59 protein-coding genes and 4 pseudogenes (1 of these 63 cut by a window edge) are annotated in these 56446 nt (G+C 43.2%); 11 read left to right on the top strand and 52 right to left on the bottom strand.

The genetic code is table 11. From position 1 onward, the window contains the following. From AC04Q6_RS13980 to AC04Q6_RS13930, 11 genes and pseudogenes are all read right to left on the bottom strand, one after another. Positions 1–1526 (bottom strand): annotated as a pseudogene (locus AC04Q6_RS13980) (ABC transporter ATP-binding protein) (it extends 20 nt beyond the left edge of the window). A 34-nt stretch (positions 1527–1560) separates the two neighbouring features. Continuing rightward, on the bottom strand, positions 1561–2742 hold the full coding sequence (locus AC04Q6_RS13975) for a BMP family lipoprotein (protein WP_118071672.1): 1182 nt from the start codon (positions 2740–2742) through the stop codon (positions 1561–1563). Between the two features lie 247 nt (positions 2743–2989). After that, entirely contained in the window at positions 2990–3454 is a 465-nt protein-coding gene (locus tag AC04Q6_RS13970; protein WP_021976110.1) for a YbaK/EbsC family protein, read from the bottom strand. Positions 3455–3632: 178 nt separating this feature from the next. Then, positions 3633–4016: a GNAT family N-acetyltransferase gene (locus AC04Q6_RS13965; protein WP_021976111.1), complete on the bottom strand. Its 384-nt coding sequence runs from the start codon at positions 4014–4016 to the stop codon at positions 3633–3635. A gap of 30 nt (positions 4017–4046) precedes the next feature. Further along, on the bottom strand, positions 4047–4178 hold the full coding sequence (locus AC04Q6_RS13960; protein ID WP_442863160.1) for a PF20097 family protein: 132 nt from the start codon (positions 4176–4178) through the stop codon (positions 4047–4049). A 153-nt stretch (positions 4179–4331) separates the two neighbouring features. After that, positions 4332–4937, bottom strand: a complete 606-nt coding sequence (locus AC04Q6_RS13955; protein ID WP_118071671.1) for a GNAT family N-acetyltransferase — start codon at positions 4935–4937, stop codon at positions 4332–4334. 10 nt (positions 4938–4947) lie between these two features. Further along, on the bottom strand, positions 4948–6459 hold the full coding sequence (locus AC04Q6_RS13950; RefSeq protein WP_476389743.1) for an ATP-binding protein: 1512 nt from the start codon (positions 6457–6459) through the stop codon (positions 4948–4950). A gap of 66 nt (positions 6460–6525) precedes the next feature. Next, complete coding sequence (locus AC04Q6_RS13945; protein ID WP_476389742.1) at positions 6526–7413, bottom strand: PAS domain-containing protein; 888 nt, start codon at positions 7411–7413, stop codon at positions 6526–6528. 25 nt (positions 7414–7438) lie between these two features. Then, positions 7439–7894 carry a hypothetical protein gene (locus AC04Q6_RS13940; RefSeq protein WP_207743763.1) on the bottom strand — a complete coding sequence of 152 codons (456 nt, stop codon included), beginning with the start codon at positions 7892–7894 and terminating at the stop codon, positions 7439–7441. Positions 7895–7929: 35 nt separating this feature from the next. Further along, on the bottom strand, positions 7930–8091 hold the full coding sequence (locus tag AC04Q6_RS13935) for a hypothetical protein (RefSeq protein ID WP_242997005.1): 162 nt from the start codon (positions 8089–8091) through the stop codon (positions 7930–7932). A 5-nt stretch (positions 8092–8096) separates the two neighbouring features. After that, entirely contained in the window at positions 8097–8714 is a 618-nt protein-coding gene (locus AC04Q6_RS13930; RefSeq protein WP_021976115.1) for a helix-turn-helix domain-containing protein, read from the bottom strand. Between the two features lie 192 nt (positions 8715–8906). Here AC04Q6_RS13930 and AC04Q6_RS13925 point away from each other — a divergent pair, with 192 nt between their 5' ends. Continuing rightward, entirely contained in the window at positions 8907–9542 is a 636-nt protein-coding gene (locus tag AC04Q6_RS13925) for a class I SAM-dependent methyltransferase (protein ID WP_021976116.1), read from the top strand. A gap of 1 nt (position 9543) precedes the next feature. Here the strand turns inward: AC04Q6_RS13925 and AC04Q6_RS13920 are convergent, their stop codons facing one another. The 5 genes and pseudogenes from AC04Q6_RS13920 to AC04Q6_RS13900 all read right to left on the bottom strand — a co-directional run bounded on the left by AC04Q6_RS13920 (position 9544) and on the right by AC04Q6_RS13900 (position 12057). Further along, positions 9544–10143 (bottom strand): alpha/beta hydrolase, encoded by a 600-nt coding sequence (locus AC04Q6_RS13920; protein WP_021976117.1) that lies wholly within the window; start codon positions 10141–10143, stop codon positions 9544–9546. Between the two features lie 39 nt (positions 10144–10182). After that, entirely contained in the window at positions 10183–10971 is a 789-nt protein-coding gene (locus AC04Q6_RS13915; RefSeq protein WP_021976118.1) for a class I SAM-dependent methyltransferase, read from the bottom strand. Positions 10972–11009: 38 nt separating this feature from the next. Next, positions 11010–11369: a DUF2500 domain-containing protein gene (locus AC04Q6_RS13910; protein ID WP_021976119.1), complete on the bottom strand. Its 360-nt coding sequence runs from the start codon at positions 11367–11369 to the stop codon at positions 11010–11012. A 58-nt stretch (positions 11370–11427) separates the two neighbouring features. Beyond that, a pseudogene (locus tag AC04Q6_RS13905) lies at positions 11428–11538 on the bottom strand (VOC family protein); the annotation flags it as partial. A 249-nt stretch (positions 11539–11787) separates the two neighbouring features. Further along, positions 11788–12057: a LysR family transcriptional regulator substrate-binding protein gene (locus AC04Q6_RS13900; RefSeq protein WP_180214449.1), complete on the bottom strand. Its 270-nt coding sequence runs from the start codon at positions 12055–12057 to the stop codon at positions 11788–11790. On the opposite strand from AC04Q6_RS13900, the gene AC04Q6_RS13895 reads away from it, so the two are divergent. Next, entirely contained in the window at positions 12034–13017 is a 984-nt protein-coding gene (locus tag AC04Q6_RS13895) for an MATE family efflux transporter (RefSeq protein ID WP_147343510.1), read from the top strand. The two genes, AC04Q6_RS13900 and AC04Q6_RS13895, sit on opposite strands and share 24 nt — an antisense overlap. A gap of 86 nt (positions 13018–13103) precedes the next feature. Here the strand turns inward: AC04Q6_RS13895 and AC04Q6_RS13890 are convergent, their stop codons facing one another. The 8 genes from AC04Q6_RS13890 to AC04Q6_RS13855 form a co-directional block, all read right to left on the bottom strand. Beyond that, positions 13104–13700 carry a thymidine kinase gene (locus tag AC04Q6_RS13890; protein WP_021976122.1) on the bottom strand — a complete coding sequence of 199 codons (597 nt, stop codon included), beginning with the start codon at positions 13698–13700 and terminating at the stop codon, positions 13104–13106. 17 nt (positions 13701–13717) lie between these two features. Beyond that, entirely contained in the window at positions 13718–14509 is a 792-nt protein-coding gene (locus AC04Q6_RS13885; RefSeq protein WP_118071669.1) for a carbon-nitrogen hydrolase family protein, read from the bottom strand. Beyond that, positions 14506–15090, bottom strand: a complete 585-nt coding sequence (locus AC04Q6_RS13880; RefSeq protein WP_118071668.1) for an NUDIX hydrolase — start codon at positions 15088–15090, stop codon at positions 14506–14508. Before AC04Q6_RS13880 ends, AC04Q6_RS13885 begins: the two co-directional genes overlap by 4 nt. 96 nt (positions 15091–15186) lie before the next feature. Then, the gene (locus AC04Q6_RS13875) at positions 15187–15639 is read right to left on the bottom strand and encodes a GNAT family N-acetyltransferase (RefSeq protein ID WP_118071667.1); all 453 of its coding nucleotides are present in this window, start codon (positions 15637–15639) and stop codon (positions 15187–15189) included. Between the two features lie 98 nt (positions 15640–15737). After that, complete coding sequence (locus AC04Q6_RS13870) at positions 15738–16241, bottom strand: MATE family efflux transporter (RefSeq protein ID WP_021976127.1); 504 nt, start codon at positions 16239–16241, stop codon at positions 15738–15740. After that, on the bottom strand, positions 16183–16536 hold the full coding sequence (locus AC04Q6_RS13865) for an mATE efflux family protein (RefSeq protein WP_021976128.1): 354 nt from the start codon (positions 16534–16536) through the stop codon (positions 16183–16185). The genes AC04Q6_RS13870 and AC04Q6_RS13865 overlap by 59 nt, the downstream gene beginning before the upstream one ends. A gap of 15 nt (positions 16537–16551) precedes the next feature. After that, complete coding sequence (locus AC04Q6_RS13860) at positions 16552–16992, bottom strand: MarR family winged helix-turn-helix transcriptional regulator (protein WP_021976129.1); 441 nt, start codon at positions 16990–16992, stop codon at positions 16552–16554. Between the two features lie 101 nt (positions 16993–17093). Then, positions 17094–18278 (bottom strand): MFS transporter, encoded by a 1185-nt coding sequence (locus AC04Q6_RS13855; RefSeq protein WP_118071665.1) that lies wholly within the window; start codon positions 18276–18278, stop codon positions 17094–17096. A 140-nt stretch (positions 18279–18418) separates the two neighbouring features. Here AC04Q6_RS13855 and AC04Q6_RS13850 point away from each other — a divergent pair. After that, positions 18419–18667: pseudogene (locus AC04Q6_RS13850) on the top strand (cupin domain-containing protein); the annotation flags it as partial. 21 nt (positions 18668–18688) lie between these two features. Further along, positions 18689–19327 (top strand): AraC family transcriptional regulator, encoded by a 639-nt coding sequence (locus AC04Q6_RS13845; RefSeq protein WP_330636884.1) that lies wholly within the window; start codon positions 18689–18691, stop codon positions 19325–19327. Positions 19328–19371: 44 nt separating this feature from the next. Here the strand turns inward: AC04Q6_RS13845 and AC04Q6_RS13840 are convergent, their stop codons facing one another. From AC04Q6_RS13840 to AC04Q6_RS13805, 8 genes are all read right to left on the bottom strand, one after another. Next, positions 19372–20355, bottom strand: coding sequence for a D-2-hydroxyacid dehydrogenase (locus AC04Q6_RS13840; protein WP_118071663.1), 984 nt, complete (start codon positions 20353–20355; stop codon positions 19372–19374). Positions 20356–20379: 24 nt separating this feature from the next. Then, positions 20380–20856, bottom strand: a complete 477-nt coding sequence (locus AC04Q6_RS13835) for a pyridoxamine 5'-phosphate oxidase family protein (RefSeq protein WP_118063134.1) — start codon at positions 20854–20856, stop codon at positions 20380–20382. A 75-nt stretch (positions 20857–20931) separates the two neighbouring features. Continuing rightward, positions 20932–21360, bottom strand: coding sequence for a hypothetical protein (locus tag AC04Q6_RS13830; RefSeq protein ID WP_118071662.1), 429 nt, complete (start codon positions 21358–21360; stop codon positions 20932–20934). A gap of 19 nt (positions 21361–21379) precedes the next feature. Next, positions 21380–21607, bottom strand: coding sequence for a DUF3791 domain-containing protein (locus AC04Q6_RS13825; RefSeq protein WP_118071661.1), 228 nt, complete (start codon positions 21605–21607; stop codon positions 21380–21382). Further along, on the bottom strand, positions 21604–22074 hold the full coding sequence (locus tag AC04Q6_RS13820) for a DUF3990 domain-containing protein (protein WP_118071660.1): 471 nt from the start codon (positions 22072–22074) through the stop codon (positions 21604–21606). The genes AC04Q6_RS13825 and AC04Q6_RS13820 overlap by 4 nt, the downstream gene beginning before the upstream one ends. Next, positions 22074–22307, bottom strand: a complete 234-nt coding sequence (locus AC04Q6_RS13815) for a DUF3791 domain-containing protein (RefSeq protein ID WP_021976137.1) — start codon at positions 22305–22307, stop codon at positions 22074–22076. Before AC04Q6_RS13815 ends, AC04Q6_RS13820 begins: the two co-directional genes overlap by 1 nt. Before the next feature lie 24 nt (positions 22308–22331). Then, on the bottom strand, positions 22332–23477 hold the full coding sequence (locus tag AC04Q6_RS13810; protein ID WP_118071659.1) for an aldo/keto reductase: 1146 nt from the start codon (positions 23475–23477) through the stop codon (positions 22332–22334). Between the two features lie 17 nt (positions 23478–23494). Beyond that, positions 23495–24358: a LysR family transcriptional regulator gene (locus tag AC04Q6_RS13805; protein WP_118071658.1), complete on the bottom strand. Its 864-nt coding sequence runs from the start codon at positions 24356–24358 to the stop codon at positions 23495–23497. 151 nt (positions 24359–24509) lie between these two features. On the opposite strand from AC04Q6_RS13805, the gene AC04Q6_RS13800 reads away from it, so the two are divergent. Beyond that, positions 24510–25889, top strand: a complete 1380-nt coding sequence (locus AC04Q6_RS13800) for an MATE family efflux transporter (protein ID WP_118071657.1) — start codon at positions 24510–24512, stop codon at positions 25887–25889. Between the two features lie 29 nt (positions 25890–25918). Here AC04Q6_RS13800 and AC04Q6_RS13795 read toward each other — a convergent pair whose 3' ends face one another. From AC04Q6_RS13795 to citD, 4 genes and pseudogenes are all read right to left on the bottom strand, one after another. Beyond that, positions 25919–26824: a DegV family protein gene (locus AC04Q6_RS13795; RefSeq protein ID WP_021976141.1), complete on the bottom strand. Its 906-nt coding sequence runs from the start codon at positions 26822–26824 to the stop codon at positions 25919–25921. A gap of 137 nt (positions 26825–26961) precedes the next feature. Continuing rightward, positions 26962–28083, bottom strand: a complete 1122-nt coding sequence (locus AC04Q6_RS13790; protein WP_476389741.1) for an ISAs1 family transposase — start codon at positions 28081–28083, stop codon at positions 26962–26964. A gap of 135 nt (positions 28084–28218) precedes the next feature. Further along, positions 28219–29118: pseudogene (locus tag AC04Q6_RS13785) on the bottom strand (aldolase/citrate lyase family protein); the annotation flags it as partial. After that, a complete protein-coding gene (gene citD, locus AC04Q6_RS13780) occupies positions 29115–29414 on the bottom strand; it encodes a citrate lyase acyl carrier protein (RefSeq protein ID WP_021976191.1) in 300 nt (99 codons plus the stop codon). The gene citD and the pseudogene AC04Q6_RS13785, both read right to left, overlap by 4 nt. A 293-nt stretch (positions 29415–29707) precedes the next feature. On the opposite strand from citD, the gene AC04Q6_RS13775 reads away from it, so the two are divergent. Beyond that, positions 29708–30694 carry a Gfo/Idh/MocA family oxidoreductase gene (locus AC04Q6_RS13775; RefSeq protein WP_177290504.1) on the top strand — a complete coding sequence of 329 codons (987 nt, stop codon included), beginning with the start codon at positions 29708–29710 and terminating at the stop codon, positions 30692–30694. Between the two features lie 20 nt (positions 30695–30714). On the opposite strand, the gene AC04Q6_RS13770 is transcribed toward AC04Q6_RS13775, so the two are convergent. The 3 genes from AC04Q6_RS13770 to AC04Q6_RS13760 are packed head-to-tail and all read right to left on the bottom strand — an operon-like array spanning position 30715 to position 33905. After that, on the bottom strand, positions 30715–31860 hold the full coding sequence (locus AC04Q6_RS13770) for an ABC transporter permease (RefSeq protein WP_476389740.1): 1146 nt from the start codon (positions 31858–31860) through the stop codon (positions 30715–30717). Next, positions 31847–32962 carry an ABC transporter permease gene (locus AC04Q6_RS13765; RefSeq protein WP_476389739.1) on the bottom strand — a complete coding sequence of 372 codons (1116 nt, stop codon included), beginning with the start codon at positions 32960–32962 and terminating at the stop codon, positions 31847–31849. Before AC04Q6_RS13765 ends, AC04Q6_RS13770 begins: the two co-directional genes overlap by 14 nt. Before the next feature lie 13 nt (positions 32963–32975). Continuing rightward, positions 32976–33905 carry an ABC transporter ATP-binding protein gene (locus AC04Q6_RS13760; protein WP_118064678.1) on the bottom strand — a complete coding sequence of 310 codons (930 nt, stop codon included), beginning with the start codon at positions 33903–33905 and terminating at the stop codon, positions 32976–32978. A gap of 353 nt (positions 33906–34258) precedes the next feature. Here AC04Q6_RS13760 and AC04Q6_RS13755 point away from each other — a divergent pair, with 353 nt between their 5' ends. The 3 genes from AC04Q6_RS13755 to AC04Q6_RS13745 all read left to right on the top strand — a co-directional run bounded on the left by AC04Q6_RS13755 (position 34259) and on the right by AC04Q6_RS13745 (position 37347). Then, positions 34259–35440 (top strand): histidine kinase, encoded by a 1182-nt coding sequence (locus tag AC04Q6_RS13755; protein ID WP_476389738.1) that lies wholly within the window; start codon positions 34259–34261, stop codon positions 35438–35440. 132 nt (positions 35441–35572) lie between these two features. Beyond that, positions 35573–36193, top strand: a complete 621-nt coding sequence (locus AC04Q6_RS13750; protein WP_476389737.1) for a response regulator — start codon at positions 35573–35575, stop codon at positions 36191–36193. A gap of 11 nt (positions 36194–36204) precedes the next feature. Then, positions 36205–37347: an RluA family pseudouridine synthase gene (locus tag AC04Q6_RS13745; RefSeq protein WP_118071940.1), complete on the top strand. Its 1143-nt coding sequence runs from the start codon at positions 36205–36207 to the stop codon at positions 37345–37347. Here AC04Q6_RS13745 and AC04Q6_RS13740 read toward each other — a convergent pair. The 3 genes from AC04Q6_RS13740 to AC04Q6_RS13730 form a co-directional block, all read right to left on the bottom strand. Further along, positions 37329–38735 (bottom strand): MATE family efflux transporter, encoded by a 1407-nt coding sequence (locus AC04Q6_RS13740; protein WP_476389736.1) that lies wholly within the window; start codon positions 38733–38735, stop codon positions 37329–37331. The genes AC04Q6_RS13745 and AC04Q6_RS13740 overlap by 19 nt on opposite strands. Positions 38736–38887: 152 nt before the next feature. Next, complete coding sequence (locus AC04Q6_RS13735) at positions 38888–40534, bottom strand: family 43 glycosylhydrolase (protein WP_476389735.1); 1647 nt, start codon at positions 40532–40534, stop codon at positions 38888–38890. 38 nt (positions 40535–40572) lie between these two features. After that, positions 40573–41331, bottom strand: a complete 759-nt coding sequence (locus tag AC04Q6_RS13730; RefSeq protein WP_476389734.1) for a glycoside hydrolase family 5 protein — start codon at positions 41329–41331, stop codon at positions 40573–40575. Positions 41332–41420: 89 nt separating this feature from the next. Between AC04Q6_RS13730 and AC04Q6_RS13725 the strand changes: the two genes are divergently transcribed. Continuing rightward, positions 41421–41741 carry a helix-turn-helix transcriptional regulator gene (locus AC04Q6_RS13725; protein WP_417029329.1) on the top strand — a complete coding sequence of 107 codons (321 nt, stop codon included), beginning with the start codon at positions 41421–41423 and terminating at the stop codon, positions 41739–41741. A gap of 60 nt (positions 41742–41801) precedes the next feature. Here AC04Q6_RS13725 and AC04Q6_RS13720 read toward each other — a convergent pair whose 3' ends face one another. From AC04Q6_RS13720 to AC04Q6_RS13695, 6 genes are all read right to left on the bottom strand, one after another. Beyond that, a complete protein-coding gene (locus AC04Q6_RS13720; protein WP_476389732.1) occupies positions 41802–43202 on the bottom strand; it encodes a 6-phospho-beta-glucosidase in 1401 nt (466 codons plus the stop codon). Positions 43203–43248: 46 nt separating this feature from the next. After that, positions 43249–45195 (bottom strand): oxidoreductase, encoded by a 1947-nt coding sequence (locus AC04Q6_RS13715; protein WP_476389731.1) that lies wholly within the window; start codon positions 45193–45195, stop codon positions 43249–43251. A gap of 12 nt (positions 45196–45207) precedes the next feature. Then, complete coding sequence (locus AC04Q6_RS13710) at positions 45208–46197, bottom strand: ROK family protein (protein WP_021976204.1); 990 nt, start codon at positions 46195–46197, stop codon at positions 45208–45210. Then, positions 46194–47063 carry an MBL fold metallo-hydrolase gene (locus tag AC04Q6_RS13705; RefSeq protein WP_476389730.1) on the bottom strand — a complete coding sequence of 290 codons (870 nt, stop codon included), beginning with the start codon at positions 47061–47063 and terminating at the stop codon, positions 46194–46196. Before AC04Q6_RS13705 ends, AC04Q6_RS13710 begins: the two co-directional genes overlap by 4 nt. A 1-nt stretch (position 47064) precedes the next feature. Then, positions 47065–49863 carry an alpha-L-rhamnosidase gene (locus AC04Q6_RS13700; protein ID WP_021976206.1) on the bottom strand — a complete coding sequence of 933 codons (2799 nt, stop codon included), beginning with the start codon at positions 49861–49863 and terminating at the stop codon, positions 47065–47067. Positions 49864–49994: 131 nt separating this feature from the next. Then, positions 49995–51335, bottom strand: a complete 1341-nt coding sequence (locus AC04Q6_RS13695) for an MFS transporter (RefSeq protein ID WP_021976207.1) — start codon at positions 51333–51335, stop codon at positions 49995–49997. Positions 51336–51616: 281 nt separating this feature from the next. Here AC04Q6_RS13695 and AC04Q6_RS13690 point away from each other — a divergent pair, with 281 nt between their 5' ends. Continuing rightward, a complete protein-coding gene (locus tag AC04Q6_RS13690; RefSeq protein ID WP_476389729.1) occupies positions 51617–52678 on the top strand; it encodes a helix-turn-helix domain-containing protein in 1062 nt (353 codons plus the stop codon). On the opposite strand, the gene AC04Q6_RS13685 is transcribed toward AC04Q6_RS13690, so the two are convergent. The 4 genes from AC04Q6_RS13685 to AC04Q6_RS13670 form a co-directional block, all read right to left on the bottom strand. Further along, on the bottom strand, positions 52653–53549 hold the full coding sequence (locus AC04Q6_RS13685) for a DMT family transporter (protein WP_021976209.1): 897 nt from the start codon (positions 53547–53549) through the stop codon (positions 52653–52655). The genes AC04Q6_RS13690 and AC04Q6_RS13685 overlap by 26 nt on opposite strands. Before the next feature lie 19 nt (positions 53550–53568). After that, positions 53569–54852: a cytidylate kinase family protein gene (locus tag AC04Q6_RS13680; protein WP_174088682.1), complete on the bottom strand. Its 1284-nt coding sequence runs from the start codon at positions 54850–54852 to the stop codon at positions 53569–53571. Positions 54853–54945: 93 nt separating this feature from the next. Continuing rightward, entirely contained in the window at positions 54946–55368 is a 423-nt protein-coding gene (locus tag AC04Q6_RS13675; RefSeq protein WP_021976211.1) for a MarR family winged helix-turn-helix transcriptional regulator, read from the bottom strand. Between the two features lie 269 nt (positions 55369–55637). Next, positions 55638–56249, bottom strand: a complete 612-nt coding sequence (locus AC04Q6_RS13670) for an ECF transporter S component (protein ID WP_021976212.1) — start codon at positions 56247–56249, stop codon at positions 55638–55640. Between the last annotated feature and the right edge of the window lie 197 nt (positions 56250–56446).

The raw sequence follows: 56446 nt of genomic DNA, 5'->3' as shown, positions 1-56446 counted from the left end.
CCTTTCTCTTTGAGCCTGCCATATATAACCCCAGCTCTTCTACAGATACTTTTTTTGGGTCAAATTCTCCTACGATCTCACCCTCATACATGACCAGAATACGGTCTGAAACATTCATAACTTCATCCAGTTCAAGGCTTACCAGCAATACACCCTTTCCCGCATCTCTCTCAGCAACGATCTGCTTATGGATATACTCGATGGCTCCCACATCCAGGCCTCTGGTGGGCTGTACGGCGATGAGGAATTTCGGATCGTTATCAATTTCCCTTGCAATGATCGCTTTCTGCTGGTTACCTCCGGACATGGAGCGCACCTTTGTGACCGTTCCCTGGCCGGAGCGGATATCATACTGTTTGATCAGACGGTTTGCATATTTTCTGATCTCTTTTCTCTTTAAGAAACCAAAACGGTTTGTAAACTGTGGTTCAAAATAACGTTCCAGAACAATGTTATCTTCCAGAGAATAATCCAGGACCAGGCCATGCTTATGTCTGTCTTCCGGGATATGGCTCATGCCGGAAGTGATTCTTCTTCGGATGGGCAATGTTTGTAATATCCTGTCCATTCATTGTGATCGTTCCTTCCTTTACCGGTTCCAGCCCGGAAAGGCCATATACCAGCTCCGACTGGCCATTTCCGTCAATTCCCGCGATACAGACGATCTCACCTCTTCTGACATCAAAGGATACATGATTCACCGCATTGTTCTTGTGTTGTTTTGATGCAACGGTCATATTCCTTACACTTAATACAACATCTCCTGTTTTCGCCGGTTTTTTATCTACAACAAAATTTACATCTCTTCCAACCATCATTGCAGAAAGCTTTTCCGGTGTTGTATCTTTGATATCTACAGTTCCGATATATTTTCCTTTTCGAAGCACGCTGCAGCGGTCTGCCACTGCCATGATCTCCGCAAGTTTATGGGTAATAAACAAAATACTTTTACCTTCTGCTGCAAGGTTCTTCATGATCACCATAAGCTCATTGATCTCCTGGGGAGTAAGTACCGCTGTAGGCTCATCAAAGATCAGGACCTCATTATCACGATACAGCATTTTCAGGATTTCCGTTCTCTGCTGCATACCAACTGTGATATTTTCGATCTTCGCATCCGGGTCAACAGAAAGACCATATTTTTCAGACAGCTCCACAACCTTTTTTCTTACTTCATCCTTTTTCAGAAAGCCGCCTTTTGTTGTGGTTTCCACACCCAGCATGATATTATCCAGAACAGAAAAACATTCTACCAGCTTAAAATGCTGGTGAACCATACCAATTCCAAGTTCATTGGCATCATTGGGGTCCTGGATATCTACTTTCTTACCATCTTTTCTGATCTCGCCTTCCTCTGGCTGATATAATCCAAACAGAACACTCATCAGCGTGGATTTTCCGGCACCGTTTTCTCCAAGCAGTGCATGGATCTCACCTTTTTTCAACTGAAGTGTGATATTGTCATTGGCTACAATCCCCGGAAAACGTTTTGTTATATTTAACATTTCAATCACATACTCGCTCATTATTTTCCTCCTTTATTTCATCATTCATGTTTTATTATTTAATGCTGCCGTAATCGGTTGCTGTGATCTCTGTTTCCGGAAATGTTGTACTGTCGCTGGACACTTCATATTCTCCGTTATACATTCGCTGTACCAGCTTCTGATAATCTTCTTTCGTAAAAGTACCATCCCACTGCGTGGTCTCTTCCGGAAGCTGTACATAATTTTCAGCCGGATCCGGAGATTCCATTCCAAGGTTTTCAATCTTTCCTACATATTTATCCCATTCATTATCCAAGATCGCATCCAGTACATTATCAATGGTAACCTGCAAACCTTTCATTGCAGAAGTCACAGTCAGGTCTTCTTTGTAATCGTCAATGGTTGCAGACTGGTCGGAGTCAACACCGATAACTTTTCCGCCGGTTTTAACTGCCGCCTCTGCCGCAGAAGTATAAATTCCTCCACCACAGGCAAATACAACCTCCACGCCTTTTGATCCATACCAAGTATCCATGTAAGCCGTGATATCTGCATCTCCATAGAACTGTCCGCCACATACATACTCAACCTGTACTTCATCTGTGATCCCAAGCTCTTTTGCAGCTGCATCTGCTCCCTGAACATATCCGTAGCCATAGCGGTTAACTGCCGGAACAGACATTCCGCCCAGAAATCCCAGATGGCGGTATCCAAGCATGACTGCCGCATAACCGGCCATGAATCCGGAAAGCTCTTCCTGATAGGTACAGCAGTATACGTTATCCTCATTGTAATAATCCGTCACATTATAGTGATCCGGATTGTAGTCATATCCTTCTCCGATACCCTTTTCGCAGATATCACCGGCACTTACATCCAGTGCCAGGAATTTCACCTCCGGGTACAGATCCGATTCATCGATCACAGTCGGTGCAAACACATAGCCGGAAAGCACAATTACATTCGCGCCATCTGCCACTGCCTGATCCACACTTGCTGTTCTGGCTTCATCCGAATCGCTCTGGGGTTTGTAATAGTTGAACTCAATGTCATTTTCCTTTCCCCATGCCTTACATGCTTCGTAAGTCATCTGATTGAAGCTCTGGTCTGTGATATCACCGGAGTCTGTTACCATTGCTACTTTCATTTTCTCTTCTGAAGCATCCGCCGCATTTTTGTTCTGTGTGCTTCCACATCCTACAAGCGATCCAGTCATCGCCGCCGCTAATAATACTGCCATTATTTTCCGTTTCATTATGGCATCTCCTTTCATGATTTTTGTTCTGTCTTCCGCATTTGTTAGGCCAAAGTATAAGTGACATTGGTCCTTTTTCATAGGACACATGTCTTTTTTTAATGGTCCTTTCTATATTTCGTTGGTTATTTATAATTTGTTATCTTTCTTTTTGGTTATTTTATACAATTTCTCTGCATCTATTTTCCTGCTGCATTATGTTTTCGGGCACAAAAAAAGGACTGCACCTCAATACAGTCCATTCCTTTCATTCTTTACATACATCCACCCAGCCCTCAGCTCCGGAAATCTGTTCCAGCTCTTCGATGGAAAGCTTCACGGCACTGTGATCATCTCCTGCTGCCGGATAAACAATGTCAAACTGCCGCAGGCTCTCATCCAGATATACATTCACGCCTTCGTTGATCCCGAACGGGCAAACGCCTCCAGGTGCATGTCCAATCTGGCTTTCTACCTCATCAAATGGTATCATTTTCGCTTTTACATGAAAGGTATCCTTATATTTCCGGTTATCGATCCTGGCAGTTCCTTCCGTCAGGATCAGCACCGGCTGGTCATCCTGAAGAAACGACATGGTCTTTGCGATCATCCCCGGTTCCACGCCCAGAGCCTGGGCCGCCTCCACAACGGTCGCCGTAGAATCTTCCAGTCGGATCACATGATCCAGCATTCCTTTGTTTTTCAGATATTCTTCTGCTTTTTCCAGTGACATTTCCTGTACCTCCAAAATATCTATTTTATGTCAAAAATCCCTTACAAGACCCGTTCATACATCTTGTATTCCGTCCAGCCGGTATCCTCATAAAACATATCTTTTGCCTGGACAAAACGAAATCCACATCCTGTATAGAGTCTCTCCGCAGCTGTATTGGTACCCAGGATATCCAGCCTTACCTTTTTTTCTTTTCCGTTTTTGCCAGTTTCAGGATTTCCTCCATGAAATACCTGCCGATGCCTTTACCCTGCCTGGAAGGAGAAACAGCCAGTGCATGGGGCACAAGAATTTCATTTTCTCCACATTCAATGCTCCAGGTCACGCCTGCATATCCTTCATTACAGGCACTGTTCAGGATCACGCTTGCACAAAGCCCACCCCCTTCTTCCAGTACAAAAAGTTCTCCTCTGTCAAGGCTTTCCTGTAAAAAAGAATCTGTGGGATAAATTCCTTTCTTCCATCCGATCTTATCATTCTGGTCACTCATCTCATCGATAAGATCCCAGTAAAACTGTTTTATCCTGTGAAAATCTTCCAGGTTTGCCTTCTTAAATAACATCGTTCATTCTTCCTTACATTATAGTCCAGTTTATTCATAAGATATAATGATCTTCTTACAATGCTCACAGCGATAAGCATCGATCCGGTCACCATAGATCATTTTCGACAGACCTTTTTCTGTGTTTAACCGTATGGACTCTCCTCTGCTTCTCCATTCCATTCCGGAAGTCAAGCGGATATTCGCAATCCGCTTCGCTACGTAGCTCTACACCAAATAACTGCTCCGCAGTTTATCAGGAGGAGCTTGCACTCCTCCTGATACAAGCAAGTCCCCACCTACTGCTTATTGCTTTTCGCAATTGAAGCAGGGGACTTACTTGATTTGGTTAAAAGAATGAATCTGGCCTTCACTCATCTCTTTTCCGCAATAAGGACATTTCATCTTAACTTCCTCTGCATCCAGATCTTTTTCAAGGCACACAAGCTGGATATCCGGAATCCCGTTAAACGTACATTTTACAATCCCTGTTTCCTCATATCCAAGCTTCTGGTACAGCTTTCTTGCCCGGGTATTCCGTGCATTGGTATCCATTCGCAGTGAACTGCATCCGCAACGTCTGGCATAATCTTCATAGAATGCCACAAATTTTTTTCCATAGCCTTTATTCTTCTTTGAAGGTTCTACAGCCAGACAATGCAGCACCATAACTTCACTGTCCTCTGCTTCTACTCTCCACCGGGCATATTTATATTCCTCAACCTGGATCTGATTGATGATTGCTGCTGCCACAACTTCATTTTTCTCTTTCATAACGAACAGATCATTCCGGCTCAAAGCATCTTCTGCTGTCCTTCTCACCGGATATACATTCCGGATCCATCCGATCACAGCTCTTCCATTTTCTTCCTCATCATGAATATGTTCATAAATTCTCTCGATATCGTCAATATCTGTTTCTTTTGCTTTTAATATTTCCATTATCCTGTCTTTATCCTTTCTTCTGATCTGATCCAGAAGAGCCAGGGCCGCTTTCCTGCCTGCTCAGACACTCTTTAAGCTCAGCCAAAATTTTTGCCTCCTCAAGAGGTTTGGTAAGATGCTGGTTCATCCCGGAAATACGGCTGTTAATGATATCCTCAGAAAATGCATTGGCGCTCATGGCAATGATCGGTATTGTTCCGGCATCTGTTCTCTTCATGGAACGGATCTTGCGTGCCGCATCCCAGCCATTCATATTTGGCATCATAATATCCATGAAAATCACATCATAATACCCCGGCTGCGCTTTTTCAAATTTTTTCACTGCTTCTTCCCCATCAGCCGCACACTCTACGCGGATTCCGTTATTTTCCAGCATAAATTTTGCAATTTCCATGTTCAGTTCATTATCTTCCGCTATCAGGGCGCGCATTCCCTCAAAAGACATTTCCTGCCTGGTTCCGTTATCTGTTTTTGAAATTTCGTTTTTTTCCGGCTGTCCGATCTTAAACGGAAGTGTCATTGTTACAGTTGTCCCACTGCCCTTTTTACTTTTTATCTCAATGGTACCTTCCATTCTTTCTACAATCTTCTTAGCAATCGCAAGGCCAAGCCCCGCACCTTCGTATTTGGTTCTGCTGGTTTCATTTTCCTGAGAAAACATCTCAAATGCATGGCTTATAAACTCTTCACTCATGCCGATTCCGTTATCCTCGCATACAAATTCATACATCACATGACTGTCATCCACAGATTTTTCCCAACACCATACATGTATCGTGCCTCCTGGTTCTGTAAATTTCACCGCATTATCCGCAACTATCGTCAGAAGTCGCTCCAAATAAGCCGGGTTTCCTACCAGATATACATGCTTTAAATTTCCTTTTTTCCAGTCCACCACATAATCAATATTTTTTTCTTCCGCCAGAATCTGCTTATCGGTATTTGCTCTGCTTAACACCTCTGTGAGATCAAAATCCAGTTCCTGTTCAATAATATCTCCGGATTCCAGTTTACTCATATCCAGTATATTGCTTACAAGAGAAACCAGATGTTTGGAGGATTCCAGAACCTGATCTCTGCATTTTTGCTGCATTTCAAGATCATTTGGATAATGGTTTGCAAGATCGATCATACCGATGATCCCGTTCATTGGTGTACGGATATCATGACTCATGTTTGACAAAAACCTGGATTTAAGAGCTGCATCTTTTTTCGCTTCCGCCACCTGATACAGAAGCGATGCTTCCCGTTTCTTTGCCGCACTGATACTTCGGATCGCACAGAGCACATGTGTCAGATTTCCATCTGTGTCCCTCTTTTTTTCAATAAAACGAAGTTTATGCCAGTTTCCATCCTTCATCCGGTATTCCATGGCAATGGTTTCTTCATTCTTCATTCGTTCCGGCAGCGTAGAAATATCTGTAAATTTAAAAAATGCCTCCTGATATTCCTCCGCAATATATTGTCTGTATACTTTTTTATTATTGACTGACAGAACACCGGAGTTTATAAAATTCAACTGTTCTTTATCTTTGTTTGAAATTTCTTCAAACCAGTCCGCCTGGATATCAATTCTTGATATATACTAATATGTTTTTGCAATGGAAGATATGATCTCGTTTCTCAGTTCCGCTTCCTCCAGTGCTTTCTCCAGTCGTTTCTGCGTCGCTTTTTCCTTATAAAGAATACTGTCTATACTGCGATATCCTAAAAATATGGTAAATGTTTTCTCATCGCTTTTTCCCTGTACCGCATAGGCTTCATAATATTTATTTTTTTCTGTTTCTGAAACGCTCTGGTAATGATAGGTAATCTTTTCCGTATTACAAAGCCTTCTCTTCATATTTCTGCAGGTATGCCAGTTCAGGAATTCTTCTCTGTCCTGTTCTAAAATAAAGGAATCCGCATATTCTTTCGCATAATCATCAAAATTGGCAAATGTTTTGTCTTTCCTGTCCGCCAGTTTTCTGGCATTTGTATTTTCAGCAAGACGGAGAATCTCAAATTTTCCGGAATTAAGTTCTATCCGATACAGGGAAACGTACTCCGGAAATAGTTTTTTTATGATAAATTCTTCATCGCTTAGCGGGTCCTGTATCTCGTCATCTGGATTTCTGTCCTTATCCCATGCCTGGATCAGTCCGGAACAGAATCCGCTCTTCCCGATAGGTGTGATTGTCACATGATATTTTTTTCCTTTTCGAATCACCATTTCACTGGACCTGTTCTCATATGCCGCCCCATAACAGGCGTATAACCACTTCTCATCAATTTTCGGGAACAGATCCAGAAAGGACCGATCGATCATCGCTTCCAGCCTGTAGTCTTTTATATCTGCAAAGGCTTGATTACAGTAACGGTAGATCCAGTCCACCGGCTGTCCTTTATCGTCCAGCACAAGTTCCAGCACGCAATATCCTACAGAACTATGGTCAAAAATATTCAGGTTAAATTGTTCTTTATATGACGGCATGGCATCACCTCCCTGATGATGTTGATTATTTTTTTATCAGATAAGAATATTTTCGAATCTGATAACGCAACAATTCCCTAATTCGATTACAGATTTCTTCAGAATATATCCCCGCAACGGAATCCAGAATGGCATTTACATCCTCAATGTTGAAATTAAAATCTATCTGGGTTCCATATAATTCTTCTGCTGCCTCAAGCTGAATGTCAAAATCCATGCTAAAAGGTTTTGATTCTATTTTTTCCAGGCAAGCCTCGTAGGATAATTCTAGTGGATAGTCCACACTGGTATCTGCAAATATGCAAAGTCCCTGGTCAAATAAAGGGCTGAGCGAATATCGCTGTGTTTTTTCATTATAGATCACAGCAATATTATTGGTATGTCTGTCCTCATTTACAAAAAAAGCATCAATCTCCAACATTGCCGTAATATACTTGCCAAAACCTTCAATCTCAGTTATACGTTCAACCTGTTCTACCATATACTGAATTCTTTCCGTAACTTCTTCAAAATCAGTCAGCCCAGAAGCTTCGAAACAAGTACCTCTGCCAGGCTCTCATATCCCATATAATCCGCCTTATACCACAGATTATCAATCTTCCATTTACGTTGATCACCTTTTGATATATGCCCTGTCTTATGCAAAGGAGAATATTTATCAATTTCAACTTTATCCATAAAAATCATCTCTCCTTTTTTACCATCATGATCCATTGGTGATCCCCTTCCATATATCCATCTGTTTTTTCAATAATCAGAAGTGGATCGTAAAAAGGAATTCTCATATCTCTCAGGATTTCTTTTGCATGATCGCGTGTCCTGGGAAAACATCTGTCCTCCAGAAAATACTCAAAATCATTCCAGCTTGGATTATCCACAACTCCAAATGCCCTTAATGGTATCTGATCCGTATAATTTTTAATATAAATTTTTTCGTGTAAAAAATCTATATCTATCATCGTGCACAGATAATCCCTGTTCATAAAATACATCCTCATTTTTACATCTGGATCTTCACTGAAATTATGCACACGTTTTATCTGACTGTAGATCGTCTGTCTGGATACATGGTATTTTTTTGCAATTTCTGTAATCTTCACACCCTGCTTCTGCAACGCAAGGATATTTGCAAGCTGTGGATCTGTAAAAGAATTCTTTCTGCCGACAGGACTCCTGTTTGCAGAATTTCCTTTTTTTCTGTAGCATGCTGCATCTTCTGCGATTTGCCTTAATTCTTTAGCATCTGTTGTACCAAAAATCTCTCTGATCTGTTCCGTTAAGTCTGGTTCTTTTACTTTCATATAACCACCTCAGTTTGACTATAACATGCAAAAGAAAAAAGTGTCAAGTTTTTATTTCTTGACACTTCTTTCTTACGCAAATATTAGCTCTGTCATGTTTTATCAACCATATTCCTTTTGACTTTTCCTGAAATTTATGATACCGTTAGTTAGTAGAATCTAACAGCAAATCAATATCAAGGAGACGTTGCTATGACCCCTGAAGAATATAAAAAACTTTCTGTCAAAGAATTTACGCAGGCAGCCAAAATCTATGACAGCGGCCATGCCGGTATTTACGAAATGTGCAAGGACGATTATCCTCCGATCCTGGCCGAACTGGAAAAAGAGCCTTTCTGCGATGTCCTGGATTGTGGCTGTGGAACCGGCCCGATGATCGAACTTCTTCATGAGAAATATCCGGACAAACACTACACCGGCCTGGATCTTACTCCTGAAATGATCCATGTGGCTCAGGCCAAGAATCTCTCCAACACGGAATTTCTTGTAGGTGACAGTGAAAATCTGCCCTTTGAGGATGATTCTTTTGATGCCGTTATCTGTGCAAACAGCTTTCATCATTATCCAAATCCCCAGGACTTTTTTAACAGTACCTACCGTGTCCTGCGTAAAGGCGGCCGCCTGATCCTGCGCGACTATACTTCCTCCAGCTTTGTTGTCTGGCTTATGAATCATCTGGAAATGCCCCTGGCAAATCTGTTCGGACACGGCGATGTAAAGATACACAAACCTGCAGAATTCATCGCCATGGCAGAAAAAGCCGGCTTCACCGTACTGACTATGGAAAAGCAGAAAGGCTTCCGCGCGCATCTTGTTGCGAGGAAATGATCTATATATTTCCCAGAAAATCCCGGATCACTTTTACATAATCATCCGCTTTCAAAATCGTAGAGAGATGTCCGCCTGAAACATACTGGATGACAGGATCATGCATCAGCTGTATAAGGTCTTTCTGCATCTTTCCGGAAAAGAAATCCTGGTCTGGAAGTATCAGAAGTATTTTTCCCTTAAGCATCCTAAAATCCGTTTCCGTAACCGGCGTCTGCTTCATCAGATCAGCCAGCAGACCAGAAATATGCACATCTTTTTCTTTGGTATAATCTTTGAAAATGGTTTCAAACATATCTTTGGCATATGCAAGTTCTTCCTTGCTCTCGTTCCGGCTATGTCCCATTCCGACTTTGATCAGTTTCGGTTTCAGTTTCTCATAATTACAATGCTTCATATAAAACAGCATCAGCGGTGCCAAAAAATACTTTTTCCTGAGACTTTTTATCGTCTCTGCATCCATACCGCCTGTTGAGATCAGAATAAACCCTCCAACTTCCTTTGGATACGCCTGCGTGTAGATCTGGGCAACCATACCGCCATCACTTGCACCTATAAAAACCGGCTCTTTGATCCCAAGCTTTTCAAAAAAACCGTGCAAACTCTATTTTTTACAGCTCTTATCTATTCTGTCTCTGACTTATTTTTTTCCATACAGAATGCCCATTCCACTTATCATCCACGGTGTTGTCACAAAACCTGGAATGAACCCCAGCTTCTTCTCCAGGTTTCCTATGTAATGTACTTCTGAGATTCCTTCTGCTTTTAATATGCGGACAAATTCATCCATATCTCCGTACAATGCTTTCTGAGAAAACATATCCTGGAAGGAAAAAACTCCACCTTTTTTTACTACTCTGAGCGCTTCTTTTACCACATCTCTCTTGTCTTTTGCAGAGCGCACTTCATGAAATACAAAGTTCCTCACTGCAGCATCAAACGTTCCGTCCGGAAAATCCAGTTTTGCAGCATCACCTTTCCAGAAAGTGATCTGATCTGCAACTCCCTCGATCCGCGCATTTCTCTCACACTGCTCTTTTGCATAACTCCATTCTACTCCCCAGTAATCCACTGCGGTGATCCTGGCCTCAGGAAACGCTTTTGCACAGCGAACTGTAAGTGCAGCAGCTCCGCATCCGATATCCAGAAGCTTCCCTTCTCCGTTCCATTTAAGATGATCCACAAGATGCTCATGGACTCCTGCCATCATATTGCCTTTTCCAAATGCGAAAATTTCATGGCAGATCAGCATGTAGACTGCATAGAGCAGTGACAGTATGCAGAGCGCCCCCAGCACTATAGCAATCACCGGCTTATGCAACACAGCCTTCGCTGCTACAGTAATTACAAGAAAGACTGCTGCCAGCCCAAACATCAGATACAGCATTTTCTCTGGTACCCAGTTTCCATAATTTGTTTTTTCTTTCATATTTTTAATCTCCAGTTCCCACATGTTCCATCATTTTTTCAGCTCCTGTCAAATCCAAGAAATCTTGTTCCCTGAAAGCTTAATTCACCAACATCTCCCTCTACCATCTGACCATATTCCTTTCCTGTGACAGCAAGTTCCATCCGGTCGCCGCTCTTCACTTCAAAAGTCACATAGTAACTGGTAGATGTAGTGGTGCTAAAACCGTCAGACTGCTGATTATGGAAAACCTTCGTTCGCTTTGCAACAATCTTCGCAGCAACCGTTAACCTGGGAGAATTGTTATTTTTATTCCATGTGCTGATATTTTTCACAAAAATATAAACCATCGTTCCCAAAACGCAGAAAAATATAATTGCAAATAAAATATTAAATACCTGGTCAAATCCATAAAACATAATTTCTTCCCTCTTTATCTGCCCAGAGATTCTTTTATTATATCGGCGTTCCTACCTCGATCATATTTCCGTCATTATCCAATATCATATCCAAGCCAAACAGATCATGATAAAACTGTTTCGATTTTTCGATATCTTTTACTACTATCAAAACGTTTTTTAATTTCATAGACACTCCTCCAACTCTTATTGATTGAAGTTTACCACACTATAATGTTCTATACAACTAACATATTTACTGTCAGTCACTTCATCTTCTGAATTCTTTCGGAGTACTCGGATGTCTGAGAAAATTTCAAAAACATGACACTGATGAATAACACCACAATTTCCACCACCGTAATTTGTTGCAATAATCGGCTGAATATATTGACCAACTCCTGTAAAAATGAATTGAACCAAATAACACAGTTGAAGATCACAGCCGTTCCAACCGTTCATTGATCGTAAGATATTCTATAAACTTCCTGGTTGCCGGAGTCAGCTTTGTTCTGTCTTTCATTACCAGTCCAATTTCTCTGAAATATGGATTCCTGAATGATCGGATCGCGATCTGGTATGGAATCCGTTTCAGGATCATATCTGGAAGCACTCCGATCCCCAGTCCCCGCTCCACCATTGACATGATGGCATAATCTTCCCATGTGGTAAAACGGATATTGGGATGTGCATGGTTCTTCTCCAGCAATTCGGATACCTCCGTTTTTCCTCCGTGCTTTATCTTCGGATCTATTTTGTCAGTTATCCCTTTCTGCTGCTTTATGATTTTGGTTCTGCGATCCTCAGAGCCTGCGGCAACAGCCGTTATCCCTTTCTTGCTCTCACTCTGTCGGGAATTGTAAATGTGTTTCTAAATATTATATTTGTGGTATTCTTTAAGCTTGGCGTTTCCGGAGTTGCCGCTGCTACAGTTCTGTCCACCATGCTTTCTGCGCTCCTTCTGATCTGCCGCCTGAAAAAGGATACTTCTTCTTTTCCATTTGCACTTCATAAATGTGATCTTTATTCCGGATCTGTAAGTGCAATTCTTAAAGTGGGAATCCCTTCGGCCATCCAGGGTGCTGTATTCTGCTTTGCCAATATCTTTGTACAGGCCTCTGTGAACAGCTTTGGCTCTTCTGCAATTGCAGGCAGTACCATTGCCATGAACTTTGAATATTTTACCTATTACGTGATTACTGCTTTCGGTCAGACAGCTACCACCTTTACCAGCCAGAATTACTCTGCCGGGCAGCTTTACCGATGCAGAAAAATCCTGCGGATATGTCTGGTCTTCTCTATTGTGAGCAGTCTGATCCTTATTGAACCACTTGTCATATTCCGGAATTTTTTTGCAGGATTTTTTTCTGCAGATCAAACAGTGATACAAAATGCCTGCCTTCGTATCCTGTGCATTCTTTTTTTCGAACCGCTGTGCAACCTGTACGAGATCCCGGCAGGCGTATTAAGAGGTACCGGACATTCCCTGTACCCGGCTGTTGCTACTATTATTGGAAACTGCTGTTTTCGCATTGTATGGATCTGTACGGTTTTCAGACATTATCATCAGTTAAATATTCTGTATTATGCGTTCCCGATTTCATGGGTGTTAACGATAATCCTTATTACAATCGGATTCATTGCAAAAAAGCCAGGTAAGACGTTTTGACTTATCTGGCTTTGAAGTATCATATTCTTCCGTGCGTAAAGAGGACATTCGCAATCCGCTTCGCGACCTGTGTTCAGGATGTTATCTCATTTCCACAATTTCCCTTCTTTATAATGTTTTCTGCAAAGCGCCACATAGCTCTCATTTGATCCCAACATGATCTGGGCACCTTCCCGCACAATCTTTCCGTTGGAATATCGGGTATTGCACTGTGCACGCTTCCCGCACCAGCAGACAGTGGGAACTTCTTCGATAACATCTGCTATTTCCATCAGTCGCCTGGAACCGGGAAACAGGTGGTTCAAAAAGTCTGTACGAAGGCCATAGCAGAGAACCGGAATCTCATAAAAATCCACAATATCTGATAATGTATCGACTTCTTCCGGGGAAAGAAACTGTGCTTCATCCACCAGAATGGCATTTACTTTTTTGCCATGATACAGATATTCTGTTTCCTTTCCATTCCATAATTTTGAAATTTCTTTCAGAAAATCATCCACATATTCAGCCGGAGCCGACAAGCCTATCCGGGACTGGATCTTATGCTCTCCATCCCGGTCGTCTGTTCTTGGTTTTAACAGTATCGCATACTGACCACGTTCTTCATAATTATAACGAACCATCAGAATATTGGCAGATTTCGAGCTTCCCATCGCCCCGTATCGGAAATATAGTTTTGCCATTTTTTGTTTCTCCTTTATTACTCATACTGCTCAGGTCTTCGAAGGGATAAATAATCCAGACTGCTTCTGACTTTTTTTACCTCCTGCAGATCAATATCACACACCAGTAACTGCTCCCTGTCATCTGCTTTTGCAAGGACTTTCCCTCTTGGATCGATCACGATGGATTCCCCGGCAAACTGCATTTTATCTTCTGTTCCGACACGATTGCACATGGCAATGAAAACCTGGTTCTGCATGGCCTGAACCCGCATTTCCCATTCAAACATTTCCATTGGCTCTGCTTTTGTATTTGCAGTCGGGACTATGATCAGGTCTGCACCTTTTTTTGCACAGGTACGGATGCTTTCCGGCATATGTCTGTCAAAACAGATTACAATGCCGATCTTTCCAAATGGTGTGGCAAAAACTTTAAAGCCGTCCTCCGCCGGTGTATAATAATCCTGCTCATAAAAATTTTCATTCTGTGCGATGTGGACCATTTTTGCAGTATCTCGGATTTTTCCTTCCGGGGAGATCCAAAGAGAAGTATCGTATCTGGCTCCTTCTGATTCCAGATAGACATTTGGTGATAAATAATATCGATGCTCCCTGGCTTTCTGGCACAATCTTACCAGTGCATCATTATCCATATCTATACAGTAATGATCCACACATATATTGTGATACTGCGGAAAAAACGGTGTCAGCTGTATTTCCGGAAAAAAGACCAGATCACAGTTTTCTGCCATATCACAGTATTTCAGGCTTTTATCAAGATTCTCGGATATTTCCTTTCCCATACTCATCTGTACAAGTGCAATTTTCATTTACCGTTCCCCTTCACATCCTTCATTTTTTCCAAAAGTTTGCTATAAACATGCTCCACAAACCACGGTTCTGTAGATCTCTCCAATGCTTCTTCCGGTGAAAACCAGGCTACACCGCTGTTTTCGTCTGCTTTTATGGAAACCGCTTCTTCCGGATCTGCCTCAAGGAGATATGTGATATTAAAGTGCAGATGGCTGGATACATATTTTCCTTTTTTCACATGGCCGTCTACAGTCAGGGATTCCATGGAAAAAATCTCCTCAGACACCGGATGAACGTTGGAAATCCCCGCTTCTTCCTTTACCTCCCGGATTGCAACAGACAGAAGATCCGTCTCCCCATCCGCATGTCCTCCAAGCCAGGACCAGGAGTTGTAAATATTGTGATATACCATAAGAACTCTGGTTCGCTCCCTGTTCACAACCCAGGCGGAAGCCGTCATATGGGCTACTGTATTTTCTCTGGAAAAAGCATTCTCATTATTTCTGATCCAGTCCAGGATCAGGATTTTATCGTTCTCCTCCTGCTCGTTATAAGGCTTATATTCTTTTATCTGATTGATCAGTTTCTGGCAGTTCATTGTTATCCTTTCCTTTCGACTTTATCAACACAATATCAATACACCACTGGTAAATCCCGCATCCTGTACCTGTTAACAGACAAATAAACCTTTTGCTTATCTGGATAGCCTCATATACAAAAGCGGATACGGATTCCCTTCCTCATCATACTCCGTTCTTTTATATGTCTGAAATCCCATATGCTCATAAAAGCCGACTGCCTGGGGATTCTGTTCGTTTACGGTGAGTTCCTGAATGTTATAAGTTTCAATACCGTACTGAAGCTGCTGCTTTCCAAGCCCTTTTCCTCTGACCTCCGGAGAAAGGAAGAGCATTTCCAGCCGATTACTGTCAATTCCCATAAATGCAACAGGCTCTCCAAATTCTTTTTCCGCAATGATCAGATATTCTACATTTTCTATTGCCATGGGAACGTATTCCCTGATCTTGATGATCTCTTCTTCCGAAAGAAAATCATGGGTTGCCCGTACAGAACTTTCCCAGACATTTAATAACTGCCGGATCAGTTGCTGAGTTCTCTCCTGAACCTGAACGATCTTTTTTTCCATCTATTTATCCTCTCGTTTATCTTATATCAAACTGATATCAGTATACCATAAAAAAGCCAGAGCAGCCTCCTCAATTTCGGAAGCTGCCCTGTCCCATTTTATACTTTTACGCTCCACATATTTCTGTATTTTCTGAAATAAAAAATACTCATAAGAATACTCAAAACCTCACCAGCTGTAATGGACATCCATACTCCATCCATGCCAAAGATCCCTGGCAGTATCAGTACCGGCGCGATCATGAAAATGACAGTTCGGCAGAAAGATAAGATCGCAGATGTTTTTCCATCGTTTAATGCAGTGAACCAGCCGGATGCAAATACGTTGTAGGCCATCATCAGGAAGCTGGTTGCCACGATCCGGAATCCATACAGTGCGATCGTCTCCACCTGGGCGTTGTTTTTTGCAAAAAAATCTACTACAGCACCGCCTGCCAGTCCCCAGTGAAAAATCGCGATAAACAGCCAGTCCAGTACAATATTCAGGACTCCACCCATAACCGAAAGTGCAGCACCGAAACCTGCTTTTCCTACTGTAATGAAACTAAGCTGAAATACCATTCCAAACACTGCGAAAGGCAGTGTGATCAAAACCGGAATCATATATTCCCTGCAATAATGCAGAAGTGCCTGATCCGATCCGAGAAAATATCACAGCGGGTTCAAAAAAGCAAAACATAAAGCTGCCAAACATCATTCCGATTGCCGACGCAAGAAAGATCATTGGCATTGTGATATTGATCGCAGATAACGCATCTGTATCCACCAGTCTTGCAATAAAAATCCCATCCAACGTAGAATACAGGCTGGAAAAAATACTGGATAAAATCGTTGGCAATGCAAATACGATCAGCCAGCGGAAACTGACTTCATGTTCTAATTTAACTTGTGTATCCAAAAAATATCTCCTCTCTTATATATCTTCCATCTTACTCAGTAAGATATCCGCAAATTTATTCTGTACTGTAATAACAGTTTCCACATCTCTGTCATCCAGCATTCCTATGACTTCTTCCTCATACTGAAACAGCGGCTGAACCAGATTTCTGGCAAAACGTTCTCCACTTTCTGTCAGTGATATGATCTTTTCTCTTTTGTTCTGTGGATTAACCTGCATCCAGATATATCCTGCATTTAACTGTTTCTTAATAAGGCTGTTAACAGAAGTCTTAGGTGCTCCCAGTTTCATACTTAACTCTTTCTGTGTGATCTCCCTGTTTTCCTTCTGAAAAATTTCATAAAACATCATCATTTCATATAAAGTTAATTTATGTTTCGTAGCCCATACATCATATACCTGATCTATTTTCTGTGCTGATTCATAGATCCGGTCAATTTTTTCCCGGTTCGTCAATGATATTTACCTCCATAAAAAATAGTACGATTTCGTACCGTTAGATATTAGTTCGAAATCGTACTATTGTCAATAGCAATTTATAAAATTTAAGAATTATTTCACTCTGCACTCCGGCTCTTTCCCAAAATCAGAATTCCCACCAGCAAAAATACAGGGAAAATAACCCCTGCCAGGATTCCTTTTTTCAGGTTGTCTGATAATATCCCGGACACAAATCCAACTAAAGTCGGACCTCCGGAGCATCCTACATCTCCGGCCAGTGCAAGAAGCGCAAACAGGGATGTACCTCCTCTTCGCAGTGCCATGGATGCCTTGCTGAAGCTTCCCGGCCACATGATTCCCACGGAAAATCCGCAGATGGAACAGCCGATCAGTGACACAAATGCAGATGGTGCAAGGGAAATGCAGAGATAGGAAATAATGCAGAGAATGCTGCTGCCGATCATAAATTTGTCCAGATCCATCCTGTCTCCGAATTTTCCATAAAAGGCTCTGGAACTTCCCATCAGGATCGCAAATGCCATAGGACCTGCAAGGTCTCCGATGGTCTTGGTTACTCCCAGTCCCTGCTCCGCAAATGTTGAAGCCCACTGGCTGACACCCTGTTCACTTGCACCGGCACACAGCATCATTAACATCAGGATCCAGAATGTCTTATTCCTGCATAATTCTCTTATTGTCATTCCTGTCTCGCCCTCTTCGATCAGAGTTGCGATAGGAACTTTTGTAAATGTAATACCATTTACAATAGGAACAATCGCCCAGATCAGTGCCATGATCTTCCAGTTTTCAATTCCAAATATACGGAAAAAGATCGTGGAAAGCAGGACCACTGCCACATGACCCCAGCAGTAAAAGGAATGCAGAAGGCTCATTGCCTTTTCTTTATTATCACTTGGGCAGCTCTCCACAATAGGGCTGATCAGCACTTCGATCAATCCGCCGCCTACTGCATAGATCACTACGGAAATAAATAATCCCGCAAATGCATTAGGCAAAAGATCCGGCAGGATCACCAGGCAGATCAGTCCTGCCGCTGAAAATACATGAGCCAGAACAATGGAAATCCGGTAGCCGATCCGGTCTACAAATTTTGCAGACAGAAGATCAATGAGCAGCTGGATCCCGAAATTGAATGTGATCAGCATTGTGATCTGGCTCAGTGGAATATGGTAGCTTTTTTCAAATGTCAGAAAAAGCAGCGGCACAAAGTTATTTACGATTGCCTGCACGATGTAACCCACAAAACAGGCATATACCGTTTTCTGATATTTGTCTTTCATCAGAAATCCTCCTCCATATTATTGTAATTCCTTTTCAATCTTTTGTATTATATCACCACATTTTAAAATTGTAATTGCACTTTTCTTTCATTTTATAGTACAATATCACTATATATAACAGAAAGGAATTTTGTAATCTCATGCAGAACATTCATACAAACAGCAATCTGCAGGAAACCACAAAACACGGCGGACCTGATTTTCCTTTGGAATTTTATATAGATGATACCCGGAAATTTTATAATAACGATATCAACTGGCACTGGCATAAGGAATTTGAGATCATCTGCGTTTCAGAGGGTACTGTTACCTGCCAGGTTGAGCAGAAAACCTATACTTTACATTCCGGAGAAGGAATTTTTATCAACAGCGGTATGCTGCATCATTTCACAGCTGAAAACTATGGCATCATGCCTAATATTGTATTTTCCCCCACTTTTCTTGCTCCAGGTGAAAGTCTTATTTACAAAAAATATATTCTGCCATTAGAAAATGCCATGCTTCCCTGCGTTATTTTCAAGCAGCAAACATGGCAAAAACATATTCTGAATCTCTGCGGTCAATTGTTTCTTAATCTGGCCTCACCGGAAAGACAGGAGCTTCTCATTCATAACCTTTTAAGTGAAATCTGGCTTATTATGACAGAGCATCTTTCCCCGGAACAGCTTACTCCCAGATCAAGTGTTCTGCCTTCACACTCTGAACGCATGATTCCAATAATGCTCGAGTATATCCAGACACACTACGCCGCCCCAATATCACTGACAGATATTGCAGCTGCCGCGAATATCAGTCCCAACACCGCTTTGCGCTATTTCCGGGAAAATATCGGAATATCCCCGGTCGAGTATCTTATTCAATATCGTATCAGCATCGCCTGCAAAATATTAAGGGAAAGCTCTGACAAAATAGCCAGCGTTTCTGTCAGAGTCGGATATGACAATGTCAGTTATTTTTGCAGGATCTTTAAAAAACTTGTAGGAAAATCTCCCTCTCAATATCGAACTGAAGCGAAATCATCCGTTAATTTTCCCGGCAAATTTTCCTGAGATACTTCCGGGTACGAGCCTTGCACCGATATTCATCGCCTTTGTTAATATCCCTCATTTAACCGGACAATATTCTTTAATTCTTTTCCGTTCAGATATCGTTCCAGATTTTCCATGCAAATGTTCCAGATCATGTCCTGAACTTCTGCGTTTCCTCCGAAACTTGGGCCTGCGATGTGTGGGGTGAGAATAACCTGGTCCATTTCCCACAGCGGAGAATCGAACGGAAGTGGTTCTGTCTCAAATACATCCAGGACTGCGCCTTTTAAGTGGCCCTCCTGTAATGCCCGGATCAGGTCTTCTGTTGGAATAAGGCTTCCTCTTCCTACATTGATTAGAACTGCATCTTTTTTCATGGAATGCAGACGGTCGTAATTCAGAAGTCCTTTTGTTTCCAAAGTTCCCGGAAGGCAGCCGATCACAATGTCCGCCTGTGGCAGTTTATCATCCAGTGCTGTCAGATCGTATACCTCATCAAAGTCTTTCAGCTGCTGCGAATGTTCTGAGACTGCTGTTCTTTTTATTCCAGTCACATGGGTTTCAAATGCTTGCATTCTGTGAGCGATGTTTTTTCCGATGTCACCGGTTCCCAGGATAAGAACATTTTTTCCATATATGGTGTCTGATGATCTATTCTGTACCCAGAGACGTTCCTGCTTGTTTTTCCAGTAAACAGGAAGTCCTCGATACAGGGCAATGATGTTCCCGATCACATATTCCGATATAATTTTTCCGAAAGCTCCGGAAGCATTGGTCAATGTAATAGTTTCCGGGAATATTTTCATTTTTGTATATTTGTCTGCGCCAGCCCAGGTCAGCTGGATCCAATGGAGATTTTCGGCTTTCCGAAGTTCCGATTCTTCCGGTTCTCCGATCACAACCTCTGCTGTTGTAATGGAGTCCCTGGTTTCATTTTCTTCAAAAACAAACTCACATTTCTTTCCGAATTTTGTTATAAACCTGTTTCGGATTTCCGGTTCACACTGTGGCTTTATCAGAATTTTTATTTTCTTCTCTGTATTTTCCATGATGTTCTTCTCCGCAGGCGATTTTCAGGATTCGTTTACCAGTTTTCCGGTCATATGCTCCGGTTCCAGCTCCAGGCAGAGAACTGCAGGACCGGAATGTTTCAGTTCATGTTCCACGTATGCTTTATCATCCGTGAATTTTTTGCATAAATTTGTGCAGATTTCCACGACCTTTTCCGGTTCTTCCACTATACGGAGGCGTCCAAACACAATCACACTTCGAATGTTTAGTGCCCATTCTCCTTCCTTTCGATATCCCTCGTCCATAACACAGAATGAAACTTTGTCACAATTTTTGATGGCATCAATCTTATGACCAGATTTTGCTCCGTGGAAATAGATTTTTCCATCTTTCTCGTTATACCAGTGGGTCATAGGCATTCCATAGGGATATCCATCCTCTCCCTGCACGGAAAGCACGCCTCTTGGTTCTTTTTTCAGGATTTCGATACATTCTTCTTTGGTTAATTCCTGTTTGGATCTTCTCATTTTTCGAAACATAAGCTAGTCCTCCTCTTGCCCTGTATTAGTCTATTTTCTGTCTGCTATGACTGTTTTTTCGTTATCTTTACTTTACTATCTTTCAAAAATAACTTTATATGTTCCCAGCACCTGTCTGCATGGAATTTTTGCTGCATTTTCTGCTGTAAATGTATCTCTGGGATAGGTCGTTTCCGGCTCTTGTGGATAGGCTGGAAGGGTTTTTCCGATGCTGACACCATGGGCATCCTTTTCAGTAAACTTCCACTGAAATGTGCAGTCACAGAATTCTTTATTCTCGGCGATCGTCTCCGGCTTTTTTAATTCCGGTGTTTCTTTCAGGAAATAACATCCCGCATTGTCTTTTTCTACCGGTGTGTTAAATTCCAGATAACCATTACTGTCGTCCTGGATCTCTGCATTGATTCTGAGAACCGGACGCAGAGAAACAAATCCCTCCGGAATGATTGCCCTGATCCTGTCCTGCTCAATGCCATAGGCCATTACGTATTGTTCTACCTGCATGAATTTTTCCCCTTGTTACTTATTCCATGTTCCATGGCTGTTTTTTGTTATATTCTATTTCCAGCTCTTCCACCAGATATCCATCACTCATACAATGCATATCTGAAATTCCCTCACTTATCAACTGATACAGCTGTGAATGATAAAAAATACCCAATGCTGTTTCAACAGAAATCCCCATTTTTTCTGCAAATAATTCTACTATCCGTACATATTTCTTTTGTAACAAAATCGGATTAGCATTCATACTTCAAAACTCCTCTCATAATGAAGATGCTCCAAAGACTCCTCTGTGCGAAAACAGATTTGCATATTCGGCTTTTCATACTTCAGTCTGCTAATTGCCTCATTTTTGTCAATCAACTGATCAAAATACAGTTCAACCGTATTGAACACTTTATCATTGGCCACTCCGCCCATAACAATATCATAATCTGAATCATTCTTTTCTCTTCTGCAATTCATAATAAAATCCAGCCATTCTTCAGAATAAGAATCAAATTTCAAAATTTTCAGATTTTCCTGTGCGTTTTCTTCAAACTCAAAGGTTGTAACAATCCCTTGTTTACCGCGCCGTTTGAATTTTCCACACCATTTCACAGCCTGGTCTCTGAGAGGTGTCACATAAAATCCTTTACCAAAATCAACATCTGACCGGGAATGTTTTAAATCTGGATTTTTCACTTCAAGCCATGAGCCATGATATACTATCATTACAAAACACCTCTCTCTTTCATAACCTCAATAATATCATCCACAATATATTCTTTCCCCTGGGTATGAAGTATCTCATATTCCGGAATGATGTAATCATTCAAAATATCACTTTTTTCTGTCAGCGCATCATATACCTTTTCTGCACTTACACCCAGTTTTGCTGCTATATTTTCAATACAAAATATCGCAAACTCCAGTTCTCTTGACTTTTCTATGTTTTGTTTCATCATTCCCAAGGCCTCCTGTATCAGATATCAACACCCAAACAACTTCGCAGTTTTCTCCATCCTCTCTGCGATCGGCACTCCAAACGGGCAGCGGGTTTCGCATTCCTGGCAGCCGATGCATTCGGAGGCTTTGTGCTCCAGAAGTTCATAGTGGGATCTTATGGTTGCGGGGACTTCCGGCTGCATCGTTGCAAGATCGTAGAATTTATTGATCATGGCAATGTCCAGATCTGCCGCGCATGGCTTGCAGTGTCCGCAGTAGGTGCACTCACCTTTGTAAGAATGGAATGGTGCATTAGCGATCACAGACGCGTAATCTTTTTCTTCCTCCGTTGCTGTTTCATATGCTACGGCATCATTGACCTGCTCTTTTGTATCGTAGCCGCACATGATGGAACAGACTGCCGGCCTTGTAAGTGCGTAATGGATGCACTGTACCGGTGTCAGGCTTACACCGAAAGGAGAACGTTTTTCATCAAAAAGTCTTCCACCTGCAAATCCCTTCATAACTGTGATTCCCACATCATTTTCCTCGCATGCTTTGTACAGGCGGGCACGGTCTGCATCGATTCCCTTCAGACTGCTGTCAAACTCTTCTGCAAACATGGTATCAATGTTCTCACTTGCAGGAAGCATGTCAAACGCAGGATTGATGCTGAAAAGGATCATCTCCACATAGCCGGATTCTGCCGCTTTCTTCGCCACTTTCGGATTATGGGAGCTCATACCGATATGACGGATCACACCTGTTCTCTTCAGTTCCATTACGTAATCCATATATTCAGACTGCTGAAGATCATCCCATTCTTCCTCAGAATCTACGTAATGGATCATTCCAAGATCAATATAATCCGTCTGGAGTCTTTTTAAAAGATCTTCGAATGCAGGACGCACATACTCCATCTCTCTGGTACGGTAATATTGCTCATCCTTCCAGGTTGATCCGATATGTCCCTGGATAAACCATTTGTCACGGTTCTCCTTAATTCCCTCCCCAATGATATTTCTGGATTTCGGGTCCGGCATCCAGCAGTCCAGGATATTGATTCCTTTTGAAGATGCATAATGGATCAGCTCAATACTTTCCTCCTCCGGATGGCGCTCCAGCCATTCTCCTCCAAAACCGATCTCACTGACCTGAAGCTCTGTTTTTCCTAATCTTCTTGTTTTCATTACTTTTTCCTCCTGATCTATTCTATAATTATACTCTTAAATATCTCTGCTGCCTTACTGAATACCGCATGCTTTTTCCATACCAGAGCCTGTCTGGTAGGAAGCTGGGGTTCCAGCGGAAGAAAACATACTTCCGGATCCAGTTCCGGTGCCAGCATCTCTCTGGTTGTCAGAAAATACCCTAACCCCTGCTGTACAAAAGAAATGGGGCTTCCATGAACCACATTATAGGTTGCCGCAATATTTAAGTCCTCCACATCCATTTCTGCCCAGTGCGCAATCTCATTCTGAAGACCAATTCTCTGATGCATGATGAGAGGCATTGTCCTGATATCTTCTTTTGTTATCACTTTTCCGCTGGAAAATGGATCGTCTTTCTTTGCAAGGATTCCCCATTGTGAAATCTCTTTCAGGGAAAAAAAATCGTATTTCATATTGTCAATGGGCTGCAGCATAACTGCAAAATCCAGTGTTCCATGGTTCAATCGCTCCGACACGTCTGTGGCATCTCCACTGTAAAAATGAAACTTCACATCCGGATATCGTTCCCGAAGCTTCGCAGCTGCCCCAAGAACCGATGGCGGCGTACCTCCACCCATATAAATATCTCCGATGACATCTTCCGTATCTGAGCTGATTTCCTGCTGGGTCTTCTCCACCAGTTCCAGGATTTCTTCTGCCCGCTTGCGCAAAAGAACCCCCTCCTCTGTCAGAGTGATCTTCCGTTTTCCACGGATCAGAAGTTTTTTCCCAAGTTTCTTCTCCAGTTCCATCAGTTGCTTTGACAGAGAAGGCTGTGCAATATGCAGGCTCTCTGCTGCCCTTGTGATATTCTCTTCCCTTGCCACTGCCAGAAAATAACGTAATTCACGAACTTCCATAAGCATCTTCCTATCATTCTTATTAGCTATATAATATCATAGTTAATAGGTATTTGCTATTATTTTTCCAAGGATATATACTGTATATGGTATGAGGCAAAAAAGCTTCTGTTTGCATTATCATTTTACTAAAATCAATGAGGTGTTCTTTATGAAATCAAAAAAACAGACCGCAAAGCTGGATATCCTGAACGGTTCTATCTGGAATAAGATTCCTCTGTACGCTCTCCCTGTAGCAGCAACCGGAATTCTGGAACAGCTGTTTAACGCATCGGATATTGCGATCGTAGGAAATTTTGCCAGCACAGACCGTACTGTTGCCATTGCTGCGGTAGGTGCCAACAGCCCTGTGATCGGCGTGATCCTGAATCTTTTCATCGGTCTCTCCCTGGGAACCAATGTTGTCATTGCCAATGCTATCGGGAGAAAAGATGAGCATGAAGTCCAGAAAGCTGTGCACACTTCCGTTCTGGCCGCTTTTCTGGCAGGTATCCTGACTACTTTGCTTGGAGAATGGCTGATCGGAAATTTCTTAAATCTGCTTAATGTTCCGGCAGATGTTTTTCCATATGCACTTTTGTATATCCGTATTTATCTTCTGGGATTGCCTGTGATCTTTCTCTTTAATTTTGAGGCTGCTATTTTCCGCAGTACCGGCGATACCAGGACACCTCTTCTGGCCCTGTTCTGCGGCGGTGTATTGAATGTGCTTTTGAATCTCTTTTTTGTAATCGTCCTTGGAATGAATGTGAACGGAGTTGCCACAGCCACAGTGATCGCCAATATTGTCAGCTCCTCCATTCTTTTTATCAAACTGACAAAAACAGAGAAATGGGTACATCTTGACTTACATAAACTATCCATTGACAGAGCCTGTCTCCTGAAGATCCTGCGGATCGGACTTCCTGCCGGAATCCAGAGTGCCGTATTTAATATCGCCAATCTGGTGATCCAGTCTGCTATCAACAGTCTTGGAACTCTTGTGATCGCAGCATCCAGTGCAGCCTTCAATATTGAGATCCTGGTATATTATGTATTTAATTCATTCAGCCAGGCCTGCACAACATTCGTGGGACAGAATTATGGCGCAAAGCAGATCCGGCGATGCAAAAAAGTTCTGCTGTTATGTGTAGCCGAAGGTCTGGTAACAACTGCCGCAGCTGCCATCCTGATCCTCTCCAGCGGAAAATTCCTGCTCTCCCTGTTTAACAGTGATCCCCAGGTTATTGACATCGGTTATACCCGTCTGGTCATTATCTTTTCCGCATACATTTTCAGTCTGCTCTATGAGATCATGTCCGGCTATCTCCGGGGTTTCGGGATTTCTTTTGTCCCGGCACTGCTTACAACCATCGGTGTCTGCGGAACCAGGATTGCATGGGTATATGCCGTATTCCCGAACCACCGCAGTTTTTCCAGCCTGATGATGGTTTATCCTGTCAGCCTGTCCACAACAGCGTTGCTTATTCTCATCGCAGTGCTTGTTTATCATCCGGCCCGCAGATACCAAAACAGGACCGACAGACATTAATCGTCTGCCGGCCCTGTTCTTTCTTAAACTTATACCATATCACTCCGCCGGATGATTCCAATCCCAATGGCATACGGGCCTGTATGCACACCGATGGTAGCTCCGATCCGGTGAATGGGAACTGTCTCTGTTGTTCCGAATTTTTCTTCCAGGCTCTGCATCAGCATTTTCTGGAAGCTCTCCGCTTCTTCATATCCATAGCAGTAACCAATGACCAGGGAACAGTTCTCTGGAGTATACCCGTTCTCTTCCATGTAATCAAGAAGCAGGTCAATGGTTCCTGCCATAGATTTTTTTCTGCCCCTTTTCAGCCCCGGTGAATAAATCTCACCGTCCTTTAAGGTAATCAGCGGTTTCACATTGAGAAGCTTACCTGCAATGCTGGCAACCTTTCCAATGCGTCCGCCGTGCTCCAGATATTCCAGATTTCCTACCGTAAAAAAGATCCTCTGGGTATCTGTCAGCTGGTTCATTCTTTCAATGCTGTCTTTCAGAGTATAACCCAGGTCACGAAGTCTGCAGGCTTCCAGCACATAAAGCCCCTGCATCAACGTACAGGCCAGAGAGTCAATGATCTTCACCTGAATGTCCGGATACTTCTCTGCAAGCATCTTTGCTGCGATCTCTGCGGACTGCATGGAGGAACTAAGCTTGGTGGAAATACAGATACAAAGGATATCTTTTCCCTCTTTTGCCTTTTCTTTAAAAACTTCATAATAATCATTTGGAGACGGTGCCGCTGTCAGCGGAAAAACATTGGACTCCGCCACCATTTTCCCGTAAAAATCCTCCAGACGGATTTCTACACCTTCTTTTTTATATTCTTTTCCGTCAAAAGAAACCAGGAAATGCACCTCGCCGATTTCTTTTTCTTTCACGATTTCTTCCGGCAGATCGCAGGAACCGTCACTTACAATAGTAAAATATTTTTCCATAAAAACCCTCTTCACACGATAATAATGTTAATTCTTTTATTATAATCATTTTGACAATTTCTGTCCATGTAAAACTATAACACTTCACGACAAACGCATGAATGGTTAGCAACTGCAAATTCTATTTTTTCTACTTTTTAAGCTTCTAAAAGCTCTTCTAAATACTTAATTGGACGCAAACTTACTACGAACCTTTTCTTTCTCATTGACAACTTATGTCTTGATAGTTCTGCTGGTTTCAAAATACTCAGGCTCCATTTTCTTATAATGTTCAAATTTTGTGCCGCCATTTTATCGATTGTCGTATTTGCATCCTCCCGAAATGTTACATCCAAATGCCAATGCATACTTTCTATACTCCAATGACCTCGCACCGCTCGGCTGACTTCGTTGATATCCGTTTTTAAACTGCTTATAAAATATCGATATTCATACGTTATCTTTCCTGCTTTTTCTATTCGTTTCTTCTCCATTACAATGCTTCTCAGGCCTTTCCAATTCTTCTTTTGGCTCAGCCACCGGATATCTTCCGTCTGATAATACTCTCGGATCTCAATTTGCCCATGGGCTTTCTCACAGGTCTTCTTATATGCCCCCTTTTCGCGCATTTCTTTTTGAAACTCCTCGTTCGAAAAGTATTCTTTTACATCTTCGTACATTGTGTATTGATTTTTCTTCAATGCCAGAACATAATCCGCTCGTTTCTGCCTGATTTTTCCTGCGATCGCTGTCTGCGTTCCCATTGCATCAATCGTAATGATCTGACCCTTTATCTGGATTTTTTCCAACAGCTCTGGAATCGCTGTTATTTCATTGCTTTTTTCTTTGACTGCTTTCTGTCCCAGACAAAATCCATCTTCCTTACTCCATGCAGAAACAATGTGACTTGCTTTTTCTTCTCCACGTTTATTCGAACACATCGTTTTTCCATCTATGCGGATGATCTTCTTCAACAGTTCTCCATCATTTTTATCCAGCCGCTCCTGCCATTTTCCATAGAGCTGCTGCAGAATTTCGGGCGATATCATCCCCATGACACGCCGGATCGTATCATGAGAGGGGATTCCGTTTTTTAGTTCAATATACTTTCGAAGATAATCCTGATAGCTTTCTGCAAACAATGCCATCTCAACCCAGTCATCCGCATTCGCAAGAGTTGCAAACAACACAATGACAAGAATATCCTTCAACGTATGACGAACCTTTGTCTGCTGACGAGTATCTTCAATGTATTCCATCCACTCTAATAATTCCTGCATAAATAACACCCCTTTTTCTTTTATTTTACTAGAAAAGGGGTGTGTTCACAATTTATTTACTCATGCGTTTGTCGTGGGTAACAGACGCAATTCATCTCCCACCTTAGAGGTGGGAGTCTTCTTGCTAGAAGAGGATAAATCCCCCTTATACACGCCTGAAGCCTTTGCCAGTGCGATGGTCCTCTTTGCACCATCATAAAAGGCAATGTCGATCATTTTTCCGTCTACTGTAAATACACCGATACCCTGTGCCTTTTTCTCATCGATCTCACGTACTACTTTTTCCGCAAAAATAATGTCTTTCTGCTTTGGTGTGTAAATATCGTGTGCGACATTGATCTGGCGGGGATTGATAATGGATTTTCCGTCAAATCCCATAAGATGGATGGTTTCCACATCCTGACGGAATCCTTCCATGTTGTCAAGGTCTGTATAAACCGTATCAAAACACTGTACTCCTGCTGCTCTTGCCGCGATCACAAGATTCTGTCTCGCACCCATCAGCTCGATTCCTGTTCCTGTAATGTGTGTCTGAAGATCTTTTGTGTAATCACCGCCGGAAAGGGCAATACCGAAAAGTCTCTCACTGGATTCGCAGATATCAAGAGCTTTCATCACACCTCTTGCAGATTCCACAGCTGCCATGATCAGGACACTTCCCTCAGGACGGCCGAACTCTTTTTCCGCATAGGCGATCTCACGCTCCACAAGTTTTACATCCTGTGCGCTTTCTGTCTTCGGGATACGGATGGAATCACATCCACCGGCAACGGAGCAGCGGATATCTTCTTTCCAGTACGGGCTGTCCAGGCCGTTGATCCTGACTACCCGTTCACATCCACGATAGTTAATTGTTTTCAGTGCATGATACAGGGAAAAACGTGCCGCGTCTTTCTGGTTCTCTGCTACTGCGTCTTCTAGGTCCAGCATGATAGAATCTGGTTTATAAATGTATGGATCTTTGATAAGTCCCGGTTTCTGAGCATTCAGAAACATCATTGTTCTTCTCAGTCTTTTTTTGTTCGGATTGTTCATCGGATATCCCCTCCCCATGGTAAATGTTCCGTCTGTAATACAGAGCGGTAAACTGCTGCTTCAATACGTGCTTTGATCGTACAATCCAATGCACCTTTGTCTACGATGGTAAGTTTTACGTCGCTGACGCCAAGATTTTTCAGAGTTTCCAGTGCTACTTTACGGATCTGGTTTCCATACTGGTTGATCACGGAGCTTTCCATGGAAAAATCTACATTTCCTTCTCCTTTTTCTACAGTTACCTGGCAGTCGCTGGATTCCAGAATTCCTGCAATGGCTGGCCTTACGATATCCATGTTTATCCTCCTTTTGATCCGGTAACATAACTGCTGCCGGAACCTTTATGTTGTGTTCTTTTGTTCATCTGAAGCTATCGTAAGGTCGTAACCTTACAGGAGAAATAATATTTTTCTTAATATTTGTTAAGGTACGGAATTTTTCCTGCTTTTCTTTTTATAAAACAGATATTCGCAATGTTGGTAAATCTGCCCATTGCGTTTTCTTCGTAAGGTTAGTATAATAACCTCATATTTTAAAAGTGAAAATTTATATACTTTTTATATTTTTCATTCACAGGGAGGATTTGATCATGAAAGAACGTTTAAACTGGGCAGTTCTTGGTACCGGTGTGATCGCCAATCAGATGGCGCAGGCACTTCAGAAAATGGGAAAACCGCTGTATGCAGTTGGAAACCGTACCTATGAGAAAGCCGTTGCCTTTGCAGAAAAATACGGTGTACAGAAGGTTTATTCAGAAATTGATGAAATGTTTACTGACGAAAATGTGGATATTATCTACATTACAAGTCCTCACAATACCCATTATGCCTTTATGAAAAAAGCACTGCTTCACGGCAAGCACCTTTTTGTGGAGAAATCCATCACCCTTAACAGCCGTGAGCTGGATGAAATGATCGCTCTGGCCAGGGAAAAAAATCTCATTCTTGCCGAGGCCATGACCATCTGGCATATGCCCATTTACAAAAAACTCTGGGAAACAGTCAAAAGCGGCTCTCTGGGAAAAGTCCAGATGATCACCATGAATTTTGGAAGTTTTAAAGAATATAACATGAACAACCGCTTTTTCAATATGAACCTGGCAGGCGGTGCCATGCTGGATATCGGTGTTTACGCACTCTCCATTGTCCGAAGTTTTATGGATGAAAAACCGGATGAGATCTTAAGCCAGTGGAAGCCTTCTCCTACCGGTTCTGATGAGCAGGCAACCATTCTTCTTAAAAATCCTTCCGGTCAGATGGCGACTGTCGCACTTTCCATGCACTCCAAACAGCCGAAACGTGCCATGATCAGCTGTGAGAAAGGTTATATCGAGATCATGGAATATCCACGTGCAGATAAAGCAGTGATCGTGGATGCAGAGACAGGAGAAAAAACTGAAATTTCCTGCGGTGACACTTCCGATGCACTGCTTTATGAGATGGAGGATATGGAACATGCAGTTCTTACACGTGATACCTCCGGCTTATATCTGAATTATACAAAAGACGTTATGGATATCATGACCTATCTTCGTAAAGAATGGAATATGAAATACCCGGATGAAAACTGGGACTGATCTTCTTCAGTTACTTCTGTTTATTTCTGCCTCTGATACCTGGTCACCACCAGGATCATGCAGACAAAAGCAATCGCAAACATAGCTTCCAGCCCGATACCTTTCCAAACGGATGCAGCTGCCTCACCTGTGAGGTGGCTGTAGCTTCCAAGAGTCTCATTTACCGTTTCATACCAGTATACAGGAAGAAACTGAGACACCTTCAGGACATTTCTGTCCATAACATTCATGGGAACAAAAACACCACACAGAAAACACATTCCAAGAGACAGGATATTGGCAATCCCGCTTAACATGTTGCTGTTTTTTACAAAAAGCCCGATCAGGTAGGAAAGAGAAAGTGCCACTGCCATCATCACCAGAGTGTTCAGTACATAGTATCCGAAGTTCTCTGAACCTGGAAATGTTTTTCCATACATAAGAATGGCACCTGCCATACCGATTCCCCATAAGCCCCCGCCCATGACAAACATGGCCAGAAGTCCTTCCAGGCTTTGTCTTCTTGCCGAGACTGCCGACGCCTGCATTCTTTTCGGGATATCGTCTTTTTTGAAAGCCATCAGCACATATCCCATGACATAGCAGAGCACAGCAAGAAACAGATATGGCATATAGCGGAAATAATAGAGCCATCCAGGGGTACTGCCATTTCCGTCTGTATCCAGCATGGTGACTTCTCCTCTTTTTTCATCCAGGATCGCTGCTGCCGCTTCCTCCTTGGAAAAACCGGCTTCCAGATATGTCCGCATGGTGTTGAGGCAGTTCTCAAGCTGCTGATCTACATAATATGCTGAGTAGGATCCAGGCACCTTTGTCACGGAAATACTTTCCCCGTTTACCATACAGCTCTCATAAAAATCCTCAGGGATCACCACGATGTACTCTATATTTCTGTAAAAAAGCTCTTCCTGAAGCTTCTCCCTATTGTCTTCCAGCATAGTCACATGATGGGTGTTTTCAAACCATTTTACCAGTCCTTCTGCCAGTGGCCCGTTATCTTTATCCACCACACCGATCTTTATTTTTTCGCTTTCATAGCTGGTATAGGTTTCCTTACCGGCTGCTGCCTGAAGTGCCATTGTCACCCCGAAAAAGATGCACAGATACAGGAGGATCAGGCCTGTATTTTTTTTCATAATTCTCATATAGCCTTTAAATACTGTCATAACGTTCCCTCCTGACCATGAAAAAGGATGCCATCACCAGCACCACACACATCACTGCCAGTGTAGCCAGACTTCTGTAATATCTGGCTGTATCATCATATACATTGATACAGTAAAATGCATCGGCGATCAGTGATGCCGGATTGATCCGGTTTACAAACGGGGCACTTTTTTCCACGATATCCTTCATATTTCCGTTCATCAGTCCCGCAAGGAAACTGCTTACCATGGAGATTCCAAGCATGATCCCGATCTTGGCACCTTCCTGCATTTTTCCAAAGCTACCGATAAACATTCCCATGGATACGCCGATGAGACTTCCGAAAAAAGATACCACCAGCATTTTTCCCATCTGTCCCTGAAAATCCAGATTGAGAATATAACGGAGATACAGGATCAGAATGATCACGTCCATATAGCCCAAGGCAAAAGATGCCAGCTGGTCTGTAAGGATCAGTTTCAGCTTATGGGTCGGTGTCACACAACGTCTGGCTGCCAGAGGTGTGATGTTGGCCTGGATCCCGATAGAAGAGCCAAAACCGATAAAGCATCCGTACAGGCAGGCCATGGCGATCAGTGCGTAAAAGAACTGCACATTTCCGTCAATGGTACGGCCCCCAATGGAAACTTCCTTTACCAAATCCTGGGAGCTTAACAGGGTTTTCATATCCATCTGGGGATTTTTTTTCATAATGTTGGTGATGGTTGCTCTGGTATTCCCACAGCTGTCAAGAACTGTCTGGAGAATACTCTCTTCCATTCCGGTCCCTGCTACTGTAAGGGAAGGATCTTTTCCCACATAATAAATTCCTTTTATTTTTTTATCCTGCAGAGCTTCCAGTGCTTCCTTTTCCGGCATTTCTTCTGCCTTTAAAAGATCCGGGCTGCTTTTTTCCACCTGATCAAGATAGGTCAGGAAAAACGTATCTGCAGTATCTTTCTTCACAACTGCCACCGGAACGGTCTGAAAATCTGCTTCATTGATATTTCCAAATGCAAAGTAGAAAAAAGTTCCAAGCACAAGTGGAAAAACCAGCGGCCAGAAGATGATATTAAAATTCCGGACCTTGGAAAGAAAACTGTATTTCAGTAAATGCAGCATTTCAGCTCACCTCCTAATCTCTCAGCTGTTTTCCGGTGATCTCCAGAAATACATCGTTCAGTGTAGGAAGCTCCGAAAAGACTCTTCCAAAAGAAATATCCTGGCTCTGCAGATAATTAAGAAGACGGATCAGGTTATGCCTGGCATCGGTACAGCGCACGACCAGCACCTGTTTTTCGTACTGCACATCAAACACATGATCCAGTGTGCGGATATCCTGGAGATTTTTTTCTTCCAGGGCAATGGCTTCCACTGTGATGGTCTCTCCTGTTTTGATCATCTGCTTCAGTTCCTCTTTTGTTCCCTGCGCGATCACTCTTCCGTGATCCATGATGGCGATCCTGGTGCAGATCTGCTCTACCTCTTCCATGTAGTGGGAAGTGTAGATAATGGTGGAGCCCTGCCGGTTCAGTGTCTGGATTCCTTCCAGGATCTTGTTTCTGCTCTGAGGATCTACGGCTACCGTTGGCTCATCCATGATGATCAGCCTTGGTTTGTGAGCGATCCCGCAGGCAATGTTCAGTCGGCGCAGAAGACCTCCGGAAAGCTTCCTGGGATGCATTTTCCGGAAATCTTCCAGGCCTGTAAATTCAATGGCTTCCTCCACCAGCTCTTTTCTTCGTTTTTTGTCTCTTATGTAAAGGCCGCAGAAATAATCGATGTTTTCCTGTACTGTCAACTCCTCGAAAACGGCTACATTCTGAAGCACGATGCCGATCTGTTCTTTAATCTTATAGCTGTCCGGTTTCATCTCTTCTCCGAAAATTTCCACCTGTCCTCTGTCGTATTTCAGCAGGGATAACAGACAGCTGATAGCCGTTGTTTTTCCAGAACCGTTTGGGCCAAGTAATCCGAAGATCTCGCCTTCCCGAATATCCAGATCCAGATGATTCAGTGCGGTAAGATCACCGTACCGTTTTACCAGATTTTCTATGTGAACCATACCCTGTGGCATATTTTTTCCTCCTTTTTCACAGTCCGTTAAACGGGACTTTTCTGTTTTATCTCAGAAATTTATATTTCTTTTATGATGCCATTATAACTTTTTCTTCTGTCTGCTCCAAGTGTGGGATGTCATTAACTGCGGATGACAAATGTCATGTCTTTTGTAAGAAAACAGATTTTTCTTTGCAGGTAAGGAGCTGGTATACTATAATGAAAATACATTGATTTCGGAAAGTCATACTGCAAAAGGATTTCATCTGGAACAGGATGCGATAATTTTAGTCAAATATACTTCTGACTCTCTGAAAACGCTGTAATTCCGGGTCCGGGAAAGGAGGGTTTATTTTTTTTATGCGTTATTTTACAGATTCCGCCATATTACTCTTATACAGTATGCCGGCATTTTTTTATGTACCTGCAGATCAGTCCCTTGTATTCTCCCTCCTTTTTACAGTGATCCTTGGCTGCGTTACTTATCTGTGCAGAACATCTGAAACAGAATCCTGGCCCTACAATTCTCTACCAGTGCTGAAAACCTCCGGAAATATCCTTCCGGTTCTTGCCGGAAGTTATGTGGTTTTTGGGTTCTGTTCCCTGTGGATTACGGATCTTCTTCTGTTTTTCCCACTGCTTCTGTATCAGACATTATCTGCCAGACTTTTTCTTCTGGCAGTGGTGGAACTTCCATTCTGGGGACTCCTTGCTTTTCAGTTCCACAAGTTTCCGGAAATTCTCTGTCTCGCCGGAATCTTTGGTTTTATCCTGGCGTTTTTTCTCTGGTCTCATACCAGGCAATATGAACTCCTTGCCCGGAATTTCCGTCAGAGCCGTGATGACAGCGAAGAACACGCACTTCTTCTTTCCGAAAAAAACAAGGCGCTTCTGGAAAAACAGGATTATGAGATCTATGCTGCAACTCTCAGGGAGCGAAACCGGATCGCACGGGAAATCCATGACAATGTAGGCCATGTGCTCTCCCGCTCCATTCTTATGACTGCTGCCTGCAAAACCATCAACAAAGATGAATCCCTTGATCCTCTTCTTGGAAATCTGGAAGAATCTCTGAACGGCGCCATGAACAGCATCCGTTCCAGTGTCCATGATCTTCACGATGATGCGGTGAATCTGGAAGATGCCATAAAGGGACTTGTAAAAGATTTCAGCTTCTGCCCGGTAACCCTCACCTATGATATGTCCAGGCAGGTTCCAAGAGAGGTGAAATACAGTCTGATCAGTATTACAAAAGAAGGGCTTTCCAATGTGATGCGGCACAGTAATGCGGATTCCGTCAATATTCTTCTCCGGGAGCATCCTGCCCTTTATCAGCTTTGTATCGAGGATAATGGTACGCTGGGGCATGAAATTCCGGATATTCACGCTGAGACGGACAGCAATAAGATGGAAAATGTTTCCGGCGGCATGGGGCTGTCCAATATCCGGGACCGTGTGAAGGCGCTGGGTGGTACAGTCCAGATTACACAGGAGAAGGGTTTTCGGATCTTTGTAACGATTCCGAAATCTGTTTCCAATTGAATCTGGAAGATATTTCTCACCTTGCCAGGAACTTTCCTGATTTGGTCAAAGTACTTTTCTGGCGTATTGGATCAGTCTGTTTTTCCTGATCTGTAATTTGATTTTTATAACTCATAAACAGGAGATTTTAATATGAAAATTATAATCGTAGACGACGACTGCCTGGTTTCAGGTGCATTAAAAACCATTCTTGAGGCAAATCCGGATATCCAGGTGACTGCCACCGGCTCTGATGGTGAAGAGGCCTGCTCCCTGTATAAAGAATATCTTCCGGATATCCTTCTGATGGATATCCGTATGAAAGGAATGGACGGACTGGAAGCTTCCAGAAAGATCCTGGGTGAATTTCCTGAGGCAAAAATTCTTCTTCTGACTACATTTTCTGATGATGAATATATTATAAAAGCTCTCCGCCTCGGCACAAAGGGCTATCTCCTGAAGCAAGATTACGCCAGCATTCTTCCGGCGCTACAGGCGGTTTATTCCGGTCAGACCGTATTCGGTACAGAGATCATGTCCAAGATCCCGGAGCTTCTGCAGTCCTCCGACGGATTTGATTATGCTTCCAGAAATATCAATGAACGGGAACTGGATATCATCCGGCTGATTGCCAACGGATACAGCAATAAGGAGATTGCCGCGGAGCTTTTTCTCAGTGAGGGAACTGTACGGAATTATCTCAGTTCCATTCTGGATAAACTGCAGCTGAGGGACCGGACACAGGTTGCTGTGTTTTATTATCAGCACAGATAAGGAGAACTATAATGAACCGCTATCTTACTATCCATATCCCGGAAACAGCTGCCCCGGCACCTGTCTCCCACTTTCTTCGCACCCAGGCCGGTCTTACAAAAAAGCAGATCAGCCAGGCGAAGTTCCGTCCCAGTGGTGTCCAAAAAAACGGACAGCAGTGCCGTGTAACAGAAACTGCTTATCCAGGAGATCAGATTACGGTATGCCTGGAAACGGATGATGTTGACTCTCTGCATCTGGAGTCGTCATCTTTTACTATCAGTTCAGACAGTCACTCTTTCCCACTTTCCACAGACTCAGGTTCATATTCTGATTCCACAGCTTCGGAATTTGCAGGTTCTGATGCCAATTCTCATATTTACCATTCACCGTCTACAACGTCACAGCTTCTTCCTGAGCTGGAGATCCTGTACGAAGACCAGGACATTCTCGCAGTAAACAAACCCGCCGGACTGGTCACCCACCCCTCCGGTTCCCACTACAGCGACAGCCTCTCCAACCAGGTTGCCGCCTATTTCCGTTCCAAAGATGAGCCTACCAAAGTCCGGTCTATCGGACGGCTAGATAAAGAAACTTCCGGCATCCTGCTTTTTGCCCGAAATCAGACTGCTGCCGCCAGATTACAAAAACAACGGGAAAATGGAATTTCAGAGAAAACCTATCTGGCCGCGGTTTCCGGTTCCATGCTGGAAGATACAGACGGAACCTTTCATGCGATCACAACTCCCCTTGCCCCAGATCCGGATAACCGTCTGAAAATGGTCATCTCTCCGGGCAGTTCTCTCCCAGGGAGCAAACCGGCGGTAACTTTATATTCCGTCCTGAAATCCACTGCCCCCGGTTCCAGGATCTCTGCATCCCTTGTAATGCTCCGCCTGAAAACCGGCCGCACTCATCAGATCCGTGTCCACATGGCATCTCTGGGGCATCCGCTTCTGGGTGATTCCCTGTACCATTTATCGGACACAACGAATCTTTTTTCCAGGGCTGCCCTCCACGCATGGAAACTTAAATTTCATCCACCTTTTCCAGCTGGTGAAACGACTTCAGGCATCCTTTCTTCCATTCCCTGCACTGAAAATGCCAAAAAAGAAATCTCCCTGGAAGCACCCCTCCCGGAAGATTTCAAAAAATTCTATGAGACGATGTTCTGAAGCCATACGCCTTTTTTTACGAGGATAAACCCAATGACACATTTCAGCATATCCGCAGCCTGGACCATTGCGTAAATCCCAAGTACAGGAAGTCCTGTAAAACGGCTTAAGGTAAATGCGATCGTCACACTGACCACCCAGATAAACACACTGTCAAACAGGAATGTGATGATAGTCTTTCCACCGGAGCGCAAAGTAAAATACGTTGCATGCAGGAATGCATTCTGGGGCATAAAAAATGCTGTGATCATAATAAGATATTTCGCCAGAGTACGGGCCTCGGCATTGGTGTTGTAAAGTTTCGGAAACAGTGGTGCCATCACAAACATCACAGCAGCCACACAGGTACAGCAGAATACGGAAAATGCAATCATCTTGTTGTCTGTATCCCTGGCTTCCTTCATCTTGCCGGCACCAAGGAGCTGTCCTACAACAATGGCTACAGAATCTCCCAGTGCGATAAATACAATGTTAAATACATTGTTGATAGTATTGGAAATATTTAATCCTGCTACCACATTCAGACCACGGACCGAATAACACTGTGTCAGCATGGCTACTCCTGCTGCCCATAAAGTTTCATTGAGAAGCAGTGGTGTTCCCTTGATCAGGATCTTCTTTGTGAGATTTGCAGGAACCTTCAATGTGGAATACAGGCCCTTAGCAAAAATATTCTTCTCCGTATGCTTATGTGTCCATGTCAGGACAATGCACGCTTCCACATATCTGGAAAGTACCGTCGCAACAGCAGCACCTCTCACTCCCAGTTCTGGGAATCCGAATTTACCATAGATCAGAAAATAATTAAATGTGAGATTGATCAGCACTGCCACAATCCCGGCTTTCATGGGAAGTACAGTCTCACCGCATTCACGTAAGGTACTTGCATAGACCTGCACCATCATAAATGCTGGAAGTCCCAGGAGCATGATCCATAAATACTGCTTTCCATAGACAAGTGTATCCCGGATTTCCTGTGCGGTTCCCTCTCCCCTGAGATACATGCTGATCAGAGAATCTCCCGCTGTAAGAAACAGTACAATAGTAAGTGCTGTCAGGATCACTGCCATCCAGAGTTTATAACGAAGTGTCTGACGGACACCCTCGTGATCCTTCTGTCCGAAATACTGGGCTGTAAAAATCCCTGCACCGGATACCCCGCCGAAAATGCAGAGATTATACACAAAGATCAGCTGATTGACGATCGCCGCACCGGACATCTGCTCTGTACCGATCCGCCCGATCATAATATTATCCAAAAGACTGACAAAATTCGTGATACCATTCTGGATCATGATCGGCACCGCAATGGACAAAACCATCAGATAAAACTTCTTATCCCCTACGAACTTCCGGAAAAAAGATATTTTTTCTTTTACCTTCTCCATAATTTTCCCCCTTGTTCTTTTCGTTTTCCTCCATCCAAAATTCTTCACAAAAAGAAGACTGCTCCTCCGAAACAGCCTTCTTTTTCGTAAGCGTTGTAGCTACTACATTACTACAAACATTTTCTTTTTTCAATAGCTTTTTTAATATCTTTTTACTCTACCATCCGGCTCTCATCTGCAATGTATTCGAAGAAGTCGAAGTCTGCACATTTTTTGTGGAGAACGCGGTCTGCACAGGTGATTCCCACCATGGTTCCTGTGAACTCTCCGTATTTGCAGTACTCATCAGAGAACCTTGTGGTATCAAAAATGCGTCCGATCTTTTCATAATTTTCTCCGTCATAGCTCCACTCAAACCAGGATTTTCTTCCCTCAATGTAGAGTCTCAGATAGATCGGTTTATCTTCTACCGGGATTCTGGTATTCAGGAACTCTGTTTTTTCTCCATTTTCCAGATGGATGATGGACAGGGCGCTCTGTCCCAGGGTTTCACTGTAATATTTCCGGAGATTGATGTAATTCATGTTGTCGTAATACAGGATCAGACCTGCACTGTGCTGGTGTACTTCCGGTGTGAATTCCATCTTTGTGGTGATCCGTGCGTATACGCTTGTAAGCTTTCTGGCCAGGATACTTACTTTGTTGAGAGAGGTTCTGGATTCCTGTCCACGAAGGCGCACATAGCCTTTTCTTGCTTTCACATCTGCAAAACGCTGGGGCATGATCCTTGGAGAGTAATAGAAGTTCCCAAGCTCATCTCCGTCAAAATCATCAAAGTCCGGAGTTTTTTCCACTGGGTATTCCGGAAGGGAAGTTTCCGGCACTTCAATTTTCGCCAGATTGCTTCCATCTGCCATGCGGAGCCAGTTATCTTCGGTCCACATCATTTTCTGAATGGCCGTCTCTCTTCCAAGTGTACAGCGAAGTTCCGGTACAAAAGGTCTGGAGCAGAGATGGACCAGATAAACTTCTCCTGTGGGAAGTTCCACATAGCTTCCATGACCGGATTTCTGAAGTACAGTGTCCGGATTATAGTACTTTGGTTTCAGATGGTCTGGATCCTGGCGCTCGTAGGATTCTCCCGGAACGCTGGTAACGATGGGATTCTTCGGGTCTTTTTCATATGGGCCCCAGACATTTTTGGAACGTCCCATCGTAACGCAGTGGTTATATCCGGTGCCTCCCTCTGCACACATGATGTAGTAATACTCGCCTCGTTTTGTGAGATGCGGTGCCTCGATGCAGCCTCTGTCTGTGCCACCTCTCCAGATCCGCTTCGGATAACCGATGATCTCTTTTTTCTCAGGAGAATATTCTACCATACAGATAGCACCTGGCTTCTCATAGCCTTCTCTTGTTTCCCACTCCAGGGATACCACGTATTTTTTGCCATTGGTGTCATGGAAAAGTGACGCATCAAAACCGGAGGAATGAAGGTAAACCGGCTCGCTCCACGGTCCACGGATATCTTTTGCACAGATCAGGAAATTGTCCACGTCAAAATATCTGGCGTTCATGGAATTCATCACTCCATAGACAACGTAGAACATATCCTCTTCCTCGCAGTAGGTCAGGCAGGGTGCCCAGATTCCTTTTGCACTTGGAAGTTTTTTGAGATCTACTTTTTCATCGTCTGTAATTACGTGTGTGTACAGCTCCCAGTTTTTCAGGTCTCTGGAATGGTAGACCGGGATTCCCGGAAACCACTCAAATGTGGAAACTGCCATATAGTAATCGTCGCCTTTTCTGCAGATACAAGGGTCCGGATTAAAACCCGGAAGTATTGGATTTACGATCATTTTAACATCCTCCTTTATCAGCCGGAAACCAGCCAAAGTCATAACATCTTCCCAGATCCCCAGCTGTCCCATCCGATCCATCCGGGAGTATTTACCGTATCAGTCAGAAGCTTGTAGCTCCAGTAATAATAACCGCTGCCTTTCTCCCAGAGTTCCAGCTGTGCCTTTGCAAGGGCTTCATAGATTTCTTTTTTCTTCTCCGGTGAAAAGCTTTCCTGCCGGCTCCCTTCCACTCCGTTGAGCACGCTCTGGCCGCCTTTTGTGTCACAGCCGCAGGCAAGGGAGTTAAACAGACACCACTCGCCGCAGATCACCGGGAAATATTTTTCCATCTCTGTGATCTGTGGTTCCAGTTCTTCTCTGATATATTTCAGATAGCCTTCAATAGTCTGGCTGCATCCTCTGGCCTCCGCAACCATGAGATACTGATGGGTATCCAGGATCACATTGGAATATTTCTCTTCCTGCATGAAATCTTTCCATTCCATCAGTTCAAATCCATCGTGGATCACAACGTACTTATCTTTTGGCATATAGGCACTGATGCGGTCATAGGCATCCAGATAAAACTGTCGCAGGAATTTCATTGTGATCGGCGCGGAGCCTTTTGCCATCTCCGGGTCTGCCGGTGCGTAACGGTTCTGGATATCCATGGTCTCCCACATGTTTTCTGTGATGGGCTCATTTAAAGGCTGGATTCCAAACAGGCCTTTTCTGTTTCCATATCTCTTTGCAAGACGTTCCAGAACGCTTAATGCAAACTCTACTTCATCAGGATTCTGTGCCCATTTGCACACACCGCTGATGCCTCCGTTGTCAAAACCGTTCTGGCTTAAGGGTACTGTAAAAAGTTTTTCAAAGTGATTTAAGCCAGCAGAAAAAAGATCTGGATCGGCTGAACCTTGTACTGAATTATATTTCTGAAAATTATAAGAGGCCCATTTCCCTGGATGAGATCGCAGGTGTCGCTTATCTCCAGACCGGATATTTCTGTCGTTTTTTTAAGAAAAAGATGGGGGTTACGTTTCTGGAATATCAGAATGAATACAGACTTTCTTTCATTTACAAAGATCTGATCAACACAAAAGACCCCGTGCATGTGATCCTGGAACGCCACGGCTTCACCAATTATAAGCTGTTCCGCCGGATGTTCCAGGAACACTTCGGGTGCACACCTACGAAGGTACGGGAGAATATGAAGAAATAAATTTTCTTAAATATCAAAACTTCCGGGAGCTGGACAACATACTCCCGGAAGTTTTATTATCTATAGTTCCTGTCCATTGGTCTCAATCACATGCTTATACCAGTAGAAACTCTTTTTCTTATAACGCTTCATAGTTCCGCTTCCGTCATCGTTGCGGTCCACGTAGATGAATCCGTAACGTTTGCGAAGCTCTGCCGTGGATGCGCTGACAAGGTCGATGCATCCCCAGGTGGTGTATCCCATCAGATCCACGCCATCCATGACAGCCTCTTCCATCTGGCGGATGTGATCTCTGAGATAAGCGATGCGGTAATCGTCTTCTACGGTCATCTCGCCATCTGCACCCTGAATCAGCTGATCAAACGCACCAAGACCATTCTCCACGATAAACAGTGGTTTCTGGTAGCGGTTCCAGAGTGTGTTCAGAATATAGCGAAGTCCCTTCGGATCGATCTGCCAGCCCCAGTCGCTGGCTTTCAGATACGGGTTTGGCACACCGCCCAGAAGATTTCCCTCTCCCCGGACATTTTTTTCCGGATCTGCTGTGGCACAGACACTGACATAATAACTGAAGGAAACAAAGTCTACGGTGTTTTTCAGGATTTCCATATCCTCATCCGTCACAGAAATGCTGATGCCGTTTTCCCGCATATAACGTTTCGCATATCCCGGATAGCAGCCGCGGACATGGACATCTGAGAACATCATGTTCTTGTGATCCTGTTCCATGGCAGCAAGAACATCCGAGGGATCAGGTGTCAGCGGATATACCGGCATACTTAAGATCATACAGCCGATCTTGAAATCCGGATTGATCTCATGACCGATCTTGGTCGCCCAGGCGCTGGCTACAAACTCATGGTGAACTGCCTGGTAAAGATCACTCTGGGAAAGTTTTTCTTTCGGCGTATTGATCCCGCCGCTCATAAATGGAGATTCCAGGATGGAGTTGATCTCATTAAATGTGAGCCAGTATTTTACCTTATCTTTATAACGGTTGAAAACTGTAGTCACATACCGTTTATAAAATCCGATGAGATCACGGTTTACCCAGCCGTCATAATGCTCTGCAAGATAAAGCGGAGTCTCATAATGAGATAAGGTTACCAGGGGCTCGATCCCGTATTTTCTGCACTCGTCAAACAGATCATCATAGAACTTAAGGCCTGCCTCATTGGGAGTTTCCTCATCCCCCTTCGGGAATATCCTGCTCCAGGCAATGGAAGTACGGAATACCTTAAATCCCATCTCTGCAAACAGCTTGATATCTTCTTTGTAATGGTGGTAAAAATCAATTCCTACCAGCTTCATATTGTCTTCTGTGGGTGCTTCCGTCCTCGGGCCTTTGATCCCGTGAGGAAGGACATCCTGGATGGAAAGTCCTTTGCCGTCCTCGTTGTATGCACCTTCACACTGATTGGCAGCTACTGCGCCGCCCCATAAAAAATTCTTGGCAAACATTTTTTCTGTCCTTTCTCATATAAATCGGATATCTCTCTGCCGGATATCAGATATCCAGCGCTGCGTGATAGCCCCAGTATACTGCATTGGTGATGGTGGAAACTCTGCTTGCATCACCGATCACCGCCACATATGGCGCGCAGTCACGAAGCTCATCCACAATGTCGGTTCTGGATCTCTGGCCCAGGGCACAGATGATGGTGCTTCCGGGAACCAGAACCTTTTTGCCCTCTTTATCCTCACACCATACACCTTCTTCGGTTACCTCAAGGCCCTTGTATCCTGTGTAAACTTCCGCGTATTTGTCGATTTCTTTCAGAAGAAGTGGTCTGTGTCTTACATTGGCATCCGGTGCGAGAACATCTCTCATCTCCACAATGCGGACTTTCTTCCCTTCCATTCCAAGGTGGATGGCACACTCACATCCTGCAAGGCCGCCGCCAAAGACAACTACCTCATCTCCTACTTTTTCTTTCTCTTTATAGTAGTTATTTACGATCACCACATTGTCGCCGTTCAGTCCCGGGATCGGAGGTACCAGCGGTCTGGAACCAGCCGCGATGATCAGTGCATCTGCGTTTTCTTTTTCCGCATACTCTTTTGTCACCGGTGTGGATGTACGGATCTCCACGCCTGCTTTTCTTGCAAGAAGCTCGTAAGTTCCTGCAAGCTCGTACATCTCATGCTTAAATGGCAGGGCCTGCTCGCTTTTCAGGATTCCGCCCAGAGTATCCTCTTTTTCACAGAGAATGACCTGATGGCCTCTTCTTGCCGCTGTATAAGCTGCGTACAGACCTCCCGGGTCGCCGCCTGCTACCAGAACTTTTTTCTTAGCAGGTGCAGGCTGTACTTCATCCCCTTCCATCTCACGTCCGATCAGCGGATTGACGGTACATCTTCTTGTGGAAGTTGCCGCTCTTTCTGCCATGCAGGTAAAACATCTTAAGCACTTAACGATCTCCTCGTCTCTGTTTTCCATGACTTTTCTTGGAAGAAAGGGATCTGCAAGAAGTGCTCTTGCCATGTAAACGATATCGGCTTTTCCCTCTGCAATGATCTGCTCCATCTGTGCAGGATCGTTCAGGCCACCGATGGTTGCAACCGGAATGGCCACATGTTTCTTGATCTCAGCCGCAAGGTAAACATTGCAACCGTGGTCTTTAAACATGGACGGATGGGTGTCACCGAACCCTCTCTGATAAGTTCCTGCGGAAACGTGAAGAAGATCAATATATGGCTCCAGAACTTTTGCAATCTCCACACCGTCTTCCAGTGTGTAGCCGCCTTCAAAAAGTTCAGAACCGCTCATACGGAACTCGATGGGGAATCCAGGTCCCACACCTTCACGCACTGCCTTCAGAACTTCTACTGCAAAACGGCAGCGGTTTTCAAGGCTTCCGCCATACTCATCGGTACGTTTGTTAAAATACGGAGAAAGGAACTGGTTGATCAGCCAGCCATGTCCGCCGTGTACCATGATCATCTCAAAGCCTGCCCTTTTTGCCAGGGACGCGGTCTCTTTATAGGAAGCTACGATCTCGTCGATCAGCTCTTTTGTGAGGGCTTTTACCTCCACGCCATCTGGACGGACAGTATCAGACGGGCCCCACTGGTTCATGGATTTCTGTCTGGATTTATCTGTCATATAAGTTCCTGCATACATTCCGGAATGAGAAAGTTCAATACTCGGTATGGCTCCGTGACGACGGATGGCGTCTGCAGTATAAGTTGCGGATGCCAGGGAATTCAGGATGGATGTGTCCAGATGATAGGCATGGGAGCCATCGGTTTTTGGATGTACCATACACTCGCTGACTGTTACGGCACCTGCACCGCCTTTTCCTCTCAGTTCATAAAAAGCTGTAGATTTCGGGCCGATACATCCGTCGTTTGTAATATCTGTTCCGCCCATCGGAGCAGAAAACATACGGTTTCGAAATGTTACACGGCCAATCTGGATCTGTTTGCATAAGTTTGGATATTTTCGGATCATAATTACCTCCCGTTATTCTGTAAGGAGGGCTCTCAAATATTCGCCCTCTCTTCGGTTTTCAAGTAATTCCATGAGTTCATTTACTTTTTCAAGACTGATCTTTTTCTCTCTTGCTTTCATGTGTACATAGACGGCACCGATCAGGTTTGCGTCATTGTAAAAACGGCAGCTTGTCACCTCCGGGACCGGAAGCGTCCAGGGATACATGCCGTTGATCTTTAAAAGCTCTTCACGGATCAGCTGGAGAAGCAAAGGCTGTTCACTGATCCCGCCGCCTACTGCGATCTTTTCCGGATCAAACATGTACTGACAGTTGTGGATATGGATGGCCAGTTTTTTTGCATGATTCCGGATTCCTGCCAGAGCTTTTTCATTTCCCTGGTTCGCAAGGGAGAACGCTTTTTCTCCGTTTAACTCTTCTACAGGAATGCCGGTTTCCTCCGATACGCTTTTAAGCAGTGCCTGGACACCGGCTGTCTCTGCAAGGCTGTTAGACATTTTGTAGTCATCCTTACTATCTGTGATCACATAGCTGAATTCCCCTGCCATGAAATTTTTTCCACTTACTACTTCGCGGTTAACGATCACAGCACCACCTACTGCAGTTCCGCAGACAACAACGATGGCATTCTGGCAGTCCTTTAAAGAGCCCTGCCAGATTTCAGCCAGCGCTGCACATTTGGCATCGTTTTCTACTGTCACCGGAATCCCTGTTTTTTTCTCCAGGATCTCCACGATATTTACATTGCTGATGCAGAAAAGGCTTCCACCAGTATACATAAAACCCCTTTTGGAATCAATGATCCCCGGCATGCTTAAGGCAATTCCCTCGATCTCATACTGCCCTTTGATCCTGTCACAGATTTCTGTCAGAGACTGGATAAATATTTCCAGAGAATCCTGTTTTGTAGGGGTTTTGTCTTTTTCCAGGATGGAACAGTTTTCTGTGATCACTGCATATTTGATAAATGTTCCTCCTATATCGATCGCCAGATAATTCATGGTGTCATCTCTTTTTTGCGGATTTTTTCTTTGCTGTAGATGATATTGCCTTCGCCGCCGTCCAGACGGTTGAAATATTCATTGGCCTTTTTTGCAACAAAGGCCTGCTGCCCCATAAAGTTAAATGGAACATCATCTGCCTGATCCTTCATGATCGTATCACAGACTTCGATCACACTGCGAATCATATCTTTGGAAGCCCAGATCACATGATGACAGAGACAGGTTGTGTCAAAACGTCCCTCCAGTCTGTTCTGGATCTGGATCAGATTTTCCCTGTACTCTTCCACAGTAAGGGAATTTTTATCAAAAAGGAAGGTAGCATTGTTGCAGGCATCTCCAAGGATCAGGATCTTTTCTTCCGGGATCAGCATGACCATGGTTCCCGGAGTGTGCCCCGGGAGGGCATAAGTTTCCACGGAAATCCCTCCCAGGTCAAATCTGTCACCATCTTTCAGATCTTTAAATGTCATCGGTGCAGGCGGCAGAAATGTCTCTTCCAGTCCTTCCGGCATCTGGCCGCCAAGTCCTGCCAGTACATATCCTTTTCTGTTTTCTATGGAATTCATTCCCAGATAAATTTCGGTATCCGCATGGTTCATGTAGATCTCACATTCAGGCTTTCCATCATTCCCGGTGAATTCCGGTGCTCCCATTGCATGATCGATGTGGCCATGGGTAAGCAGCACTGTAAGTGGTTTTTCCGTAAGTCTTTCCACAAAATCCCGAAGGTTTCCTGCTCCCACGCAGGTATCGATCAGCAGGGAGCGTTCCGATCCATTTACCAGATACATGATCTCTCCTGTGAAGCTTATTATCGCTGTGATTCTGTCGTTTACTTTTTCTGCTCTGTAAAAATCCGCCATTTTATTCTTCCTCCATATCAAGAAGCTTGGATAACTCTGTTCGGAGATTATCTACGATTTCTCTGGTAAATCCCATATAAAACAGTTTTTCCAGGCTCTGGATGCTCTCATAAAAATAATCCTGATTTCCGGTAGAAAGGAAATACATCAGCATTGGAGATACTCTCTCGATCACTTTCATTGCCTCCGGATCATGCATCATATCCTTAAACATGGTTTTGTTGTTATAACGCTGACGAAGATCTTCTGTGGGACGATATTCATAATGATAGCTTCCAGCTTCCACTTCCATAACTTCGCCCTCATAAAACGGCAGACCGATCACTGCACTGCATCCAAATGGAACCTGGATATCTACTGTTACCTTCCCGTTCTTCAGGATTTCCCAGTCTACCTTATATTCTCCATAAGCAGAATCATAGGTCATATGCATATATTTCAGCTTTCCATTCATCAAAGGAGTGATCAGCGCTTTCTTAAATCCAGGCTCCAGTGCCTTTAAGCCTGCTACATCTCTGTAAAGATATTCCACAACAGAGCCATAAGAATAATGGTTCAGGGAGTTCATCATCGTACCGCTTAAATGCCCGTCATCCAGAACGGAATTCCATCTTTCCCAGATTGTTGTTGCTCCAAGATTGATGCAGTGCATCCATCCCGGATAATCTTCCTGAAGAAGGAAATAAAAAGCGTCTTCCTCGAATCCGTTTTCGGCGAGAACCCTGCAAAGGATCGGTGCCCCTGTAAATCCGCCCTTTAATTTGTAGCAGTCTTTGTAAAATCTTGCTTTCAGTCCTGCCACAACAGCTTCTTTTTCTCTGTAGATCCCGGAATATAAAGCTACAATATATCCAGTCTGGGAATCAATTGCCAGACGTCCCGTTTCTGTAAAATATTCCCGGATGATCGCTTCTCTGATCTTCTGATAGAGACCATCATAATATTTTTTATCCTCATGATATCCTAGGATTTCTGCTGCTTTTGCAGTCTTCTGCACAGACATTGCATAGTAGTTGGAGCCAATATAATAGGCATCTGTTCCACCTTCCATGCTCTGCTCGGTTCTTCCGTCAAGTGCAAGCCAGTCACCCAGCTGATTTCCGAAATCATAAAGATATTTCTGTCCTCTTGCCTGGTCTTCCCTGGTGATCTTATCCACCCAGTCCTTCATCATCGGATAACTGGATCTCAGCATTTCTGTATTTCCTGAATGTTCATAAACCACCATTGGAAGGAATGTGGCAATGTCTCCCCATACACTGGAAAAGATCGGTCCGTTTGGATCAAGTACCGGAATCACTCCCGGAAGGATTCCATCGTATTTTACCTGCTCATTTCGAAGGTCGTGGATGAATTTCTGATAAAAAGCTGCGGTGTCCATATTAAAACTTGCTGTTCCGGCAAATACCTGAGCATCCCCGGTCCAGCCAAGTCTTTCATCCCTCTGCGGGCAATCTGTAGGAAAGTCCACAAAATTTGATTTCTGTCCCCACAGTGCATTCAGGAACAGTCTGTTCACTCCCTTATGGCCGGTTTCCATATATCCGGTCCTGTCCATCTTTGAATAAACTGCTTTTCCTGTAAATTCTTCTGCTTTTACTTCTCCCGGCCATCCTGTCACACGCACATAACGGAATCCAAAATATGTAAAGGAAGGACGTACCAGCTCTTCCCTGCCATCGGATACATATACAAACTGAGATTTTGCAGCACGGTAATTTTCGTTATAAAAATTGCCATCCTGAAGGATCTCGCCATGGTCAAATATAAGTTTGCTTCCTTTTGGGAGATGATTCCAGAAGGTCACATATCCGGCAAAATTCTGTCCGAAATCCAGGACTGTTTCCCCTGCCGGTGTATGGATCACTTCTTTTACCGGCATATCTTCCATTTCCATTACAGGAAGGCTGTATCTGGAAACCAGTTTTCCTTCTGCCTCTGTAAGAACTGCCTGTTTCGCCGGATTTTCTTTTTCTTCCCATAACAGATGGTTGATGATCTCGCCGTCATAAATTCCATCGTCTTCCACATCAGAGCCAATATAGTTCCAGGTTTCATCTGTTCCGATCACCTGGATTTCCCCATCTTCATAGATCAGACGAAGCTCCGCGATCAGCTTAAAGGTATCACCAAAATTATTGCTCTGGCTGTTCAGTCCAAATTTTCCTTTGTACCAGCCATTTCCCAGCGATACAGCCAACTGGTTTTCTGCTGTTTCCTGCATTTCTGTATGGTTATCGATATTTTTGATATTTTCCATGACATCAAATGTAAGATACTGTTCTTCATCGTGATAATTGCTGTAATAAGGAGTCAGAACTTCCTCCCCGATTTTTTTTCCATTTAATTTTGCCTCAAAAAGTCCAAGACCGCAAATATAAAGTCTGGCTGAAGCAGGTTTTTTCTTTACTTCAAAATTCTTTATAAAGAGAGGGTGAAAGGTATCTTCTTTTTTTGTTGTGATCCATTTTCCCATCCATGGATCATCCATCTTTCCGGTTTCAAAATATGCAGGCTTGGAAACAGCAGTCTCTCCCTCATCGCTGGTAACGGTTACTCTTACATAATATCTTGTATATGCACTCTGCTCAAATTCCAGTTTTTCCGCCGCACTGTTAAGATTCTTTCCCTCTTTTGTCCAGAGAAGCTCTGAAAAATCTTCTGTCAAAGCTATCTCTATTTTTACATTCTGCTGTCTTCTGGCTGATGTCTCACGAACTTTCCACGATACACATACGGTTTCAAAATCAAATCCCACAGGATTTTCCATACCGTTGATTCTTACATTTACAACTTTCATATATCTCTCCTCTTACTTTGGAATATCTGCGATCACAACTTCAGAAACGCCTCCAAATACTAGAATAGTTATCTAATTTCCGGAGGCGCAAGCAGTTTTCTCTGCTTTTCTCAGTTATTCATTTATCAGCTTTATTCAGCTGCTTCCATTTTCTTTAAATCTCTCTCGCAATGATACAGGATTACCATCAGTACAAAGATAGCGATCACCATGATAAATGGCAGCCAGTTGTACAGGAAGTTAATTGCTGTGGAAACACTTTCCGGCTGTGCGATACCCTGTGCATCCAGAGATCCGTCATAGCCTGCTCCGTTGAGAACCCAGCCAAATACAGCTGTTCCAAGTCCGAGACCGATCTTCTGTGCTGCAGAAACACCGGCATTTCCAAGACCAACGGTATCAATTCCTGTTTTCTTTGTTCCGTATGTAATGGTATCTGCAACCATTCCAAGTGCCATACCGCCGGCCATACCAACACCGCAGCCTTTCAGTACGTTGCAGATGATCATCACGATCGTACTGGAACCGCCAAGAACAGCGAATCCGAGGAATCCAAGTCCCATAACTACCATTCCTGCTTCATAAACAGCTGTTTTTCCAAACTTTTTCATAAATGCAGGTGTTACAAACATAACTGCAAACTGTGCAATGGAAATAGAGTTGGATACCCAGCTGTACTGTCCCATATCATAGAGAACATACTGACAGTAATATACATTTCCCATTGCGTACATGATAATTACGAAAAATACTACAAAACTTGCAGATTTCTGAGTATCTTCCTCTGCGCTTTCAGCAGAATGTACTCTCTCTTTTGTTGAGAAAACACTGAAAATTGTAATTACGATCATTGCGATGCAGTAGATCAGCATTGTGATCGTAAATGCTCTCTGTGTATAAATGTTTTCTGTACTGCTTGTAAAGATTCCAAGTAAGGTAACAAATGTTGAGTTTACAACTACATTTCCAAGTGTCTGAAAAATCTGCTGGATGTTTCCAAGGAATCCTCTCTCATAAGGATTTGCTGTCATCAGTGAGATCATGGAATAATACGGTACCAGCATTCCGGTAAGGCATACAGCATTTACAATGTTATACATCAGGAAAATATATACATACTGTGCCATTTCCGGAAAATTCTGTGGTACAAAAAACAACAGCATGGTGGTGATTCCAAATGGAATACACATTCGTAACAGCCAGGAACGGCCTTTTCCGAGTTTTGATTTTGTACGGTCCACCATACGTCCTACGATCACATCTGAGATTCCGTCAAAAACCTTTGATATTGCAAAAATTGTTGCAATGATACCTGCATTCAGTCCTACTGTGCTGGTAAAATAAATGGTCAGGAAAGAACCGATGATACCATTGATCATATTAAAGGCAAATCCGCCTGTTCCGTAACCGATACGTTCGCTCCATGCCAGGCTGGCATTTGGATCGTTGTGTTTACTTGCCAAACTAAACATATCTCTTTCTCCTTTTCCCTTTTCATCTAATGGGTTTTCTGCATCTTCTGTATTTTTCTGTTTTTATGAAATTACTTTTATTTATCACCTTCTGTCATTCTTGTGTTTTCCTGTTGATAGTGATATTATCAGAAATAAGCGAACAGGATAACGTCTTTAAACGACATATGATTTATCCTTTTCGGACATATACGTTTTTCCTGTTGAAGCTCGTTGACAGACTAAGCGGACTTTCATAATCCGCAGAGAATTTTCCTGATTCAGTTAATTTAGGTGATTTTATGAATGAATACAAACATTTAACAGAAATGATTCCTGAAATGGAACCTGACGAAATATTTTATAAACGGATTTTTCTGGAATATCCGGCTGCACATCTGAATCAGGCACATACCGTCGAGGAAATAGAAAAACTCTGCCCGGAGGCATCTTCCCATGCAGCCGCCGGCTTTACTTACCATCCTGGAAACGCTCTGGATGAAACTATTCTTCCTTCCGATGAGGATACGATCATTTTCCGTCATAACCGGTATGCTCCTGCTTTTTTGCATTCGCACACTTTTTTTGAGATGATCTATGTGCTTCGTGGAACCTGTGAAAACATATTTACCTCCCATACGATTTCCATGCGATCCGGTGATATCTGCATTGTGGCTCCTTCGATCATCCATGCATTAAGTGCTTTCAGCGATGACTGTGTGATCTACAATTTCCTGATAAAAAGCCAGACCTTTGAAGCTGTATTCTTAAATTCCCTTCCAAAATACGGTACTTTACATGACTTTTTCAGCCGGGCACTTTATTCCCCCGGATCTCAGTTTTATCTGTATTTTAAATCTGGAAAAGATCCGCAGCTTGTGAATTTATTTAAAAAAATCCTGAAAGAATATCAGACCCAGAAGCGCTATACCTCCTCCATGATAAATGCGTTACTGGAAATCTTTTTTATCTGTCTTCTCAGAAATCATGAAAAAAACATGATCGTCCCCAACCCGGCCGGAAAGAAGCAGGAAAAAAATATTATTTTTATACTGAAATATATCGAACTACATTATGCAACCCTTACGCTCCCGGAATTATCTGCGTTTTTTAATTACAGCGAACGACAATTAACACGGATCCTGAAAAACTATACAGGAAAAACCTTTTCCACTCTTATCCAGGATATCCGGCTTTCCAGAGCAGCCGAATTATTAAAACAGCCGACCCTTCCGGTAACTACTGTTATGGAAGAAATCGGCTACTCCAACATTACACATTTTTATAAAATATTTGAAAAAAGGTTTCATATGACACCAGCAGAATACAGAAGCAGTATCAGTCCGGACTCTTCTTTGCTGTAACCTTTTTTGAAGCTGTTTTCATATTGTAGATAAATGTTCCAAACGATGCCAGAATGATCAGCGCATATCCGGTAAAGCTGTATTTATCCGGCACTTCTCCAAACAGGAAAAATCCCAGCAGCGTTGCAAAGATAATCTGTGAATAATCAAAAATGGAAATTTTTCCCGCAGGTGCATACGTGTATGCCGCTGTGATCGTAAACTGTCCGCCTGCCGCAAATAATCCTGCCATCATAAGTATTGCAAACTGTTTCACCGTCATTGGTGTGAAATGAAATACCATCCACGGAATCACAGACAAACATGAAAAAACAGAAAAGTAAAATACAATGATCGGGCCTTTCACTCCATGGGTTCCAAGTACACGTACCATTGTATATGCAATTCCAGCGCCCAGTCCACCACAGACTCCGATCAGTGCAGACATAAATTCCGCATTATGAAATCCCGGTTTTACAACAAACAGACATCCCACAAATGCCAGGGCCACACATGCTGCCTGCGTCGGGCTGATTTTTTCTTTTAACAGAAGAAAAGAAAAAATGATCGCAAAAAAGGGAGACAGTTTATTCAGGATTGAAGCGTCCGCTACCAGCAGATGATCGATCGCATAAAAGTTACACAGGATTCCCATGGTTCCACATACACAGCGTAAGATCAGCGGCCCCCAGTATTTTTTATTAACCTTCGGCAATGTATGATCTTTACATAAAATGACCGCCGCAAACACTGCCGCAACCAGATTCCGGAAGAAGCTTTTTTCCACAGATGGAAGATTTCCGGCCAGACGGACACTTACATTCATACATGCAAAGAAAAATGCTGACAGGATGATCATTATCATACCTTTTATATAATTTTCCTGTTTCATTTTATTTATTCCTGCCTTTTTATAATTTCATTGCGCTACGGATGCAGCTCTCAATATACGCTTCTCCCAGATCTGTATTCAGGCTGAGATCAAAGTTTCCTGCTGCGCCCCACATGCGGCGAGTATAGTAACGGTAGTTGTCTGCGCGGAGTTTTTCGTTTTTCTGGACAACAGCTCTGGCTTCTTTCTCAGAGATGTTCTGTCTCTGTGCTACTCTTTTGATTCTGCTTTCAAGAGGTGCAGAGAAGAATACCTTCAGGCAGTTTGCGGAATTTCTGAGGACGTAATCTGCACAGCGGCCTACGATCACGCAGTTGCCTTTTTTTGCCAGATCACGGACAACCTGTGATTCCGCCTCGAAAATTTTGTCCTTTGGTGCTTCATCCTGCATATCTGTGTTCAGGTACATCTGATTGACCAAATCATAGAGAAGACTGTTTGTCATGATCTCCTCATTTTTCTTAATAAATTCCGGCGTGTAGCCTGTGGTTCCTGCTGTCATCTGAATGATCTCTGCATCATAGAAATCGTATCCCAGCTTTTCTGCAAGTGCCTTGCCCATATTGTGGCCACCACTTCCAAACTGTCTTCCAATGGCAATGACATTTTTTCCATAAGTTCCTGTTGTCTGCTCGTTTGCTTCGCTCTCGTTTTCTGCTGATGCTGTTTCCGGGAAGATCATATCTTTCAGGAATGCAAGTTTTTTTCCGATAAGTCGTGCGATAAATCCAACCAGAAGGGCTGCAATAACTGTACCTTCTCTTACCCCGTCCAGTCTTCCTGCAAATACAAAGGAAAGTACTGCAGCGATCACTGCCATGGATACATCAAAACAAATCTTGGTTGTTCCGAAGTTTGTTTTCCATGTGAGGACAATGGCACGGACAAAGGATTCTCCCGGAAGCATGACAACGTCCGCCAGGACCTCCATATAAACGCCTGCGCCAAGGATCATACACCCGATGAGCAGATATACGATTTTCATGATATATACTTCCGGATTGACCCAGGAAAAAAGGATCATGGTAAGATCGATAAAATATCCGAAAATGATGGATACCGGGATCTGAAGGATGTGCTCCAGTTTAAAATTCTTCCGCAGAATGATCAGCTGCAGGATGATCAGTAAGATACTGAAAAAGATGGTAAAGTTTCCAAGTGTGAATGGAAAGTTCAGGCTTAACACATAGGGAATTGATGAGATTGGTGAGGTTCCCAGATTTGCCTTGGTAATCAGACTGACTCCCAGGGAGTTTACAAACAGTCCCACCAGAAATATTAAGTATCGTTTTAGTTTCTCCATTATTTTTGTCTCCTCCTCATTGTACAGATTTTCGCCGGATAATTATGTCTATGCTGCCATTATCCGGTTATTGTAAAGCGGATATCCGCCTGTTTACTTTATCTCAGCAAGATTCCTGTATATCCTGAGAAATATCTCCATAAATACTTTCTGTTCTTCTTCTGAAACATTGTTTAATGCTGTTTCTTCAATCTTTTCAAAAGTCTCTTCTACCAGCTTCTGATTTTTCTTTCCGGATTCTGTCATAAAAATATGAAAGGTACGGCGGTTTCCGTTAAGCATTTTTCTCTCGATCAGTCCTTTTTCTTCCATTCGATTTAAAATAGAAGTTAAAGATCCTGCCTCGATCAGACATCCTGCCGCAATTTCCTTCTGACTGGCGCCATCGTGATCTTTCAGATAATCCAGAACCTTTGGCTGTCCCAGGGTAAGGCCGGTATCCTTTAACTGTTCCATCAGCTTTTTCTGGACCATCATGTGGTTTGCCATGGACAGATAGTGAAAAGAATCGTTCATATATCTTTCTCCCTTTTTAATAGTTATAATTCAAACATTTAGAATTATAACTATATTAATTACGTATGTCAATATTATTTTTAAAATATATTGGAATTCTGTACAAAAAAGAGAGCTGTTTTTATTTCAATCTGTACAAAATACAGGGAAAATCACAAGGACAAACGTATAAATAAAATGATTATCTGTCCGCATAAAAAAACAGCGAAATGGATATTCGCTTCCATTTCACTGTTTAATGTTATTTCTGTTAATATGTTTGTGTTGTTTTATGCAACCTGATTCTTGTTGTTAGTAATGGTGATCAGATGGCTCTTGATCAGTACCGGACGTACTGCGTTGTAAATGATCGCTACCAGGATCACGGATACAACTGCATTGATGAATGTTGCTGCCGCACTCATTTTTGCAAGTGCCTGTGCCAGCTCCTGTGGCTGTCCCAGGATGTACTGTTTGTAAAAATATCCTACGATAGGATCTGCTACTACGTTAAATGCAAGTCCTGCGATGGATGCGATCACGCTCCATTTAAATACATATTTCTTATCTGTGCTTTCGTTGATCTTTGCAATCTTATGTGCCACGAGACCTACGATCAGACCGATACAGAATTTCAGTACAAAAGTTTTCGGTGCTCCTGTGATGTAAACAGGGTCCATGATGTCTGCGATTCCCATTCCAATTGCTCCGGAAAGACCTCCGTATACGCCGCCAAGAAGCAGTGCTGCCAGTACACAGAATGCGTTTCCGATATGAATGGATGTTGCATCTCCGCCTGGTACCGGGATCTTGATCTGCAGGAATGTGAAAGATACGTAGCATAAAGCTGCTAATAATGCAGTTTCTGCAAGTTTGACTACTGTGTTGTTCTGTGTGTTCATAATAATTCCCCTCTCGTTTTGTTATTACTTTAGTGTGTGATTAGTTTAATGTATGAATGTAATAACACGGGTGTTATGGTACTGCTTGTTTGGGTATATTGCAAGGGGCAATTTTTATATTTTTTTAGGGGACAGTTTTTGGGGGATAAAAAAAGTGGCTTGATTGGCCACTTTCTTTTGTATTGTATATTCAAAAC

The organism is Blautia sp. HA9023, from assembly GCF_056504095.1.
Note: the sequence above shows the minus strand (reverse complement) of the source record. Positions and strands in the feature narration are given on the sequence as shown.

Bases quoted from the DNA above. Each gene is read 5' to 3' on its own strand.
- AC04Q6_RS13800 (WP_118071657.1), top strand. From the start codon at position 24,510: ATGAAATCAAAAAAACAGACCGCAAAGCTGGATATCCTGAACGGTTCT.
- AC04Q6_RS13925 (WP_021976116.1), top strand. From the start codon at position 8,907: ATGACCCCTGAAGAATATAAAAAACTTTCTGTCAAAGAATTTACGCAG.
- AC04Q6_RS13825 (WP_118071661.1), bottom strand. From the start codon at position 21,607: ATGAATGCTAATCCGATTTTGTTACAAAAGAAATATGTACGGATAGTA.
- AC04Q6_RS13735 (WP_476389735.1), bottom strand. From the start codon at position 40,534: ATGATCGTAAATCCAATACTTCCGGGTTTTAATCCGGACCCTTGTATC.
- AC04Q6_RS13845 (WP_330636884.1), top strand. From the start codon at position 18,689: ATGCCTAATATTGTATTTTCCCCCACTTTTCTTGCTCCAGGTGAAAGT.
- AC04Q6_RS13855 (WP_118071665.1), bottom strand. From the start codon at position 18,278: ATGAAAGACAAATATCAGAAAACGGTATATGCCTGTTTTGTGGGTTAC.
- AC04Q6_RS13695 (WP_021976207.1), bottom strand. From the start codon at position 51,335: ATGTTTAGTTTGGCAAGTAAACACAACGATCCAAATGCCAGCCTGGCA.
- AC04Q6_RS13840 (WP_118071663.1), bottom strand. From the start codon at position 20,355: ATGGAAAATACAGAGAAGAAAATAAAAATTCTGATAAAGCCACAGTGT.
- AC04Q6_RS13705 (WP_476389730.1), bottom strand. From the start codon at position 47,063: ATGGCGGATTTTTACAGAGCAGAAAAAGTAAACGACAGAATCACAGCG.
- AC04Q6_RS13895 (WP_147343510.1), top strand. From the start codon at position 12,034: ATGTGCATGGTTCTTCTCCAGCAATTCGGATACCTCCGTTTTTCCTCC.
- AC04Q6_RS13940 (WP_207743763.1), bottom strand. From the start codon at position 7,894: ATGGTAGAACAGGTTGAACGTATAACTGAGATTGAAGGTTTTGGCAAG.
- AC04Q6_RS13770 (WP_476389740.1), bottom strand. From the start codon at position 31,860: ATGACAGTATTTAAAGGCTATATGAGAATTATGAAAAAAAATACAGGC.
- AC04Q6_RS13755 (WP_476389738.1), top strand. From the start codon at position 34,259: ATGCGTTATTTTACAGATTCCGCCATATTACTCTTATACAGTATGCCG.
- AC04Q6_RS13975 (WP_118071672.1), bottom strand. From the start codon at position 2,742: ATGAAACGGAAAATAATGGCAGTATTATTAGCGGCGGCGATGACTGGA.
- AC04Q6_RS13690 (WP_476389729.1), top strand. From the start codon at position 51,617: ATGAATGAATACAAACATTTAACAGAAATGATTCCTGAAATGGAACCT.
- AC04Q6_RS13820 (WP_118071660.1), bottom strand. From the start codon at position 22,074: ATGATAGTATATCATGGCTCATGGCTTGAAGTGAAAAATCCAGATTTA.
- AC04Q6_RS13830 (WP_118071662.1), bottom strand. From the start codon at position 21,360: ATGCAGGTAGAACAATACGTAATGGCCTATGGCATTGAGCAGGACAGG.
- AC04Q6_RS13930 (WP_021976115.1), bottom strand. From the start codon at position 8,714: ATGAAAGTAAAAGAACCAGACTTAACGGAACAGATCAGAGAGATTTTT.
- AC04Q6_RS13885 (WP_118071669.1), bottom strand. From the start codon at position 14,509: ATGAAAATTGCACTTGTACAGATGAGTATGGGAAAGGAAATATCCGAG.
- AC04Q6_RS13715 (WP_476389731.1), bottom strand. From the start codon at position 45,195: ATGATCCGAAAATATCCAAACTTATGCAAACAGATCCAGATTGGCCGT.
- AC04Q6_RS13965 (WP_021976111.1), bottom strand. From the start codon at position 4,016: ATGTTATTTAAGAAGGCAAACCTGGAAGATTTTCACAGGATAAAACAG.
- AC04Q6_RS13680 (WP_174088682.1), bottom strand. From the start codon at position 54,852: ATGGAGAAACTAAAACGATACTTAATATTTCTGGTGGGACTGTTTGTA.
- AC04Q6_RS13745 (WP_118071940.1), top strand. From the start codon at position 36,205: ATGAACCGCTATCTTACTATCCATATCCCGGAAACAGCTGCCCCGGCA.
- AC04Q6_RS13910 (WP_021976119.1), bottom strand. From the start codon at position 11,369: ATGTTTTATGGATTTGACCAGGTATTTAATATTTTATTTGCAATTATA.
- AC04Q6_RS13815 (WP_021976137.1), bottom strand. From the start codon at position 22,307: ATGATGAAACAAAACATAGAAAAGTCAAGAGAACTGGAGTTTGCGATA.
- AC04Q6_RS13670 (WP_021976212.1), bottom strand. From the start codon at position 56,249: ATGAACACACAGAACAACACAGTAGTCAAACTTGCAGAAACTGCATTA.
- citD (WP_021976191.1), bottom strand. From the start codon at position 29,414: ATGGATATCGTAAGGCCAGCCATTGCAGGAATTCTGGAATCCAGCGAC.
- AC04Q6_RS13835 (WP_118063134.1), bottom strand. From the start codon at position 20,856: ATGTTTCGAAAAATGAGAAGATCCAAACAGGAATTAACCAAAGAAGAA.
- AC04Q6_RS13795 (WP_021976141.1), bottom strand. From the start codon at position 26,824: ATGGAAAAATATTTTACTATTGTAAGTGACGGTTCCTGCGATCTGCCG.
- AC04Q6_RS13935 (WP_242997005.1), bottom strand. From the start codon at position 8,091: ATGGATAAAGTTGAAATTGATAAATATTCTCCTTTGCATAAGACAGGG.
- AC04Q6_RS13805 (WP_118071658.1), bottom strand. From the start codon at position 24,358: ATGGAAGTTCGTGAATTACGTTATTTTCTGGCAGTGGCAAGGGAAGAG.
- AC04Q6_RS13760 (WP_118064678.1), bottom strand. From the start codon at position 33,905: ATGGTTCACATAGAAAATCTGGTAAAACGGTACGGTGATCTTACCGCA.
- AC04Q6_RS13960 (WP_442863160.1), bottom strand. From the start codon at position 4,178: ATGGAATGGAGAAGCAGAGGAGAGTCCATACGGTTAAACACAGAAAAA.
- AC04Q6_RS13750 (WP_476389737.1), top strand. From the start codon at position 35,573: ATGAAAATTATAATCGTAGACGACGACTGCCTGGTTTCAGGTGCATTA.
- AC04Q6_RS13740 (WP_476389736.1), bottom strand. From the start codon at position 38,735: ATGGAGAAGGTAAAAGAAAAAATATCTTTTTTCCGGAAGTTCGTAGGG.
- AC04Q6_RS13765 (WP_476389739.1), bottom strand. From the start codon at position 32,962: ATGCTGCATTTACTGAAATACAGTTTTCTTTCCAAGGTCCGGAATTTT.
- AC04Q6_RS13955 (WP_118071671.1), bottom strand. From the start codon at position 4,937: ATGGAAATATTAAAAGCAAAAGAAACAGATATTGACGATATCGAGAGA.
- AC04Q6_RS13880 (WP_118071668.1), bottom strand. From the start codon at position 15,090: ATGAACTGCCAGAAACTGATCAATCAGATAAAAGAATATAAGCCTTAT.
- AC04Q6_RS13875 (WP_118071667.1), bottom strand. From the start codon at position 15,639: ATGGAAAAAAAGATCGTTCAGGTTCAGGAGAGAACTCAGCAACTGATC.
- AC04Q6_RS13870 (WP_021976127.1), bottom strand. From the start codon at position 16,241: ATGATTCCGGTTTTGATCACACTGCCTTTCGCAGTGTTTGGAATGGTA.
- AC04Q6_RS13685 (WP_021976209.1), bottom strand. From the start codon at position 53,549: ATGAAACAGGAAAATTATATAAAAGGTATGATAATGATCATCCTGTCA.
- AC04Q6_RS13700 (WP_021976206.1), bottom strand. From the start codon at position 49,863: ATGAAAGTTGTAAATGTAAGAATCAACGGTATGGAAAATCCTGTGGGA.
- AC04Q6_RS13915 (WP_021976118.1), bottom strand. From the start codon at position 10,971: ATGAAAGAAAAAACAAATTATGGAAACTGGGTACCAGAGAAAATGCTG.
- AC04Q6_RS13675 (WP_021976211.1), bottom strand. From the start codon at position 55,368: ATGAACGATTCTTTTCACTATCTGTCCATGGCAAACCACATGATGGTC.
- AC04Q6_RS13790 (WP_476389741.1), bottom strand. From the start codon at position 28,083: ATGCAGGAATTATTAGAGTGGATGGAATACATTGAAGATACTCGTCAG.
- AC04Q6_RS13710 (WP_021976204.1), bottom strand. From the start codon at position 46,197: ATGAATTATCTGGCGATCGATATAGGAGGAACATTTATCAAATATGCA.
- AC04Q6_RS13970 (WP_021976110.1), bottom strand. From the start codon at position 3,454: ATGTCACTGGAAAAAGCAGAAGAATATCTGAAAAACAAAGGAATGCTG.
- AC04Q6_RS13720 (WP_476389732.1), bottom strand. From the start codon at position 43,202: ATGTTTGCCAAGAATTTTTTATGGGGCGGCGCAGTAGCTGCCAATCAG.
- AC04Q6_RS13810 (WP_118071659.1), bottom strand. From the start codon at position 23,477: ATGAAAACAAGAAGATTAGGAAAAACAGAGCTTCAGGTCAGTGAGATC.
- AC04Q6_RS13890 (WP_021976122.1), bottom strand. From the start codon at position 13,700: ATGGCAAAACTATATTTCCGATACGGGGCGATGGGAAGCTCGAAATCT.
- AC04Q6_RS13775 (WP_177290504.1), top strand. From the start codon at position 29,708: ATGAAAGAACGTTTAAACTGGGCAGTTCTTGGTACCGGTGTGATCGCC.
- AC04Q6_RS13945 (WP_476389742.1), bottom strand. From the start codon at position 7,413: ATGCCGTCATATAAAGAACAATTTAACCTGAATATTTTTGACCATAGT.